The sequence below is a fragment of the Hymenobacter setariae genome (assembly GCF_007713685.1).
GTDB classification, from domain to species: domain Bacteria; phylum Bacteroidota; class Bacteroidia; order Cytophagales; family Hymenobacteraceae; genus Hymenobacter; species Hymenobacter setariae.
In genome coordinates, this window is the sequence record NZ_VMRJ01000001.1 from 535,800 (window position 1) to 593,470 (window position 57,671).

At 59.8% G+C, this 57,671-nt stretch carries 47 protein-coding genes (1 of these 47 only partly in view); 22 read left to right on the plus strand and 25 right to left on the minus strand.

The window, feature by feature from the left end; all coding sequences use genetic code 11:
• A protein-coding gene (locus FNT36_RS02270) for an HAD family hydrolase (RefSeq protein WP_144843743.1) crosses the window boundary here: on the minus strand, positions 1–639 show its 5' portion. Its footprint begins 45 nt before the window's first position; the window shows 639 of its 684 coding nt (coding positions 1–639); the start codon lies at positions 637–639; its stop codon lies beyond the left edge, outside the window.
• A 116-nt stretch (positions 640–755) separates the two neighbouring features.
• Between FNT36_RS02270 and FNT36_RS02275 the strand changes: the two genes are divergently transcribed.
• The 3 genes from FNT36_RS02275 to FNT36_RS02285 all read left to right on the plus strand — a co-directional run bounded on the left by FNT36_RS02275 (position 756) and on the right by FNT36_RS02285 (position 3,772).
• Positions 756–1,382, plus strand: coding sequence for a chloramphenicol acetyltransferase (locus FNT36_RS02275; RefSeq protein ID WP_144843746.1), 627 nt, complete (start codon positions 756–758; stop codon positions 1,380–1,382).
• Between the two features lie 149 nt (positions 1,383–1,531).
• The gene (locus tag FNT36_RS02280; RefSeq protein ID WP_144843749.1) at positions 1,532–2,644 is read left to right on the plus strand and encodes an OmpA family protein; all 1,113 of its coding nucleotides are present in this window, start codon (positions 1,532–1,534) and stop codon (positions 2,642–2,644) included.
• A gap of 33 nt (positions 2,645–2,677) precedes the next feature.
• Positions 2,678–3,772 carry a hypothetical protein gene (locus tag FNT36_RS02285; protein ID WP_144843753.1) on the plus strand — a complete coding sequence of 365 codons (1,095 nt, stop codon included), beginning with the start codon at positions 2,678–2,680 and terminating at the stop codon, positions 3,770–3,772.
• Positions 3,773–3,990: 218 nt separating this feature from the next.
• Here the strand turns inward: FNT36_RS02285 and FNT36_RS02290 are convergent, their stop codons facing one another.
• Positions 3,991–4,812, minus strand: a complete 822-nt coding sequence (locus tag FNT36_RS02290; RefSeq protein ID WP_144845623.1) for a hydroxymethylglutaryl-CoA lyase — start codon at positions 4,810–4,812, stop codon at positions 3,991–3,993.
• A gap of 149 nt (positions 4,813–4,961) precedes the next feature.
• Here FNT36_RS02290 and FNT36_RS02295 point away from each other — a divergent pair, with 149 nt between their 5' ends.
• Positions 4,962–6,326, plus strand: coding sequence for a M23 family metallopeptidase (locus FNT36_RS02295; protein WP_144843756.1), 1,365 nt, complete (start codon positions 4,962–4,964; stop codon positions 6,324–6,326).
• A gap of 118 nt (positions 6,327–6,444) precedes the next feature.
• Positions 6,445–6,855 carry a VOC family protein gene (locus tag FNT36_RS02300; RefSeq protein WP_144843758.1) on the plus strand — a complete coding sequence of 137 codons (411 nt, stop codon included), beginning with the start codon at positions 6,445–6,447 and terminating at the stop codon, positions 6,853–6,855.
• A 129-nt stretch (positions 6,856–6,984) separates the two neighbouring features.
• Here FNT36_RS02300 and FNT36_RS02305 read toward each other — a convergent pair whose 3' ends face one another.
• The 3 genes from FNT36_RS02305 to FNT36_RS02315 form a co-directional block, all read right to left on the minus strand.
• A complete protein-coding gene (locus FNT36_RS02305; RefSeq protein ID WP_144843762.1) occupies positions 6,985–7,590 on the minus strand; it encodes a hypothetical protein in 606 nt (201 codons plus the stop codon).
• Positions 7,591–7,683: 93 nt separating this feature from the next.
• A complete protein-coding gene (locus FNT36_RS02310) occupies positions 7,684–8,406 on the minus strand; it encodes a hypothetical protein (RefSeq protein ID WP_144843780.1) in 723 nt (240 codons plus the stop codon).
• A 164-nt stretch (positions 8,407–8,570) separates the two neighbouring features.
• On the minus strand, positions 8,571–10,433 hold the full coding sequence (locus FNT36_RS02315) for a S8 family serine peptidase (protein ID WP_144843783.1): 1,863 nt from the start codon (positions 10,431–10,433) through the stop codon (positions 8,571–8,573).
• A 187-nt stretch (positions 10,434–10,620) separates the two neighbouring features.
• Here FNT36_RS02315 and FNT36_RS02320 point away from each other — a divergent pair, with 187 nt between their 5' ends.
• Positions 10,621–11,424, plus strand: a complete 804-nt coding sequence (locus FNT36_RS02320) for an OmpA family protein (protein ID WP_144843786.1) — start codon at positions 10,621–10,623, stop codon at positions 11,422–11,424.
• Between the two features lie 94 nt (positions 11,425–11,518).
• On the opposite strand, the gene FNT36_RS02325 is transcribed toward FNT36_RS02320, so the two are convergent.
• A complete protein-coding gene (locus FNT36_RS02325) occupies positions 11,519–12,937 on the minus strand; it encodes a M20/M25/M40 family metallo-hydrolase (RefSeq protein ID WP_144843789.1) in 1,419 nt (472 codons plus the stop codon).
• Positions 12,938–13,151: 214 nt separating this feature from the next.
• Positions 13,152–13,700 (minus strand): histidine phosphatase family protein, encoded by a 549-nt coding sequence (locus FNT36_RS02330; RefSeq protein ID WP_144843792.1) that lies wholly within the window; start codon positions 13,698–13,700, stop codon positions 13,152–13,154.
• A gap of 170 nt (positions 13,701–13,870) precedes the next feature.
• On the opposite strand from FNT36_RS02330, the gene FNT36_RS02335 reads away from it, so the two are divergent.
• Together FNT36_RS02335 and FNT36_RS02340 are read left to right on the plus strand one after the other, a co-directional pair.
• Positions 13,871–14,557, plus strand: a complete 687-nt coding sequence (locus FNT36_RS02335) for a response regulator transcription factor (RefSeq protein ID WP_144843795.1) — start codon at positions 13,871–13,873, stop codon at positions 14,555–14,557.
• A 154-nt stretch (positions 14,558–14,711) separates the two neighbouring features.
• Entirely contained in the window at positions 14,712–16,073 is a 1,362-nt protein-coding gene (locus tag FNT36_RS02340) for a sensor histidine kinase (protein ID WP_144843799.1), read from the plus strand.
• An 8-nt stretch (positions 16,074–16,081) separates the two neighbouring features.
• Here the strand turns inward: FNT36_RS02340 and FNT36_RS02345 are convergent, their stop codons facing one another.
• Complete coding sequence (locus tag FNT36_RS02345; RefSeq protein WP_144843802.1) at positions 16,082–16,663, minus strand: hypothetical protein; 582 nt, start codon at positions 16,661–16,663, stop codon at positions 16,082–16,084.
• A gap of 228 nt (positions 16,664–16,891) precedes the next feature.
• Positions 16,892–19,486 carry an ATP-binding protein gene (locus FNT36_RS25310; protein WP_233635613.1) on the minus strand — a complete coding sequence of 865 codons (2,595 nt, stop codon included), beginning with the start codon at positions 19,484–19,486 and terminating at the stop codon, positions 16,892–16,894.
• Between the two features lie 252 nt (positions 19,487–19,738).
• Between FNT36_RS25310 and FNT36_RS02355 the strand changes: the two genes are divergently transcribed.
• On the plus strand, positions 19,739–20,680 hold the full coding sequence (locus FNT36_RS02355; RefSeq protein ID WP_144843805.1) for a UTP--glucose-1-phosphate uridylyltransferase: 942 nt from the start codon (positions 19,739–19,741) through the stop codon (positions 20,678–20,680).
• A 26-nt stretch (positions 20,681–20,706) separates the two neighbouring features.
• A complete protein-coding gene (locus tag FNT36_RS02360; RefSeq protein ID WP_144843808.1) occupies positions 20,707–24,039 on the plus strand; it encodes a UTP--glucose-1-phosphate uridylyltransferase in 3,333 nt (1,110 codons plus the stop codon).
• A 777-nt stretch (positions 24,040–24,816) separates the two neighbouring features.
• Here the strand turns inward: FNT36_RS02360 and FNT36_RS02365 are convergent.
• From FNT36_RS02365 to FNT36_RS02375, 3 genes are all read right to left on the minus strand, one after another.
• Complete coding sequence (locus tag FNT36_RS02365) at positions 24,817–25,377, minus strand: phosphoesterase (protein WP_144843811.1); 561 nt, start codon at positions 25,375–25,377, stop codon at positions 24,817–24,819.
• A 57-nt stretch (positions 25,378–25,434) separates the two neighbouring features.
• Positions 25,435–26,607 carry a signal peptidase I gene (gene lepB, locus FNT36_RS02370; protein ID WP_144843814.1) on the minus strand — a complete coding sequence of 391 codons (1,173 nt, stop codon included), beginning with the start codon at positions 26,605–26,607 and terminating at the stop codon, positions 25,435–25,437.
• A 783-nt stretch (positions 26,608–27,390) separates the two neighbouring features.
• Entirely contained in the window at positions 27,391–28,470 is a 1,080-nt protein-coding gene (locus FNT36_RS02375) for an AAA family ATPase (protein WP_144843817.1), read from the minus strand.
• A 66-nt stretch (positions 28,471–28,536) separates the two neighbouring features.
• Here FNT36_RS02375 and FNT36_RS02380 point away from each other — a divergent pair, with 66 nt between their 5' ends.
• A complete protein-coding gene (locus FNT36_RS02380; protein ID WP_144843820.1) occupies positions 28,537–30,042 on the plus strand; it encodes an ATP-binding cassette domain-containing protein in 1,506 nt (501 codons plus the stop codon).
• Positions 30,043–30,104: 62 nt separating this feature from the next.
• Here the strand turns inward: FNT36_RS02380 and FNT36_RS02385 are convergent, their stop codons facing one another.
• The 3 genes from FNT36_RS02385 to FNT36_RS02395 are packed head-to-tail and all read right to left on the minus strand — an operon-like array spanning position 30,105 to position 33,767.
• Positions 30,105–32,900, minus strand: a complete 2,796-nt coding sequence (locus tag FNT36_RS02385) for a hypothetical protein (RefSeq protein ID WP_144843823.1) — start codon at positions 32,898–32,900, stop codon at positions 30,105–30,107.
• Between the two features lie 43 nt (positions 32,901–32,943).
• Positions 32,944–33,357: a hypothetical protein gene (locus FNT36_RS02390; protein WP_144843825.1), complete on the minus strand. Its 414-nt coding sequence runs from the start codon at positions 33,355–33,357 to the stop codon at positions 32,944–32,946.
• Positions 33,358–33,362: 5 nt separating this feature from the next.
• On the minus strand, positions 33,363–33,767 hold the full coding sequence (locus tag FNT36_RS02395; protein ID WP_144843828.1) for a hypothetical protein: 405 nt from the start codon (positions 33,765–33,767) through the stop codon (positions 33,363–33,365).
• A gap of 191 nt (positions 33,768–33,958) precedes the next feature.
• On the opposite strand from FNT36_RS02395, the gene FNT36_RS02400 reads away from it, so the two are divergent.
• Positions 33,959–35,452 carry an APC family permease gene (locus FNT36_RS02400; protein WP_144843831.1) on the plus strand — a complete coding sequence of 498 codons (1,494 nt, stop codon included), beginning with the start codon at positions 33,959–33,961 and terminating at the stop codon, positions 35,450–35,452.
• 37 nt (positions 35,453–35,489) lie between these two features.
• Entirely contained in the window at positions 35,490–36,125 is a 636-nt protein-coding gene (locus tag FNT36_RS02405) for a DUF1349 domain-containing protein (RefSeq protein ID WP_144843834.1), read from the plus strand.
• Between the two features lie 129 nt (positions 36,126–36,254).
• Here the strand turns inward: FNT36_RS02405 and FNT36_RS02410 are convergent, their stop codons facing one another.
• From FNT36_RS02410 to FNT36_RS02420, 3 genes are all read right to left on the minus strand, one after another.
• Positions 36,255–37,430 carry an alpha/beta hydrolase gene (locus tag FNT36_RS02410; RefSeq protein ID WP_144843837.1) on the minus strand — a complete coding sequence of 392 codons (1,176 nt, stop codon included), beginning with the start codon at positions 37,428–37,430 and terminating at the stop codon, positions 36,255–36,257.
• 189 nt (positions 37,431–37,619) lie between these two features.
• Positions 37,620–38,207 (minus strand): carboxypeptidase-like regulatory domain-containing protein, encoded by a 588-nt coding sequence (locus FNT36_RS02415; protein WP_144843840.1) that lies wholly within the window; start codon positions 38,205–38,207, stop codon positions 37,620–37,622.
• A 140-nt stretch (positions 38,208–38,347) separates the two neighbouring features.
• Positions 38,348–38,794 (minus strand): hypothetical protein, encoded by a 447-nt coding sequence (locus FNT36_RS02420; protein WP_144843843.1) that lies wholly within the window; start codon positions 38,792–38,794, stop codon positions 38,348–38,350.
• A 177-nt stretch (positions 38,795–38,971) separates the two neighbouring features.
• Between FNT36_RS02420 and FNT36_RS02425 the strand changes: the two genes are divergently transcribed.
• The 4 genes from FNT36_RS02425 (at position 38,972) to FNT36_RS02440 (ending at position 45,814) form a co-directional block, all read left to right on the plus strand.
• A complete protein-coding gene (locus tag FNT36_RS02425) occupies positions 38,972–39,205 on the plus strand; it encodes a hypothetical protein (RefSeq protein ID WP_144843846.1) in 234 nt (77 codons plus the stop codon).
• A 212-nt stretch (positions 39,206–39,417) separates the two neighbouring features.
• Positions 39,418–40,596 carry an efflux RND transporter periplasmic adaptor subunit gene (locus FNT36_RS02430; protein ID WP_144843849.1) on the plus strand — a complete coding sequence of 393 codons (1,179 nt, stop codon included), beginning with the start codon at positions 39,418–39,420 and terminating at the stop codon, positions 40,594–40,596.
• 264 nt (positions 40,597–40,860) lie between these two features.
• The gene (locus FNT36_RS02435; protein ID WP_144843853.1) at positions 40,861–44,160 is read left to right on the plus strand and encodes an efflux RND transporter permease subunit; all 3,300 of its coding nucleotides are present in this window, start codon (positions 40,861–40,863) and stop codon (positions 44,158–44,160) included.
• Positions 44,153–45,814 (plus strand): efflux transporter outer membrane subunit, encoded by a 1,662-nt coding sequence (locus FNT36_RS02440; RefSeq protein WP_233635614.1) that lies wholly within the window; start codon positions 44,153–44,155, stop codon positions 45,812–45,814. Before FNT36_RS02435 ends, FNT36_RS02440 begins: the two co-directional genes overlap by 8 nt.
• Before the next feature lie 74 nt (positions 45,815–45,888).
• Here FNT36_RS02440 and FNT36_RS02445 read toward each other — a convergent pair whose 3' ends face one another.
• The 6 genes from FNT36_RS02445 to FNT36_RS02470 all read right to left on the minus strand — a co-directional run bounded on the left by FNT36_RS02445 (position 45,889) and on the right by FNT36_RS02470 (position 50,552).
• On the minus strand, positions 45,889–46,356 hold the full coding sequence (locus FNT36_RS02445; RefSeq protein ID WP_233635615.1) for a peroxiredoxin: 468 nt from the start codon (positions 46,354–46,356) through the stop codon (positions 45,889–45,891).
• 84 nt (positions 46,357–46,440) lie between these two features.
• Positions 46,441–47,475: an alpha/beta hydrolase gene (locus tag FNT36_RS02450; protein WP_233635616.1), complete on the minus strand. Its 1,035-nt coding sequence runs from the start codon at positions 47,473–47,475 to the stop codon at positions 46,441–46,443.
• Positions 47,476–47,624: 149 nt separating this feature from the next.
• Positions 47,625–48,245, minus strand: a complete 621-nt coding sequence (locus tag FNT36_RS02455; protein WP_144843862.1) for a porin family protein — start codon at positions 48,243–48,245, stop codon at positions 47,625–47,627.
• 59 nt (positions 48,246–48,304) lie between these two features.
• Positions 48,305–49,006 (minus strand): GAF domain-containing protein, encoded by a 702-nt coding sequence (locus FNT36_RS02460; protein ID WP_144843865.1) that lies wholly within the window; start codon positions 49,004–49,006, stop codon positions 48,305–48,307.
• Positions 49,007–49,021: 15 nt separating this feature from the next.
• Complete coding sequence (locus FNT36_RS02465; protein WP_144843868.1) at positions 49,022–49,744, minus strand: pirin family protein; 723 nt, start codon at positions 49,742–49,744, stop codon at positions 49,022–49,024.
• Between the two features lie 238 nt (positions 49,745–49,982).
• Positions 49,983–50,552 carry a DUF3109 family protein gene (locus tag FNT36_RS02470; RefSeq protein ID WP_144843871.1) on the minus strand — a complete coding sequence of 190 codons (570 nt, stop codon included), beginning with the start codon at positions 50,550–50,552 and terminating at the stop codon, positions 49,983–49,985.
• A gap of 182 nt (positions 50,553–50,734) precedes the next feature.
• Here FNT36_RS02470 and FNT36_RS02475 point away from each other — a divergent pair, with 182 nt between their 5' ends.
• The 5 genes from FNT36_RS02475 (at position 50,735) to FNT36_RS02495 (ending at position 57,263) form a co-directional block, all read left to right on the plus strand.
• Positions 50,735–52,981 (plus strand): ATP-dependent helicase, encoded by a 2,247-nt coding sequence (locus FNT36_RS02475; RefSeq protein ID WP_144843874.1) that lies wholly within the window; start codon positions 50,735–50,737, stop codon positions 52,979–52,981.
• 107 nt (positions 52,982–53,088) lie between these two features.
• Positions 53,089–53,847 carry a DUF4290 domain-containing protein gene (locus FNT36_RS02480; RefSeq protein ID WP_144843878.1) on the plus strand — a complete coding sequence of 253 codons (759 nt, stop codon included), beginning with the start codon at positions 53,089–53,091 and terminating at the stop codon, positions 53,845–53,847.
• 81 nt (positions 53,848–53,928) lie between these two features.
• Entirely contained in the window at positions 53,929–55,233 is a 1,305-nt protein-coding gene (murA, locus tag FNT36_RS02485) for a UDP-N-acetylglucosamine 1-carboxyvinyltransferase (protein ID WP_144843882.1), read from the plus strand.
• Between the two features lie 184 nt (positions 55,234–55,417).
• The gene (locus FNT36_RS02490; RefSeq protein ID WP_144843885.1) at positions 55,418–56,254 is read left to right on the plus strand and encodes a DUF4349 domain-containing protein; all 837 of its coding nucleotides are present in this window, start codon (positions 55,418–55,420) and stop codon (positions 56,252–56,254) included.
• 106 nt (positions 56,255–56,360) lie between these two features.
• Positions 56,361–57,263, plus strand: coding sequence for a DUF4349 domain-containing protein (locus FNT36_RS02495; RefSeq protein ID WP_144843888.1), 903 nt, complete (start codon positions 56,361–56,363; stop codon positions 57,261–57,263).
• A 67-nt stretch (positions 57,264–57,330) separates the two neighbouring features.
• Here FNT36_RS02495 and FNT36_RS02500 read toward each other — a convergent pair whose 3' ends face one another.
• Positions 57,331–57,669 carry a phage holin family protein gene (locus tag FNT36_RS02500; RefSeq protein WP_144843891.1) on the minus strand — a complete coding sequence of 113 codons (339 nt, stop codon included), beginning with the start codon at positions 57,667–57,669 and terminating at the stop codon, positions 57,331–57,333.
• Positions 57,670–57,671 lie beyond the last annotated feature (2 nt).

Below are 57,671 nucleotides of genomic sequence, written 5' to 3' on the forward strand. Positions count from 1 at the left end.
AAAATCAATCCCAACCAGCTCGCTGTCAGCTACCATCTCGTGTACCCAAGTAGCGTGGTAGGGCACGTGGATGGCCCGGTAGCCCAGGCGCGCCACGGGCAGCACATCAGACTTGAGCGAGTTGCCAATCATCACGAAGTTTTCGGGCGTGGCGTGGTGGCGCCGGAAGAGCCGCTGGTAGGTGGGCTCGTCTTTTTCACTCACCACTTCCACGTGGTCAAACAAGTCGCCGAGGCCCGAGCGGGCCAGCTTGCTTTCCTGGTCGAAAAGGTCGCCCTTGGTGAGCAGCATCAGGTGGTGGCCACGCAGGCGCAGGGCGGGCAGCACCTCGGCCACGCCCGGCAGCAGCTCAATGCGAAAGCGCAGCAAATCCTTACCTAGGTCGAGCAGTTGCTGAATATCGGCGCTCGTCACGGCCCCATTGGTGAGTTGGATGGCGGTTTCTATTAGCGAGAGCGTCAGGGCTTTGGCACCGTAGCCATACAGCGCCATGTTGCGCCGCTGCACAGCGTAGAGCTGCGGGTGCAGCGTGGCGGGGTCGCCGCAGTGAGCCAAGATGTTGAAGAACGCGGCCTCTACCTCATCAAAGTGCGGCTGATTGGGCCACAGGGTATCGTCGGCGTCGAAGGCAATGAGCATTACAGGTATAGGTTAGCAACTAGCAGGTAGCAGGCCCCAGCGCGGCGCGACTGCACAACAAAGAACGAAACAGAACCCGCGAAAACCGGTCACCGGCGCTGCCGACCTTTGCCGCTATGAAACACCTGCTGAACCTAGCCGACTGGAACCGGCGCGAACATTTCGAGTTTTTCTCCTGCTTCGAGGAGCCCTTCTTTGGGTTGGTGGCAAACGTCGATTGCACCTCTGCCCTGGCCGAAGCCAAGCGCCTAGGGGTACCATTTTTTCTGTACTACCTCTACCAAGCGTTGCAGGCCGTCAACCAGGTAGAAGCGCTGCGCTACCGCATCGAAGACGGGCAAGTGTACACCTACGACCGCATTCACGCCTCGGCCACCATCGGGCGGCCCGACCATACGTTTGGCTTTTCCTTTATCGAGCTGCACGACGACCTAGGGGCTTTTGTGCAAGCCGCCAAAGCCGAAATAGCGGCCATGCAGGCCAGCCCAGGCTTGTGCCTGAGCTCCAATACCGCCCGGCTCGATGTCATTCACTTTTCGGCTATTCCGTGGGTGCGCTTCAGCGGCCTCACCCACGCCCGCAGCTTTTCGCACCCCGACAGCATGCCCAAGATTTCGGTGGGCCAAACCTATCAGGAAGGCGCCGCTACGCTCATGCCCGTGTCGGTAAACGTGCACCACGGCCTGGCCGATGGCTACCACGTAGGGCTGTTTCTGGATGAGTTTCAGCGGCGGCTGGGCTAGGTATCTCCGGTGGGTCTTACCACCCGAGCACCAGTGCTTGGGTGGTAAGACCCACGCTGGCAGCAAGCACTTACCTAGGGCAGCCTTGCGGGCGTGGCCGGTGCTACTGCTGCTTGGCGCACTATGCGCCCTAGTAGTATTTTAGGCACATGAAAAGTGGTTTTTTGTATACCGCTAGCTTACTTCTGCTGGCGGAGGCGGCACATGCCCAAGCGCCTTCGCTGGCCGGCGCCTGGCAGGGGGTAGAAACCTTGGCCGATGACCCACGCTATTGGCCAGTAGTGCTGCGCCTACAAGGCACTGACAACAACCTATTTGGCGTACTGTACCAAGAAGTAGGCGGGCAGGATTACATCACCGTCAACTTCCAGATGAAAGGCACCCGCACGGCTAATAGCTTGCAGCTCACCCACGTGCGCAAGCTAAGCGAAACCGGGCAGACGCCTAACAGTTACTGGTGCGCGGGGGCCATCACCTTCACCTACGACGCCGCCCAGGAAAAGCTGACTGGCCACGCCACCTACCGCCCCGTGCACGACTGCGACACTGGCGATTTTACTTTTTACCGCGTCAAGCTCAAGTCGGCTGCTACCGTCACGGCGGGCGCGCTCAGCACGCTGCGCGTGTCGGGCCGCGATGTGCGCTGGTTTGCCGACGCCGAGCTAAAGCAGCCCGTGAACACGGGCAATACTTACCGCACCAAGCTCACCAAAGCCACCACTTTTTACCTTACCCAGGGCTACTATCCCAGCGCCGAAAGTCCCGTAGTGCCCATCACCATTCAGGTAGTGGGTGCCACCAAAACGCGCCGGTCTGCGCCGCCCGCAGCCCCGGCGCCCCCGCCTCCGCCCCCACCAGCATCGGTCGACTCACTGCCCGCCGCTGCCCCCTCGGCGCCGCCGGTAGCGGCGGTCCCGCCGGCGCCCGCCGCGCCCGCTCCCGTGGTGCTGCCTAAGGTGCTCTTTAAGCTGGGCAAAGCTGAACTACTGCCCGAGTCGAGCCCGGCCCTGGATAAGCTGGCGGCCGATTTGCGGGCCAATCCGGCGCTGCGCCTGCGCGTGGCGGGCCACACCGACCGCATCGGCGAGCCGGGCAAAAACCAAGTGCTCTCGGAGCAGCGTGCCACGGCCGTAAAGGCCTACCTAGTAAAAGCCGGCGTGGCCGCCGCTCGCCTCGAAACCATCGGCTACGGCGACAGCCGCCCGCTCTACCCCTCGCCCGATGTGCGCAACCGCCGCGTGGAGGTCGAGCAGCTACCCTAGGGCCGGGCGGCGCGTATTTTTGTAGCCTTCCTCATGGCCGACGACTTTCGCGCTTCCCTCCTAGCCCAACTCATCGCCCGCATTGCGGCGCTGCAAGCTACTGGCGACCAGTATTACCCAGCAGGCTTATTCCCGAGCTTGCGCTGGAAGAAGGCGCTGGGCTACCGGCGCCTCGACACGAACGGCTTTTTCACGTCGCTCATCGTGTTTACGCTGCGCGAAATGCGGGCGCATCTGCCCGCGGCGAGCCAAGTGGTGGTAGATGACATTGCGACTAAAGCGCTGGCTATCTATCCGCTGTACCAAAGCAAGAGCGGGCAGGCCACTTATAACTTCTACCCGCCCCGGCCCAAGCAGCACTTTCCGCATGGCTACTTGCTGCACCGCACCCGGCACTTTGCGGCCCCCGACGACCTCGACTCGACCTCGCTAGCGTATTTGAGCAACCCGCGCTCCGACGCCGAAAACCGCTGGCTCAAAGCCAAACTACAAGCCCACGCCAACACCGTGAAGGGCTGGGCCGCCACCGGCCCTAGGGCGTTTCGGCGCAAGAAAGTTTACTCGGCCTGGTTTGGCGAGCGCATGCCCATTGACATGGATGCCAGCACCTTGTCTAATGGCATGCTGTGGGCCGTGCGCACAGGGTTGCCGCTCAATGAGTTTGATGAGGACAGCTTGGCTTTCATCAACTGGACCATCGCTTCGGGCGAATATCGCCGCCGCCCGCTCGATGTATCGGCCTACTATGCCACGGCGCCACTCATCGCCTACCACGTGGGGCGCCTGCTCGCCGAGGCCGAGCTACCGCAGCTAGCCGAGGCCCGCGCCACCCTGCGCCGCGACTTGCCGCAGCTGTTGGCTACCGCACCGGCCTTCATGGATAAAATACTGCTGGCCAGCACCCTTTTGCGCCTAGGTGAGCAACCTACCCCTCTGCTCGACCCCGCCTGGTCGCTGGCCGAGCTAGAACAACGCAGCCGCGGCCTCTACTTCTGCATTGCGCCGCTGCTCAACTACTACCCCCAAACGCGCTGGCTAGCACGCTGGCGCCTCAGCCAGATTGACTGGGAATGCCCCGCCCACTCGCTAGCGCTGGTGGCCGAGTACGTGGCCCTAGGTGGCAGGTAAGTAGCTATTGGCCTTTGGCTATTGACTGTTAGTTACCAGACTTGTTCTTAAAATTATTTTTTATAACCTCGAGTCATGCAGAGCGCAGCGAAGCATCTCGCGTGGCGCAGTAAAACCATACACCTAGGTTTACTGCGCCACGCGAGATGCTTCGCTGCGCTCTGCATGACTCGGGCTCTCTTTCTGCTTATCTTAGGAACGGGTCTACTAGCTCACGGCTAACAGGTAACAAACACTTGCTGGCTAAGCGCCTGTGCTTGTTGAAACGCTGCCTTATCAATGCTTAGCGGCTCTCCCTGCGTTTCCAAAAACGCTAGCAGGTTTTCGGTAGCCAAGTTGCCGGTGAGCGTGTCGGCCGCCATGGGGCAGCCACCAATGCCACCTAGGGCGCTGTCGAAGCGGCGGCAGCCGGCCTCGTAGGCGGCCTGCACATTAGCTTGCCAGGTAGTCGGCGTGGTATGCAGGTGCGCCCCAAACTCGATTTGTGGAAAAGCCGGAATCAACTCCTTGAATAGGGGCGCAATAAGTGCGGGCGTGGCCGCCCCGATGGTATCGGACAGGGCCACGATGCGGATGCCCAGCGCCGCTAGCTCGGCTGTGAAGTCGGCCACCAGGGCAGGGCTCCAGGGGTCGCCGTAGGGGTTGCCGAAGCCCATGGAGAGGTACACGACCAGCGTTTTGCCGCGGCTCTCGCAAAGGGCGTGCATGGCGGCCACGTCGGCGCGGGCCTGGGGTAGGGTTTGGTTGGTATTGCGGCGCTGGAAGGTTTCGCTTACTGACAGCGGAAAGCCTAGGTAGCTGATTTCGGGGTAGCTGGCGGCCTGCTCGGCCCCGCGCTGGTTGGCCACAATGGCTAGCAGCTTAGTGCGCGTGCGGCTGAGGTCGAGGCCAGCCAACACCTCGGCCGTATCGCGCAGCTGCGGAATAGCCTTGGGCGACACGAACGAGCCAAAATCGAGCACGTCGAAGCCCACTGCCAACAGCTGTTGGAGGTAGGCCGTTTTGGTGGCCGTCGGAATAAAATCGGCGAGGCCCTGCATGGCATCGCGGGGGCACTCGGTGAGCACTAAAGGAGACGGAGACACGGGTGGGAAGCTAGGTGAGTATAGGGCCGCAAAAGTAGGCAAGGCGCCCGCCGTGGCGGCCAGCTTTTCCCGAACTTGCCCGCGGCGGCGCGTGTTGGGTCGCTATGCCCTTTTCGTTACCTACCGCCTTCGGCACGCGCCGGGTTGGCGGCTTGCTGCTAGCGTTGCTAGTAGTCCTCAGCAGCTGCAGCACGTCGCAAACGCTGACCACGCTGTTTCAAAAAACCACTCCGCACGAAGACTACGCCCGGGCCCTCGACCGGGCTGGACTACGCGACGCCGCCCTAGGGCAGCGCTGGCGAGCCGCCGCCGACCAAGCCCTGCGCGACTCGCTGGTAGTGTCGCTGCCCGTGCTCGAAACCGGGTTCTTTCGGGCCGACCAGCCCACGGCTGCTAGCTACCGCTACCAGGTGGTGGCCGGCGAACAGGTGCACGTGCGCCTAAGCTTGCAGCCGGGCGTGGCCCCAGCCCGCGTGTTTGTCGATGCTTTTGCCCCCGCGCCCGGCCAGCAGCCCGAGCTCGTGAAGTGGACGGCCACCGACACCACGGCCGGCACCCTCGACCTGCGCTACCGCGTCGAGGCCAGTGGGCAGCACCTGCTGCGCGTGCAAGCCGAGCTGCTGGCAGCCGGGCGCTACACCCTGCGCCTGTGGCGCGAGCCTAGCCTAAGCAATTTTCCGGTGCGTGGGCGCGGCGACCAGGCCGTGGGCAGCTTCTGGGGCGCCGAGCGCGACGGCGGGGCCCGCCGCCACGAGGGCATCGACATCTTTGCGCCGCGCGGCACGCCCGCCGTGGCGGCCGCGGCCGGGGTTATCACGCGGGTCGGTGACACCAAAATAGGAGGCCGCGTGGTGTGGCTGCTCGATGCCGCCACCGGCCAGCACCTCTACTACGCCCACCTCGACCGCCAACTGGTGCAGGCGGGCCAGCACGTGCGCCCCGGCGATACCCTAGGGCTGGTGGGCAACACTGGCAATGCCCGCACTACGGTACCGCACCTGCACTTTGGCATCTACCAGAGCGGCCGCGGCGCCGTAGACCCCTGGCCCTACCTGCACCGCGCCGACCCCGTGCCGGCGGCCCTGCCCGTCTCGGCCGGCGAGTACCTAGGGCAGTGGGTGCGGCCCCGCAGCACCAAGCCCGACAAGCAACTCAAGCTAGCTGGCCTCCGCAATGAGCCATTAGCTAGCAGCACGCCCCTGCGTGTGCTGGGCCAGCAGCGCGAGCGCCTGCGGGTAGAGCTGCCCGATGGCCGCCGCGGCTACGTGGCTACCCGTGGCGTAGCCGCAGCGCAGCCCCTACGCCGCCTCACGCTGCCCGCCGAGGTCGAGATTCAGGCTCAGCCGGCACCCGTGGCGGCTGCGCTGGGCGCCTGGCCGGCGCGCACGCCCGTGGTAGTGCTGGGCCGCGCGAGTGGCTACGCGCTCCTACGCGGCCCAGCCGGGCAGGAGGGCTGGGCCCGCATCTAATTTCATGCCCTTAGGCTGTAGTAGTACGTAACAACTTGCTAGTGCCTGTGACAGTTGGTGACGCCGTAGTGCCTCACTAACTGCCGCAGGCGCTTTCTTTGCCGTAAACAGCTTTAGTATGGATTTAAAAATAAACCGCTTACAGCATATTGGCTTGCCAGTAAGCAACTTGCAAGCCTCCCAGGCTTTTTATGAAAAGCTCGGTTTCGAGTCCGCCATGCGCGCTACGTTTGACCACGAAGGCGGCCAGGGACAAGTGGCCATGCTAAAGCGGGGCGACATTATCATGGAGCTTTACCAAATGCCCGAGCCCGAGCTGAGCCGCGTAAAGCAGCGCTCGGATGGCCACATCGACCACATTGCCTTCGATGTAGATGACATTGAGGAAACCTATGCGCTGCTCAAAAGCGAGGGCTTCACCATTGTGGAAGCCCAGCCCATGTTCCTGAATTTTTGGGAGCGCGGCTGTCGGTTTTTCAATATGCTGGGCCCCGATGGTGAGCGGCTAGAGTTCTGCCAGATTTTGTGAGCATCCTCTTCGCTCGAGATAACTAGTTGCCTGTAACCGCTCAACCAATAGCCACAAACGAATTAAAAAAGCCGGGCCGCCTCATTTATTGCGATGAGGCGGCCCGGCTTTTTTAATTCATTAATGACCTTAATCGCTCAGCACCACAGCGCGGCCGAGCTGGCGCGAGTACGCTAGGTGGCGGTCATTGCCAGCAGCACTAGGATACTCGAAACTAATTGCGTTGGGGTCGGCGAGCAGTGTAGCCCAGGCTTTTGCATCGAGCCCAGCGGGCTTGCGGGCACTGCTAGGCACCGCCAGCGCAGCGAAGTGGTCCTCGCTAAAAAAGCCGTTCATGCGCCGTAAAATCGTGATTTCTTGGTCGCGCACAGTGGTCAGCCTGCTACCCTGCGCCTCGGTGCCTTGCAGTAAGGCTCGGGCGGGCATTACCTCGTGGCGCAGCGTGTCGCCCTTGGCGGTGAGTACGATGAGGTGCAGGCGGCTGGTGAGGATGCGAGGGCCACGCAGTTGCAACAAGAAATTATCCTTCGTTTTGGGGTCCGAAAAGCTATGGCTGGCCCGCACCGTGTTCAGTACAGTTGTTCCGCTCACGCGGCGGCCCGTCCCGCTCGGCGGAATGTACAGGCTACGGGGGTCTTTGGTCGAAGCCGCTAATTCGCGCTCCGAGTTCACGCACGAGGTGCCTAGCTGTAGTAGACTAGCTACCGCGAGCATAGTAATAATCGACGTTTTCATAGGTGGGAAAGAGGATAACAATAACCGCGCCGCCTAGGCCACTCAGTGGGCTACCGCGCCGGATTTATGTACGAATAATGAGTTCGGCAAGATTTAAAACCAACCGATTTCTAGCCCTAGCACACAGCGCGGCGGCTGCAGCGGTGCCCCGCCCTCGGCAGGCCGCAGGGCCTCGCTGAGGCGGTAATGGCCTACCAGTGCCAAGGGCCCGCTACCTAGGCGCAAGCCCACGCCACCTAGCCAGCGCTGTAGGTAAGGGGGCTCGTGCCGGGTTATTTCGAGGCGGCCCTGGGTGGTTGTTTCGTCGATGGTCGTGTGGTTAGCACCTAGGGCGGGGCCACCGTAGGCAAGCAGGTCGAGGTAGGTACCCACCACGTTGCCCCGCGGGCGAAAACCGGTGTTAAATCGCAGACCTACTTCGCCTTGCAATTGGTGATAGGTCAGGGTTTCGGCGTCGTGCGGGGGCCCAAAGGGGGGCGCTTTCGGGCCCGCATCCTGAGCCAACGCGTAGCGCAGGTAGGCGTAGCGCAGGTCGGCAGTGAGTGCTAGGTTGTCGGTGAAGCGGCGCTTGAGGCGGGCGCCCAACTGCACTTCGGATGAGCCCGCGCCGTAGCGCAGCGGCAGGCCCGCGCTGCTGCCTCCCAGCACCAGCCCGTAGCCAATGTAAAAGTGCCCAAAGTAGCGGCGGTTGGGCCCCGTGCGTGGAGCTAGGGTATCGCGGGCCACGTCGGTGTGCAGCAATACTTGCTGGGCGCGCGCTACCGGCCCCGCCCCGCTAAGACTTACTGCCAACAGCCACGCGTACTTATTTTTCATACAAAAAACTTACAGGAATTCGGAAGTGCAGAAGCGTATATTTCCTAAATTTTAAGAAGCAACTAACCAACCTAGGCAGCGAGTTTTCTTGGTAGAGTGCCAAAAACTCCAACGAAGCTACTAGCAGGAGTATGGTTGCTGCATCATCGGTTGCAGCAAATCTGTTATTTTTCTGAATATTCGCCGGTATAACCTTGGTAATGCACCCGTAGCACGGTGCCACCGTGCAGCAGGCGGCGTGGCAGTTGCAGCATTACACGCTGCGCAACAGCGCGCACCTCGTAGCGATGCAACACGCCCCGCGGATTGGCCAAGTGCCAGTAAAGCCGCGGAGGATACACAGCGGGCGGCAGCGGCGCGTTAGTGTCGGCTGTGGGCTTTTCCTGGCCTACCGGGGCAGCATCGGGGGGCGACGTGGGGGCAGCGGCCCCCGCAGGCGCCGAGCCCACCGCAGGGCCTAGGGTGGCCAACCAAGCGAGGCCGGCCTCATCGGGGTCGGTGAGCAGGGGTAGCGCCCGGGTGGTAGGTAGCGTGGCTGCCGGCCGCAGCACCACAACCACAACCGAGTCGTGGGCTACAAAGTCGAAGGTCGGCTCCTTTACCTTAGCCGTCGTGGGCGCCGTGAAGTACTCGGCGCGCGGCTGGCCGTAGCCGTGGGCGTAGTCATAATACGGGTAAAGCTCGGACGACGCCCGCACCTGCCGAAACACCTCCATAGCCCCTAGGCGGCGCTGCTGCTGCCACACACAGGCAGCAAAGCCCGCAACCAGCGGCGCCGAAAATGATGTGCCTTCTAGCCGCTCGTAGCCGCCGGGCGTGGTAGTAAGCACGATGCCGAAGGCCGACACGTCGGGCTTGAGGCGGCGGTCGGCGCTAGGGCCTGTCGAGCTAAAGGCTACGTGCAGGCCCGTGGCCGGGTCAAGGCCGCCCACGGCCAGCGCCGAGTCGGCATCGGCGGGCGTGCCAATGCGGCCCCAGTCGTCGTCGCCATCGTTGCCGGCCGCGCTCACCACCAGCATCCCCTTGCGCGCCGCGATGTTGGCGGCCCTAGCGATGAGCGAATGGCGGCCATCCATCCACTCGGGGAAGTAGCGCTGCGCGGTATAAGCCAAAGACGAGCTAACAATGTCGGCGCCCTCGCGGTCGGCCCACTCGGCAGCGCGCAGCCAAGCTTCTTCTTCGCCGATGCGCTCGCGGGATAGGCTCTCGGTGCGGGCCAGCAGGTAGGTGGCATCGGGGGCCAGCCCTATGGTGGGGCCAGCCGCCAGGCTGTCGGAAGCCGCCTCGGTGCGACCAGGTAGGCGGCCCGCCAGGCAACCTAGCACCTCAGTGCCGTGCGAACCGGTGCGGAAAACATCGACGCGATTTTTCAGGAAATCATACGTAGCCGCAATGCGCTTTTCACGCCGCAGCGCGGCAAAAGCTGGGTGCGTCTCCACTCCATTGTAGCCCACGTCGAACACCGCAATGCGCACGCCCCGGCCCGTGAGGCCAGCCCGCCCAAACGCCGCCCGGCCCAGCACAGCCGTTTGCTGGCGCGCTAGCAAGTAGTCGTTAGTGCTCAGCTCGTCGCGGCGGCTGGGCACTCGCGGAGCTACCACGGGCCGAGCAGCCAGCGCGGCAGGGCCCGCCGCCTCGGGCCAAGGCACTACACGCAGCACGCCCGGCAGCTGGCGTAGGGCCGCCGCCTGGGCGGGTGTGGCTCGGCATGCTGCCGCATTAAACCAGCGGCTGACGAGCGTCAGCGTGTCGCAGCCGGCCCGCACCCGGGCTAGGTAGTCGGGCCGCACAGGCAGGTCGGTGGTCTCAAAGGCCGGCAGGCCCTGGCGGCGCCGGCGCGCCTGCGCGGCCGGGCTGAAGTACGTAGTTGGATTGAAAGCCACACCGGCTTTGTCGGCAAAGCTGACCCAGTAGCGGGCCGGCGCAGCAAGGCCCGGCGTGGGGCTTGCTGCCCGCGCAGCCAGGGCCAGCGGCAGCAGGCATAGCCACCCTACCAGCGGCCAGCGGCCGCTCACTCTTATTCGCATAGCTCGGGAGAGAGATGTATCAAGGGCCCAGCAGGGCCAGGGGCCAAAGCCACCAGGGCAAAAGTACCCCACTGCGGCGCTCCTAGGTGCCGCTAGGGCACACCAGTAACCCCTAGCAGGGCCACTTCGTTTGTAAGCCTCCTCCCTAGCCTACTGGCTAGGGCTACTTTTTTTTGCATTTTTGCGTATGTTTAAGCTCCCTGCATTTGCCCCCGCCGCCGCGTTGGCGGCCTCGCTGCTCGTGTTGCCCGGTTGCAACAAAAAAGAAATTGCCCTCTTGCAGCAACAGAACGCCGACCTTACCAAGTCCCGCGACCAGCTTCAGCTCGAAAAAACGGCTTTGCAGCAAGACAAGGCGCGCACCGAAGCTAGCCTCAACAATAGCCTGCTCAACAAAGACCGCCAAGTATCGCAGCTCAACCAGGTCCTAGGTAATACTGAGCAGGACTTGGCAGGCAAAAACGCCCGCATCGCCGAGATGCAGCGCATCTTGGATGAGAAGGACGCCGCCACTAAGGCCCTACGCCAAAAAGTGAGTGATGCCTTGCTAGGCTTCAATTCCAACGACTTGCAAGTGAACGTAAAGAACGGCAAAGTTTACGTGTCGCTTTCCGAGCAGCTCCTTTTCAAATCGGGCTCGACCAAAGTGGACCCCGCTGGCCAAGATGCTCTTATTAAGCTAGCTAATGCCCTCACCGGCAACAAGGACATTAATGTGCTCATTGAGGGCCACACCGACAATGTGCCCATCAAGGGTGTAGTCAATGGGGCCAGAGATAACTGGGACCTAAGCGTGCTGCGCGCCACCGAAATCACGCGCTTGCTTACGTCGGCCGGCATTGCGCCCGAGCAGATTACGCCCTCTGGCAAAGGCCAATTCCTCCCCGTGGCCGCCAACGACACGCCTCAGAACAAAGCCTTGAACCGCCGCACCGACATCATCCTGACGCCGAAACTGGATGAGTTGTTCTCGATTCTGAATCAAAACTAGACCACAGATTTAAACGAATTTATCGGCTGAAACAGAGACGCCCGCCGATGGCGGGCGTCTCTGTTTCAGCCGATAAATTCGTTTAAATCTACGATTATTGGAGGCCGTACTTGCTGAGCAGGTAGATGAGTGAGGCCATGCTAGCGCCGCCTAGCTCTAGCTCGCGGCGGTTCACTTTGTCGAACGTGTCGGCAGCGGTGTGGTGAATGTCGAAGTAGCGCTGCGAGTCGCAGTCGTAGCCGAAGAGGGCGGTGGGGTGCACGGCCCCTACTAGTGGCTCGATATCGGTGCCCGAGTGGCCGGGCGTTAGCTCATTGGCGTGGTAGGGCGCCAGTAGCGGCCCCCAGGCGGCCACTTTCTTAAACACGGCGGGGGTTGACTCGACGTTGAAGCCGCGGGGCGTGAAGCCGCCGCCGTCGCTCTCGATGGCCGCCACGTGGGTTTCGTTGTTTTGCTTGGCCTGCTCGGCGTACTTGTTGCCGCCACGGGTACCGTTTTCCTCATTCATAAAGAGCACGGCGCGCACCGTGCGCTCGGGGCGCAGGCCGGCCGCCTTTAGCAAGCGCACGGCCTCAATGCTTTGCACCACGCCGGTGCCATCGTCGTGGGCACCTTGGGCGAGGTCCCACGAGTCGAGGTGGCCGCCTACGGTGATAATCTGGTCGGGGTACTTCGAGCCGCGCACCTCCCCTATCACGTTGTAGCTGGTCACGTCGGGCAGGGTTTGGCAGCTCATTTCCAGCTCAAATTGCAAGCTAGGGTCGGCCTTGAGCAATTGGCTGAGCTGGTCGGCGGCCAGGGTGCTGAGGGCCGCGCCGGGCACCTTGGTAGGCGTGTCGCCGTAGCTGGTAGTGCCAGTGTGGGGGTTGTTGTCGCGGGCGCTGGTGAGCGAGCGCACCAAAGCGCCTACGGCACCCCGGCGGCCAGCCTCAGCGGGCCCACTGCGGCGCTGGTCGCCGGCACCGCCGTAGGCCGCGCCAGGCTCGATGAGTGCATCATCGAAGGGCCGGTTGAAGAACACAAACTTGCCTTTCACGGCCGCGTCGGGCAGGGCTTTCAGCTCGGCTAGGGTTTTTACTTCTACCACGCCGGCACGCAGGGGCTTGTTGCCGGGCGTGGCTACCGAGCCCCCTAGGGCACACACGGCCATTGGCACGCCTTTGCCCTTATTGCCAAATACTTGCCCTTTTTCCTTGGCGCCGCGCACCCAGTGCGGCACCTGGCACTCCTGCAAGTACACTTTGTCGAAGCAAGCGGCTTTCTCCATGGTCAGCTTGCCCCAGGCCACGGCTTGTGCCGCTTGCGGCGAGCCTGCCAGGCGCCCCCCTATTTTTTCGCAGAGGTAGCGCAGGTTCTCGTAGCTCTGGCCACGCAGCAGGGCCTCGTCATAGAATTTGCGCAGGGTCAGCGAGTCAGTTTTGGTAAAGGTAGCGGGCGCAGTTTGGGCCTGAGTGACGGCGGGGAGGCCGCCCGCTAGCAGGCCAGCCAGCAGCAAGGAGGAAAGTAAACGCATAGGAAAATGTAAGACGGCAGAAAACGTAGTCGGCCAAAAGTACCAGGCTAGCGGCTTTTGTTCCTACTATTTCTTGCTATCCCCTCACAGCCCACGCGCCGGCGCTGGCACTGAGTTACTGCTGAGGCAGGGCATTTCTCCGCTGTAGCTTACTTAGCGGCAGCCTTACTCCTGCAAGGCACACCTAGCCTACCTAGGTGCACATACGGCTGTTCTATTGCATCTTATTGCTGCTCGCCGTCTGCGGGGCGGCCCCGTAGCGGCTCATTACCAGCCGGGCCGGCTGGCCCTGGCGCAGCTTGACTCTAAAGACATAATTGTACTCTTCGTCGCGGATTTCGCTGGGTAGCGGAGCTACTCCTAGGGCCGATAGCAGTGGCAGCAGCGTATTGGAATGGCCCACTACTACTACCGTTTTACCGCCAAACTCCCGGCTGAGGCGGGCAACTAGCGCAGCTGGGTTTTTGGCATCGTACACCTCGGGTGTGCGGGCGGTGGCCTGCGCCAGCGGAGCCAGCGTGGCGCGGGTACGGCGCGTATCGGTTGTGAACAGGGCTGCCGGGTGGCGCTTGGCGAGCAGGCGGCTCAGCTGCTGAGCGCGCACCTCGCCGGCGGGCGTCAGCGGCGGGTCGGCAAGGCCGGGCGTGAGGTCTTTTTCGGCATGGCGCACCAAATAGATGGTGACGGGTGGGCCCGCCAGCGCCGCACTCCACGTAAAGAGTAGCAGCAGGCTCAGTGCTAGCGGTAGCAGTTTCGTTTTCATTTGCTTAAGGAACTACGTAAGGGAAAGCAGTAAAATATTACCCTAGGTACGAAAGCCTAGGCATTTCGGCGAACGACTATCTTCATCAAATCAACAGCCAATCTTCATCTTTCCCTTAACACGGCGTGCCGTATGTTGCAGCATCAACTTCATCTCCCTCCCCCGATACCATGCACGTTCTGCTAGTTGAAGACGAAAAAAGCCTGCACCAAGAAGTAAAGCAATTCTTGCAACAGGCTCAGTATTTGGTCGATTCGGCCTACACCTTCACCGAGGCTTCGGAAAAGCTGTACGTCAACTCCTACGACTTCGTGCTGCTCGACCTAGGGCTGCCCGGCGGCGATGGCCTGGAGCTGCTACGCGAGTCGCGCCGCAGCGAAAAGCAGGAGGCGTCCTTTATTATTCTCACCGCACGCGGCGACCTCGACGACCGCATTAAAGGCCTCGACCTAGGAGCCGACGATTACCTGCCTAAGCCATTTTCGCTGCTCGAGCTCACTAGCCGCATGCAGGCCATCACGCGCCGCAAGTTTGGCCTGAAGCGCTCCGAAATCATCTTCGGCGATGGCTTCGTGATGGATGTAACGGCTCGCACCGTGCGCCACGGCGCCCCCGACTCGCCCGAGGTGCCGCTTACTAAGAAGGAGTTTGACCTGCTGAACTACCTGCTGCTGCACAAGGGCCGCGTGCTCACGCGCTTGCAGCTCGGCGAGCACCTGTGGGGCAACGTGCTAGAAGATGATTCGGACTCGAACTATATCGACGTGCACATTAAAAACGTGCGCAAAAAGCTGGCTCAGTTCGGCTCGGCCGACTTTATCGAAACGGTGCGCGGCATCGGCTACCGGGCGGTGTAACCCCTAGTAAGCTTACGGTTGCCCGTGCGAGCGTAACAAAGTGAAGCGCGGCAATCTTTCCTTCGCGTTGGAATAGTAGTTCTATCGTGCAGGAGGGATTGCCGCGCTTCACTTCGTTACGCTCGCAAGGACACGTTATAGTTAGCGAATTTAGATGAGACTTGAAACCAAACTGGGCCTCTTCAACGGGCTTTCCAAGTTGCTGCTGGTAGTGCTAGGGGTGCTGCTGGTTCCGCCCGTAGTGCAGCGGGTGGCGGTGGTGCACACCGACGAACGCCTGCGCGAAAAGAAGAGCGAGGTGCTCAGCCTTATCGCTCGCGATGGCTTGGCTACCTTTTTGCGCGAAGAGCACGATGAGACGTATGCCGACTATAATATTCTGAAACAAGAATATATTACCATTACGCCCCTAGGGCCGAGTGGCGCAACCGGCCCCGCCACTGAGCGCATTTTTGAGGAGCCGCGGCAGGTGGGCAAAGAGGTCGAAGACTTTCGTATTCTGAGCTGCGAAGTGCCGCTTGGGGCTACCAAAGGCGACACCACGCCCCGCCGCTACCGGCTCGAAATAGGCTCGTCGCTGGGTACTGTGGAGCTGCTCACCGATACGCTCCGCAGCCTAGCGCTGTGGGTGCTGGTGGCTGGGGCAGCCCTCACCGTATTTACCGATGCGGCCTTTGCCCATTACTCGCTGCGCCCCCTGCGCGAGCTTATTTCGCGCAAGCTGCGGGGCATCCGGCAGCCGGGCGAGTTCTCGTTCGAGCGGCTGCACACCGACACCACCGATTTTCGGCGGCTCGATGACTCGCTCTCCGCTCTCATGCGGCAGTTGCAAGCTTCGTTTGAGAAGGAGCGCGAGTTTATGAGCAACGTTTCGCACGAGTTGCTGACGCCCACCAGCATCTTGCAGTCGCGGTTCGAAAACATGCTGCAAGACCCTACCCTGCCCGAGCCCCACGCCCGCCAGATAGTAGAAAGCCAGCGCACCCTCTACCGCCTGCGCAACACGGTGCGCACGCTGCTGCTCATCGCCAACATCGAAAACGACCAGTACCTGCGCGACGCCAGCGTGAGTTTGCGCCAGACCGTAGCCGATGTGGCCGAGGAACTCGACGACCGCCGCCAGCAGCGCGAAATCTCGCTGCACGTCGACCTCAGCCCCGACTACGTGGTGCCCCAGGCCAATGCTACGCTGCTGCACACGCTGCTACGCAACCTACTCAGCAACGCACTCAAATACAACCACGAAGGCGGACAGGTGCGCGTCCTAGGTCGCATGCGTCCCGAAGGCGGCTATCAGCTACGCGTAGAAGACGACGGCCCCGGCATCGCTCCTGATAATGTGCCGCTACTCTTCGACCGCTTCCGGCGCTTCCACGCCACCGGCCCCAAGGCCCCCGAGGGCTATGGCCTAGGGTTGCCCATTGCCCAAACTATCGCGCAGTTTCATAAAGCCGAGCTGCGGGCCGAGTCGGAGCTCGGTAAGGGCACAGCGTTTGTGCTGGATTTTGCGGGGTAGACTATACTTTAATAGTCTTCTATTTTGAATAGTGCTGTATCAAATACTACTTCGTTGTAATTATGATAAATTTTACGTTGATACCGCTTGCCATTGCGCATTTTATATAGCTCTATTTCTCCCTTTCCCATATCATATTCTAGGCCTGCTGTTTGTTCTATTGAGTCCCCTCGCCAGCGGTATACATCTTTAGAATGTATGCTATTTACACCGCCGAAATAGAAGGAATGCAATTTCTTTTTATTCCAATCGTATTCTATATTATACAGTGTCATTTTAGGTCGATAATGCAAAACTCCTGCGCTATCGCTCATAAAGACGTAAGGTCGCTTTTGCCCATGCATATTAGCGCATCCATATACTATAAAATCTTCTTTATAATCACCATTTAAATCATCTGCCTTAAAATCAAAAGCATAATCGGCAAATGCAATTCTATTAGTTAAGCGCAAACCAGGGCCAACCGCTTGAAATAGCAATAACGCCGAGTCGGTAATCGCTACAATTCCTATTTTACCAGCATTTATATTTTCTCCATATAAAACATATTGGGAACTGTCGTCTCGACTAACAAATTCGTTTGAATGCATATACTTAAGCAAAGAATCGGTTAACACCTTTTCTAGCGATTTAGGTTTACTAGTTTCCCTCGAACGATTATTAGTTTGCTTATGATTATCGTATTGGCAAGAGCATACTAAATAGCTGAGAAAATAAGTTACTATCAGATATTTATGATTAAATAAGTGCCGAGTTACTAAAACGATGTTATTAGTATTCATATAATCCACAGCTAAGCATTCTAAAATATCTTTATACTACCCCACCGGCAAAGTCAGCGTGAGCTCGGTAAAATCCCCTTCCTCACTATCCAGCACAAACGTGCCGCCGTGGCCCTTTGTGATGATATCGTAGCTTAAGGATAGCCCTAGGCCGGTACCTTCGCCGGTAGGCTTGGTGGTGAAAAAGGGCTGCAACACCTTCTGCCGGATGGCCTCCGGAATGCCAGAGCCGTTGTCACGAATCTGAATTTTGACTTGGCCCGCCTCGCGCTGCGTGCGCACCTGCACCTCGGGATGGTAGGCCGGCCCGGCGCTGCGGGCCTTTTGCTGCACGGCGTAGAAGGCATTGGTAAATACATTGAGCAGCACTCGACTGAGGTCTTGCGGCACGGCGAGTACTGGCCCTAGGTGCGGGTCGAGGTGCAAGGCGAGCTTGGCCTCAAAGGCTTTGTCTTTAGCACGAGCGCTGTGGTAGGCCAGCTTGCCGTATTCTTCGATTAGCGCATTGAGGTCAATGGGCGTTTTTTGGCCAGTGCTGGTGCGGGCGTGCTCCAGCATCCCCTTCACGATGGTAGAGGCGCGGTGGCCGTGCTGGTTGATGCGCAGCAGGTTTTGGTGCACATCGGTCAGCAATTCATCTTCTAGAGCTGGGTCGGGACTGGGCTGGCGGCGGTGCTCCAGCAGTTCTTCCAGCAGCTCGGTGCTCACCTCAGAGAAATTATTGACGAAGTTGAGCGGATTCTGAATTTCGTGCGCGATACCCGCTGTGAGTTCGCCTAGGCTAGCCATTTTTTCCGACTGAATAAGCTGACTTTGCGCCGTTTTTAGCTCGGCCAGGGCATGCTGCAAGGCATCTTTCTGCTCACTGAGCTGCTCGTTGGCCAAGCGCCGGGCGCGGTTGTTTCGGCTCAGTGCGAAAGCAAACAAGGCCAGCAGCCCCACGCACACACCTAGGCCCACCACAAACTGCTCTTGCCGCCGGGCGGCTTGCGCCCGCAGCAGCCGCTCCTTGTTGAGGCGCTGAATTTGGGCTTCTTTCTTAAGTAAGTTTTGGCGGTACTCCAGCGCGGCTAGGCGGCGGGTGGTGGCCTCGGCAGTAAGACTGTCCTTGTAGGCAGTGTATTGCAAAAAGTACTGGTAAGCCTTGGCGTAGTCGCCCTCTTTGGCAAAAGCCGTGCTTAGGGCTTGGGTTTTGTCGCGCAGCTGGCGGCGGGCCGCTAGCTGGCGCACCACTTGCGGCGAACTGTGGCGGCCCGCTAGCAGCGTATCAAGCCACTTATCGGCCTGCGTGATACGCGCCAAGCCTAGCCGACTTAGGGACAGGTTGGGTATGGCTGGCAGCGTGGGTACCGCCCCTAGGGCCGCCGCTAGGCTGCGCACCCGGCGCCGCTCGCCCGTGCCCAATAACCCATTGTCTGCCTCCTTGAGTCCAGCCGCTTTAAAGGCCGCGCTGGTGTTCATGGCGTCACCGAGCGCCTGTAGCAGCGGCGCGTAGAAATCGGCCTGGTCCGGCGCTTGGCGGGCTAGCTTCTGTTGCAACTGGCCTACTTGCCCTAGGGTCCAGCTAGCCTCGGCCACGTCGTGCAGTTGGCTGGCCAGCTGGGTAGCTTCTTGCAGCCGAGCCACGGCGGCCATGCGCTGCTGCGGCAGTTGCGTGGCCGCCATGCGGCTGAGTACTACCACTTGCACCGGCACGTAGGCCACACGCCGGGACTGCGCCAACACCGTGTCGAGCGCGCCGGGCGACGCGTGAGACTGCACTTTTTTCAGGCGCTCTATTTCGGCGGCTCGCCCATCGTTGGCTGCCTGAGGCAATATTTTTCCTTCTGGCCTGAACTCGATGCTGCCATTAACGGTGCTAGCTTTTAGCAGCGCCCCACCCTTGCCGAGAGTGGTCATTACTTCTTTGTGCCCGCTGGTGGTCGCGACGGGCAGGTTGGTATTGAGGCTGCCTGTGCTGGTGTTTAGCTGCACTTGGGCCGAGTAGCCGGCCGGCACCTGCCACCGGATGCTGCCGTTGGTGGTGCGCACATCGAGGCCCTCGCCCTCCCACTGGCTGCCGCTGAGCACGATAGAGATACTGCCATTGATGACGCTGCCCGTCACTTGGCCGCCTAGGTTGCGTAGAGTCACGCTGCCGTTGCTGCCCCGAAACTCGACGCGGGCTTGTATGTCTTCGAGCCGAATACTGCCATTAGTCGATGACACGACGAGCGCCGTTTGGCGGGGCACAAATACTTCGTAGCGCACCACGCGCTCGGCGCCGTCGTCGGGCATGGTGGCCCGTAGTGCATTGCCCACCGCCGTAATGGCTACTGCCTGCACCAGCGTTTGGGCTTCCTCGGTAGTGCGGCCACCGCTCTGCACCAGCGCTTTAATGCGTACATCGGGCCCCGCCCAGCCGTGAACAGTAGTCCCACCATTGGGCCCATCAATGAGTAGCGACTGCCCCACGGGCGCGGGCATCGTTAAGTCGCGCACTTCGCAAAACTGCTGCTTCAGCCTGCCCACTCGTGCCCCCGGCCGGCAAGCCAGCGAAAAGGCCGGCTCGGCCGGAGCTTGCGCGGCGCCCGACAGGCCTAGGCTGCTGAGCAACAATACGGTTAGTAAGGTTCGAAAAAGTGCTCGCATAACGTTGCTGAAAGCCCAACCACCACCGCAGTGTGCGGGCCGACAAAGGAATTACCGACCGGGCTTTTAATCGTTACTGCCGACCCGTTATTTTAAGCTAGCCAGCTGGGCACGGCAAAACTATCGGTAACGATTCCTATTTGTGATAAGCTGTCGGCTTGCTAAAAAAGCGGCCAATTTTGGTACTGTGGCCCTTATGCGCTACCCGCCAGCTACCGTAACTTGCCGCATCCTTCCCCTTCGAAGCCCGATATGAAAGTCAGAAAAGCCGTCATTACGGCGGCCGCCCGCGGCGAGCGGCTCTACCCCGTAGCCGATACTATTCAGAAAGCCATGCTGCCGGTCGTGGACCTCGATGGCCTGCACAAGCCTACCATTCAAATTATTGCCGAAGAAGCTTTTAGCAGCGGTATTGAAGAGCTATGTGTCGTTTGCGCCCCCGGCGATGGCGAGCGCTACCTCAGTGCCTTTGCCTCACTGCGCGACAACCTAGGGCGCTCGTACCAGGGCAGCGACTGGGCCACCCAGCAGGCCGACAAAATCGACTTTCTACTAAGCCGCCTGCACTTTGCCGAGCAAGCCGAGCCGCTGGGCTACGGCCACGCCGTGGCTTGCGCCCGCGATTTTGTGCAGGATGAACCGTTTTTGCTGCTGCTTGGCGACTATCTCTACGTATCGGCCCGGCCGGGGCAGCGCTGCGCGGCCCAACTGCTGGCGCTGGCTACACAAGAAGGCTGCTCGGTATCGGCCGTGAACCCCACTATTGAGCACCAGATTGGGCGCTACGGCACCCTCACCGGCGCGCTCGTGGCCGGGCAAGCGGGCGTGTATGAAATTGAGAAAATCATCGAAAAGCCCTCGCTCAGCACCGCCGAGCTGGAGCTGCAAACGCCCGGCCTGCGCGCTGGGTACTACTTGTGCTTCTTCGGAATGCACGTGCTCACGCCCAGCATTTTCGGCATTCTGGAGCGCCACCAGGCTACCAGCAACGGCAATCTGCTGCTGACGCCTGCCCTGCAAGAGCTGGCCGAAACCGAGAAATACCTGGCCCTCGAAGTGCAGGGTACCCGCTACGACCTCAGCCGCCCGCACGGCCTGCTGCGCGCTCAGCTGGCCCTAGGGCTAGCCGGCGAGGCACGTACCGCTACACTCAGCACCATGGTCGAACTGTTGGCCGAGGCCAACGGCCGCTAATCATTGAGGCATTCCTGAATTTACCCATGAATATCCTCATTGAGACGATAACCGCGACCGACCCCGCCAAGCGGGACCGGTCGTTTTACGAGCTAGCTAAGAGTCTTTCTGCAAAGGACTTGCTAAAGAGCCTGCGCGAGCTGGACGACTTCCGCAAGGCCACCCCCAGCCTCTACGACAAGGTGCGGGCCATCCTGTTTTTGTATGCCGGTTTCCGGTTTTTCTTGCAGGAAGCGCCCGCCACGCCGGCCGTAGGCAAAATTCCCTACGCGGGCTTCGAGGATTTGCTAGCGCGGCGCTTCGAGCACGCCATCAGCACCTTCCTGGCCGAGCTGGATACGCACGGGCCCAATGCCATGCTTTTCAGCGCGCTCGCCGATAGTTACCATCAGCTGTCCTTCCAGACCCTAGCCAACCAGGTGCGCAAAAGCGTGCGCTCGAGCAAGGGCAACCAGTGGATGTTCCGCGTCGGGCACCAAGACGAGCACCCCATCCGCATCCATAAAGCGCTGCTCCAGCGTCCTGAGGGCACACTGTTCTACCCGGTGCTGCACGAGCACACGGCAGTGCGCATGGATTTGACGCACAGCGGCTGGTCGGACATCTTCTTCCTGGGCATGGATTACCCCGAGGGCGCGCGGGTCGTCAACCTCTCGATAGACCTAGGGGTATTTGGGCGCGACAAAGACATTCGGCCGCCGCTGCACGCCTACGTGCGCGTCATCGCCGAGCCGGTGCTGCGCCTCACGAGCATCGACCTGAACACGACCAAGGACGTGACCGATTTGGCCGATTTGTTCAACTTTGGCAACGATTACCTGAGCTTAGTAAAGGCGGGCGTGATTGCCTCAGGGCTCATCCCACCCTCGTTTGAGGGCACGGCTCAGTCGCTGCCGCAGTTGCTAGAGCGCATCGTGGCGCCAGGCATGGGTATCGAACTGGTCACCAAGGTTAATGACATTCCGAAGGGCTCGCGCTTTGCAGTTTCGACTAACCTCCTAGGGTGCATTATCAGCCTGCTGATGCGTGCTACCGGCCAAACTAAAAACCTCACCGGCGGCCTCGACGAGAACGAGCGCCGGCTGGTGGCCTCGCGGGCCATCCTAGGCGAGTGGATTGGCGGCTCGGGCGGCGGCTGGCAAGATTCGGGCGGCGTGTGGCCGGGCATCAAGGCGATTCAGGGTACGTTTGCCCAGGCCGGCGACCCTGAGTTTGGCATCAGTCGGGGCACGCTGCTGCCCCGTCACCGCGTGCTGAGTGGCGACGACATTCACCCCGAAATGGGCGAGCGCATTCGCAACTCCTTGGTGCTGCTGCACGGTGGCATGGCCTCCAACGTGGGCCCCATCCTGGAGATGGTGAGCGAGAAATACCTGCTGCGCGGCGAGAAGGAATGGGCGGCCCGCCAGTTCACTAACCAGGTGTTTGACAACATCCTAGGTGCTTTAAAAGAGGGCGACGTGCCCAAGCTGGCCGCCAATACCGCCCGCAACTGGGAGTATCCGATTAAGACGATTATCCCCTGGGCCTCAACCTACTTTACGGAGGAAATCATTGCCCGCGCCAAGCAGCAGTTCGGGGCCGATTACTACGGTTTTCTGATGTTAGGCGGCATGTCGGGCGGCGGCATGGGCATGTTTGTGAACCCCGAGCGCTACGAGGAATACAAGCTGCGCGTGCTGGAGCTGCTGCGCTCGACCAAGCAGGAGCTGTCGGCCGCGCTGCCCTTCGCCATGGAGCCGGTAGTATACAACTGGGACATTAATTACAAGGGCAGCTGGAGCACGCTGCACGAGGGCGCCGAGGCGCTGATGCCTGAGCAGTACTACGCCATTCACGTCTCGCAACTCGTTAAGCAAGACCCCGCTACTATCTCCTACATTCGGCGGGCAGAGGTCGATTTCTTCACCGCCCACTGCGAGCAAAACAACCTGGCCTATCCCCTGCTGCGCACCATCGTCAGCAACTTGTTTCAGGTGTCAGACCCCGGCGCGCAGGGCAACCGCAGCGCCGAAAACGACAAGGCCGAGCGCATCAAGCAGGAAAACGGCTTCGACTACATTCAGCACGAAGATATTCGTGCCGACTTGCAAAAAGGCCGCATTGGCCTCTCGCGCAACCAGTTGCCTGCCGAAACCACCATCGCCGACGTGCTACCCGGCGACGCCGCCCAGCTTACCGACCTAGGCGAGTACACTGCCGCCGGCGAAGCTGCCCTGCGCGCCGGCAAAGTCGGCGTGCTGAGCCTGGCGGCCGGCGTGGGCAGCCGCTGGACCAAGGGCGCAGGTGTTATCAAGGCCCTGAACCCCTTCGTGGAAATTGAGGGCCGCATGCGCAGCTTCCTCGAAATCCACCTGGCCAAAACGCGCCGCACGGCCGAGCGCTACGACGCCGTGATTCCGCACCTTGTGGCCACGAGCTACCTCACGCACGCCCCCATTCAGGCGCACCTAGCCAAAACCGGCAACTTTGGCTACGGCGGGCCGGTGTACCTCTCGGAGGGCCGCTCCATCGGGCAGCGCTTCGTGCCGATGGCTCGCGACCTGCGCTTTTTGTGGGAGGAAATGCCCCAGGAAACGCTCGACGTGAACAAGCAAAAAGTGCGCGACGCCGTGCGCAACACCATGATAGGCTGGTCTAAAGCCAAAGGCGAAGGCACCGACTACGTGGACAACATTGCCGGGCAGCGCTTCTCGCCCCTCGGCCACTGGTACGAGGTATCAAACCTGCTGCGTAACGGCACCCTGGCCCGCCTGCTGCGTGAGCAGCCGCAGGTCGAAACCCTGATGCTGCACAACATCGACACGCTCGGCGCCGACCTCGACGCAGCGGCCCTAGGCTACCATTTGGCCTCGGCTAACGTGCTGACCTTCGAAGTAGTAGCCCGTCGCATTGAGGACCGCGGCGGCGGATTGGCCCGCGTAAATGGCCAGTTGCGCCTGCTCGAAGGCCTCGCCCAGCCCCGCGAGGAAGACGAGCTTGGCCTAAGCTACTACAACACCATGACCACCTGGATGCAGGTCGACCCGCTGCTGGCCCTCTTCGGCCTCACTCGCGCCGAGCTGCAAATCGCTGACGAGGCGCGCCTAGCCCGCGCCGTGCGCAGCGTGGCCCAGCGCATTCCCACCTACGTCACCATCAAGGAGGTGAAATACCGCTGGGGCCACGGCCAGGAAGATATCTACCCCGTGGCCCAAATCGAGAAACTCTGGAGCGACATGTCGGCCCTACCCGACGTGCCCTGCGGCTACCTGGTAGTACCCCGCCAACGCGGCCAGCAAATGAAAGACCCCGCGCAGCTCGATGCCTGGGTAATTGATGGCACCAAGGATTACGTAGCAGGATTGGCGGCGTTCTAAGTTATTCCGTCAAATAAAAAGGGTGCTTTCAGAATAGTATTCTGAAAGCACCCTTTTTATTTAATTAGGTATTTAACCCGCAAAGTATAATTGAGAATAATACTAATAGTAAAACACCAGGCTACACCTTCCTCACTGGCGCCTTCAAGACTGCAATAAGTCCCATGGCTCAGAAACTTGTATCCACAGAAAATAAAGGCCCGCATTTACTAGTAAGGATAGAATCACCTTAATAGTAGTAACATCATTGACTACCCGGAAATAGTTTATTTTCCATAGTATAAGAGTCACCATAAGAGAAGCCAAAACTGGAAACATCAAACCTTGCTTATCCCTAACCTCTCCGTAATAGAACGTTGACCCATAATATAACTCAAACCATTGTAGAAATCCAATCAGCAACGCACTTAGTAAATAAACAGTCAAAATCTTTCTGCTACTTTCAAGACCTTTAATATATAACAAGACAAAGCATGCTAAAAAAACTATTCTTACAACGAATGCACTAATCGATATCTTTATTATTCCTGAATTGAAGTCAAATTCCTTAAAAGGATTATCTTCGGTAAGACTCGGACTTACCAAGCTATAAAAATAAAAGACGAGACCAATGGTGCTTAGAAGGGTTATGACTGCAAGTACAGTTTCAAAAATATTCACCCGAAAATTCATTATTATTAAAGAGTACATTCGAATACCATATTTTACTGTTACTGGCCTATTCGCTAGGGCGAGCTTATGCGCAGCCGTAACTCGCGCCAGTTTCAACATATCCCTTTATACTCTGAGTGCGAAGGGCGACGTCCATTTTTTACGGGCCATAATAGCCTTGACTTCTTCATAAGAAAGCGGATAGAAGTTGTGGCAATCTACTCCTACATCAAGGGATAGCGACGTTTCATCGTCGGGCAGGTCGCCGTGCGAGTGGCCGTAGAGATGCCAAGCACCGTAGTGGCTAGCATTCCACACGCGCATGGCGTAGTGAAACAGCATGATGTGCCGTTTGCCGCGCGAGGCGTCCGGGTCATCCAGCGTTAGCTCGTGGTAGGGTTTTACCCAGTCGAAGCGGTCGGCGCAGGCTAGGGCCGCGCTTTCGTGGTTACCGGTTATCAGGCATATCCGGCCGTTGAGGCGGTCGAGCAGGGGCCGCAGCTTGGCGGGCGGCAGTAGCGCCACGTCGCCTAGGTGATACACTAGGTCTTCCGGGCCCACTTTCTCGTTCCAGCGCTGCACCATTGCTTCATCCATTTCGGCCACGCTGGCGAAGGGCCGCTTCGAAAACTTGAGGATGTTCTTGTGGCCAAAGTGCGTATCCGCAGTAAACCAAATGGCGTGCATAGCCAGAAAGATAGCTTATTTCTGGCCTAGCGCCGCTTTTTCGCCACGCAGCTTTTACTAACTGACAAGGTGAAACATCCGGCTCCACCGCATTTTATGCAGCAGGTCGGCATAGGGGTCGAGGGAGAGCCACACGAACACGGCCTTGCCTACCACATGGTCTTCGGGCACGAAGCCCCAGAAGCGGGAGTCTTCCGAGTTGTGGCGGTTATCGCCCATCATAAAGTAGTAGTTCTGCTTGAGGGTGTAGCTGGTCAGCGGGCGGCCGTTTTGCTGTATCATACCGTTTTGCCAGGTAACACCTTGGTTGTGCTCGTACTGCGCGATAATCTTGTAGTAGATGGCCGCATTAGCAGGCGTTAAGTGAACAGTCTGGCCCTTTTTCGGTACTGGCAGCGGGCCGTAGTCGTCGAGCTGCCAGCGGCGGGACACCGCGCTTTTGGCGTCCGATACGTGGAAATCGGCGGCGTCTGGGAACAGCGTACCGTCTGGCAGATTGCTGCCGGCTACGGTCAGTGCCTTTACATAGGACTGGCGTCGAAAGTAGGCCGCCACGTCGGCGGGGCAGCTGAGGTAATAACCCGTTTTACCTGTCTCAGGGTTAGTTACCACGGCCGGCATGCCATCGGGCTGAGTATAATCAACCACCCGCTGGTCGCGCAAGGCCTGGCGCACCTCGTCGTTGGGTGCGGGTACTTCCATGAAGTAGGTAGTTTGCGGCTGGCCCGCAATGGCGCCAGGTTGGCCATTGAGGAATACTTGCCCGTGGCGGATGACTAGCGTATCGCCGGCCACCGCAATGCAGCGCTTAATGAGAAAGGTACGCAAGTCGGCTGGGCGCTGCTGCTCGTGCGGCACGTGAAACACCACCACGTCGTTGCGCTGAACGCTACTAAAGCCCGGAAAGCGGTAAGTAGGCAGCTGAATGAGGTCGGAATAGCTCTGCACCCCACCTAGGATGGGAATGGTTTGGTGCGTGAGCGGCATTTGCAATGGCGTCTGGGGCGTGATGGGCCCATAGTGCAGCTTACTCACAAACAAATAGTCGCCGACCAGCAGCGAGCGCTCCATGCTCTCGGAGGGAATGACGTAAGCCTCGACGGCCGACCAGCGCAGCAGCGAAGCCGCTACCACGGCAAACAGCAAAGAATTTACCCATTCGCGGGCGGCGCTCTTGGGCTTTGGGGGCACAGCGTCGGGGCCAGGCCGCTTACCAGTAAAGAAAGACATATAGAGCTGTTAGGTTAAGGTGTAGCTCTGCAACGCCCTAGGTTGTCTTTCTGGTATTCTACTGTCTAAACATGATGTCTTTAAGCAGTGGATTTTCTTAGATATTACCTAGAACAGCCAGCCTCGCTAGCCGTTGCCTTCGCGCGAGTTCAGCGCAGCTAGTCTGCCATGTCACAGTAGTAAGCATGCGTACTATCCTGAGCAAACACTAGAATCTGGTCTCGATTTGGGTTGGTGGCGGTGTGCCTACGCACTACCATAGCTTTAGGACCTAGCCTCTCCGGTTTCCACCACATTGGCTTAGGGCTATAGTTTGCCGCATAGCCTACCGAGTCATATGGCATCTTCCTGTAATTATTTGCCGCAAGGATTCTTTTCAGCTCAGCGGGACAAGTTCTGAATTCCAGCCAAATGCAGCAGTCGAGGCGGGGCACTAGCTGGTCTTGGTAATTTTTTACTTCCATGCAGCTAGCAACGGGCACCCCAAATAGTGCCCTGTAAATTTCCTCACCCGACCGACGAGCAAAAGGCTTAGGCACACTGGCTACGGAGTAGACTGCGGCCCTGTATGCTTTACGAGCAGCTTTAACTCCTAGCCAACCAAAGCATAATCCACTCAATAGCAGTGCGCTTAGCATCCACGTTTTACGCAGCTGCCGCCCACCTAGCCACAGCACTACCAGCACCACACCGATACTACCAGCGGCTACACCTAGGAATAAAATAATGGCATTATGCATAAAGCGCAAGCTTATATCGCTTCTTGACGGCCATTTACAAGCGCTACCCTAGCACCGCCCGCACTTTGGCTACTCGCTCTTCCACCGAGCCATCGAGCAACGTGTAAGGAATACCTAACATCTCCAATTGCATGAGGATGGCGCCGTGCTGAAACTGGCGCAGGGCCTCGGGGCCACGCCAGCCGTCGTCTTCGAAAGGCGTGGTGGGCATGCACACAAAGGTGTGAGCGTAGCGCTGGCGGCATACCTCAGCGAGGCGCTGCAAGGCGGGGTCGCAGCGGTGAAAATAATAGTAGGAATACAGCGCCGTGGTGGCGGCGTTGGTGTCGCACACGAGCCAGCCGTGGGCCTGGGCAGCGGCCTCATCTTCCAATTCGAGCTGGCGGCGGCCGATGTAAAGCAAGTCCTCGTAGACCAGCTTACCATTTTTCTGCTCGTGCAGCGTGCGGCCAAACTCGGGCACCCAGGCGGTACCTAGGGCCTCGGCCAGGGCGATGGACAGCGTGGTTTTGCCACTGCTTTCGGCCCCGAGCAGCACCAGGCGGGGCACGGTAGCGGGGGGCACCACGCCATACTGCCCCGCGATGAAGGGATGAATATGCAGCGCCGACTCGCCAAAGCTTTCGGCTTCCTCGGCCAGGGCGGCGCGCAGCCGGGTGCCACTGGTAGGCACCTGCTGGCGCTGGTTGTCCACGGCTATGTGGGTGACGCCTAGGTGCTCGGCAAAGCCGGGGCCGTAGGTTTCACTACTGAATACTACGTCGATACGCTCGCCTTGCCGGGCCAGCCACTGGCGCACAAACTCGCGGTGGGTAGTGTCGTCGGCCGCATCGGGGGGCACGGCCGCGGCGGGCAGGGCCTCGATGCGCAGGGGCGTGGCGCCGCTGCGTGGACCTAGGGCATAGTCATCGCCCCGGTACAGCTCGCGCAGCCAGTGGGCCCGCGCGGGGGCAGCGTGGCGGGGGTCGTCGGGGTTGGCGTATACGAGCACTAGCAGCTCAGATACTTGGGCAGCGGCGGTTTCGAGCAACAACTGGTGGCCCCGGTGCGGGGGCCAAAACTTGCCCACTACGAGGCCGGTGCGCGCAGGTGAGGGAGAAGCAGCAGGTAGTACGTTTGTCATAAGAAGGGCGCTTGTGGCGGCAAACGTACTGCCCGCTTTTCTATAAACGATTCTGCTTTTTCCGGCATGACCCTGCCTATTCTTGCCTTCGAGCACTGCACTGTGCGCTACCTAGGGCGCATCCTGTTCACCGACCTTAGCTTTCGCGTCGAGCCGGGCCAACACTGGGCGCTGGTGGGCCCCAGCGGTGCGGGCAAAAGCACTTTGCTAGCCACGCTGGCGGGGCACTATGTGGTCACGGGCGGGCCGGCCACCTACCCGCTGCTGGCAGCCGAAGGCGAGCACACGGCCGACCCGTTTTTTTCGTGGCGCAAGCGCGTGGCGCTGGTGGGCCCGCGGGCCACATTTCGAGCCAGCGACAACCAGGGCCAACTCTATTACCAGCAGCGCTACAATGCCGCGGCAGCCGAGGAGGTGCCCACCGTGCGCGAGTACCTAGGGGCCATTGCGGCTCCCGCCGGGCCCGCCCCCTGGACCTACGAGCGCACCACCGCCTTGCTGCGTCTCAGCCACTTGCAAGACGAGCGCCTCATCAAGCTTTCCAACGGCGAAACTCAGCGCCTGCGCCTGGCCGCCGCCCTGCTGCGCCAGCCCCGGCTGCTGCTGCTCGATGCGCCCCTCACCGGCCTCGACACGGCCACCCGCGCGTGGTTTGATGCGTTTTTGGCCGAAGTGGCCGCCTCGGGCGTTACGGTGGTAATGGCCACGGCACCGCACGAGGTGCCAGCGCTCATCACGCACGTGGCAGTGCTAGCCGAGCAGCGCATAGTGCAGACGCTACCTAGGGTCACATTTCGGCCCGACCTAGTACCTAGGGCCACCAGCCCGGCCCTACTGGATGAGCACGAATTACGGGCCCTGAGCGCGCCCGTGCCCGATGCCCCCACCTACCACACGCTGGTGCGCCTGCGTGATGTAACGGTGCGCTACGGCGATAAAGTAGTGCTCGATAACCTGAGCTGGGAAGTAAAGCCCGGCGAGCGCTGGGCCCTCACCGGCCCCAACGGCGCCGGCAAAAGCACACTGCTGAGTTTGCTCAACGGCGACAACCCGCAGGCCTACGGCAAAGACCTGGTGTTGTTTGACCGCAAGCGCGGCACCGGCGAAAGCATCTGGGACATCAAGCGCAACATTGGCTACGTGTCGCCCGAGCTGCTGCATTATTTTCCGGGGCAGCTTACGTGCCAGCAGGCAGTCGAAACCGGTTTTGCCGATAAGCTGGTGCGGGCGGCCGTCACGCCGGCCCAGCGGGCGCTGGCCAGCCGCTGGCTGCGGGTGCTGCACCTAGAGGCCAGCGCCGACTTGCCCCTGCGCCAGCTGCCCGCCAGCCAGCAGCGCCTGGTGCTGGTGTCGCGGGCCCTGGCCAAAAGCCCGCCGCTGCTCCTACTCGACGAGCCCGGCCAGGGCCTCGACGCCGCGCAGCTAACCCACTTCCGGGCCGTGCTCGACCGCCTGTGCCAAGTGAGCCCAGTGGCGCTGATTTACGTCAGTCACTACCCTACCGAGCTGCCCACCAGCGTGACACATGCGCTACGGCTCGACAAAGGCGTAGCGCGAGTGGAAGAGCTATAGGCTCCGCGCGGGGTATTATCACGCTTGAGCTACCCTAAGAGTCTCCTGCTCACCTAGGGGGCTTAGGGCTGCGCTATTTCATCGCGGCGCAGCTCGTGGCCCAGCACGCGCACCAGCAGGTAGCGGCGGCGGGCCGCATCGTAGCGCACTGCCACGCCAGTACCTGTGCTAGGCCAAGGTGCTGTGCTCCCTAGGGGCTGCCCCTTGCCATTAAAAAGCGATACTTGGCCCGGGCCCGGCTCGGTGAAAGCCAGCACCTGGCGGCTCGCCCCAAAATCGAACCACTGCACCGGCTTGGGGCCCGATGTGAGTAGCTGTCGGCTCAGTAAGGGGGCACCGGTAGCCGTGGGGTTAAATACAGCGAGTTGGCCGCCGTCTTCGCGGGCCACCACGAAGGCCCCAACGCGGCCACTAGCCTCCGGCACCAGCGTGAAGGTGGCCGTGCGGCTCCAAGTGGCCACCCGGCGGCGGTTAGTGATGTCGCCGCTCAAGGTCAGGGTTAAGAGCTCGCCGTGCTGGTTCACGAGGCGCAGTACGCTGCGGGCCAGCGTGGCGGCGGGCTGCGCCAGTAGCGGCCCCTCTAAGTGGGCTCCAGCACTCACGGGAAAGCCAGGGTAGCGCTCGCCAGCCTGTGTGAAGGCGTAGACGTAGCCATTGCGCAGGGCGGCCACCACCACATCGCGCCCGCCCACCGTGAGCAGCAGCGGCGGCCCGGCCAGCGGCGCTTCGAGGCGGCGGGGCCAGCCCGCAAACTGCCGCCCGTTGGCGTCGAGTAGCAACAGGTCATTGTCGGTAGTGGCTAGCAAGAGGTGCGGCACCGGGCGCAGCGTTGGCGATGTGGCCACTGCCGCAATAGTCACCGAGTCGGGCAGGTTGAGCGGGAAGCCGGGCGCCTGCTGGCCATCGGCGGGGTTGAGCCAGTGCAGGCGGTGGGCTGTGGCTAGCAGCACGCGGCCCCGCACCAAGCGCGGCGGGCTACCTACTACCACGGGCCCCGGCAGCGTATCGGCCCAGAGGGCCACGTTGTCGCGGCTGCTGAGGGCGCGCACCACGCCTAGCGAGTCGGCCACCACGGCGGGCGTAAGGTCGTCGGGGGTAGCGGGCAGCAACAGCGGCTGCCCCACCAGCGCCGTGCGGAACCTAGGGCTGCCGGCCGCGGCATCTGCCTCAGCACCCGGAGATGCACCTTGGCCGGGGCGGCGCAGCAGCAGCTGAGCATAGTACTGATTGCTAGGTTCACTGCTGGCAGTGGGTGCCAGCTCGGCCGCGGCATCGGGCGGAAAGAGCTGCCATGCTATTTGCGGGAAGTGCTTGACTAGGCTTTCATTTCGTAGCAGGCCGGCGCGGCGCTCCTCGGCCAGGTAGCCCAGCAGGGCGTTCCAGGCCTGGCGCGTGTCGGCGAGCACTGTGAGGCGGGCCTGCGGCAAGGTTTGCTGCAGCAGGGCCACCTGTGCAGCCGAGCGGCTCCAGGTTTGGCCGGCGGCTACATCGGTGAGGTAGGCTTGCAGGGCGGTGGGCTCGCCCAGCACGAGGTAATCGCGCACCAGCGCTGCCGACAGCGCCGCACCGGGGCTGGCCGGCCCCGCGGACAGCAGCGCCGGGGCCAGTTGCTCGGCCGTGAAGCCCGCCCCGTACACATTATAGGCCCCCATGCGCACAAAGGCCGGCGACACGCTATTGAGGCGCCGCAACCGGGCCAGCCACAGCGCCGCCCGCGCCGGGGCCGCGCATCGCGCCAGCACCAGCCGCGCCGGCGCCATGGCCGGTGCCGGCGCGGCCAAGTACGTAAGAGCCAGCCCTGGGCCCAGAGCTGCCCGCAAGCTGTCAAGCGCCGCTCGGCCCTGCTGGCCAACGGAGTCGGCCCGGGCAGCCGGCGCGGCCGGGCCCGCTAGTGGCCCGGCCACGGCCATCACTAGCGCCGTGCGCAGCGTCAGTACATCGGCCAGGGTGCGCAGCGACTGCGCGGGCTGGCCACGCAGCTGCTGGTGCCACGAGCGGGTAGCTGTTTCAGGATTGGCCAGGCCCGTGAGCAGCAGTTGGCCGGGCTCTATTTTCAACCCTAGGAGGGCTTCGCGGGCCAGGGTAGCGGCTTGGTCGAGCTGGGCGTGGGTACCGGGCCGAAACAGCACATCGAGCAAACCAGGCAGGCGGCGAAAGTTGAGCAGCAGCGTGGCATCTACCTCACGCAAGCGCAGCAAGTCGGTGTCATTAAAGCCAGCGCGCACGGTGGGCGCATCGGCAGGCAGTTGTAGGCGCTGCACAGCGGCTTCTACCAGTGGGGCGTGGGTACTTAGCAACAAGTGGTTGCGGTAGTTGAGCACTGTGAGGCGCCCTCCGCCTTCGGTGGCCGTCAGCTCTTGCAGCTCATAGCCCTCGTAGGTGCGGGTGCTGAGGGTATAGCGCGCATCGCGCCCTAGGGTCTCAAGCAGGCCCCGCGCCTGGCGGTACTCGCGCACCGTAGCCAGCGGTATTTGATACAGTACATCGACCTGCCCCGGCCCTGTGATGTGCAAGGACGTGAGCACCAGCTTGCGCCCTAGCAGCGCCAGCAGCCCCCGCCGTTGGCGAGCCGCGAGGCTGGTGTTGCCGCCCGTGTCGAGGCTATCAGCCAGGGCCAGCTGCCCGGCCACTTGCTGGAAGTACCGCACCCCACTGATATTGTCCCACACGCCAGCCTCCTGCAAGTGGCGCACTAGGGCGGGATGGTCTCGGGTGGCCAGCACCAGCACCGCATCGTCGGGCACTAGGGCATAGGGGTCAATGGGCACGCTGGCCAGCGTGCGGCGATAATACACGTAGGTGGCCAGCGAGAGCAGCAGCAGCGCGGCCCCCAGCAGGGCCAGAAGCTTGCGGGACATGGGACAAAAGTAGGGCGGCCTGCCTAGGCCAGCCGTCACGGGGCTACAGCGCTTGGTCGTGCCCGGTGGCCCAAGCACGCGCTACATTATTATCCATAAACTGCCGCACCTCAAAATCGCGGGCCGGTAGGGCCTGTTCATACATACCCGCAATGGTCATGCGGTTGATGGCATCCTGCGATTCGAGCAGCGCAAAGCGCTCTACTCCAGCCGCCTCAATGGCGGGCAGCACCGTTTGCAGCACCCAGTCTAGGTCGCGCGGGCGCACGGCACCCAGCAAGCGGTCGTCGGCCACCCAGCCCAATAGCGGCTGCCGCCGGGCTAGCGCCAGCGCTTGCTCTACATTGGCCCGAAACTCGGCGCTCGGCACGTAGCTCAGCCAGCGCATTTCCAGCGCGGCGGCGGGCCCTAGGTGCAGGTACACCTCACAATAAGGAGTGGTAAGAGCGGGCAGCATAGGTATTAAAATGGTTGCGCGGCCCAGGCGCGTGCCTCTTCGGGCGTGGTGAAATAGCGGGTGGTAATGCCCGTACCAGGCACTACGGCTGCCAAAAACGACGTGACGCCCATGCGGTTGATGGCATCCTGTGACTCCACCACTGCAATGCGCTTTAAGCCCAGTTCGTCGAGGGGTGTGATGATGGCCGGGCCCATCCATTCGAAGTCCTTGGGCCGAATGGCGCGCAACAGGCGGTTGTCGGCCAGCCAGCTTTTGGCGCGGTGCAGCTGGGCCAGCCGCAGGCCTTCCAAGATGTTGCGGCGCAGCTCATCACTATTGGCAAAGTCTAGCCACTGCAGCTCCACGGTATTATGCGAGCCTTCGTGTAGGTAAACGTTCAGGTGAGTGGAAGAATACAGTTGTTTCACGCAATATCAATAAGTAGCCAACTACCAGGTCTTACGCATTTGCGCCTCAAAAGTAGAAGTTGGCTGCCAATGCGGCCCGGTAGTGCGCTGCTTACCTAGGCCTATTAGGCAGGCGCAAGCAGCAGGCTTAGCCACCCCGATACGGCTGCATTATACGGCCATCCCTTTCTTTGGTGAAAATATTCTTCTCAATGGCCCATTCCCTACCCGACTCCACCGCTCCCGAAAACTCCGCCCCTGGCCATTTCAAGCGTGCGCTCACCCTCTTCGACGCCGTAATGCTCGTCACGGGCTCCATGATAGGCTCGGGCATCTTCCTCGTGTCGGCCGATATTGCCCGGCAGGTGGGCTCGGCTGGCTGGCTGCTAGTGGTGTGGCTGCTCACGGGCCTCATTACCATGGCCGGCGCCATTAGCTATGGCGAGCTGGCGGCCATGTTCCCCAAGGTAGGCGGGCAGTACGTGTACCTGCGCGAGGCCTTCGGCCGACTGGTAGCGTTTTTGTATGGCTGGACGCTGTTTCTAGTAATTCAGACGGGTGTTATCGCGGCCGTGGCCGTGGCCTTTGCCAACTACACCGGGGTACTGCTGCCGTGGTTTTCGAGCCAGCACGTGCTCTTTACTCTAGGGTCGTTCAGCTTCACCACGGTGCAGTTGCTGGCCATCGCCCTCATTGTGGGCATCACGGCCATTAACGCCCAAGGCGTGCAGTCGGGCAAGCTGATTCAGAACGTACTGGGTTCGACCAAGCTGGTGGCGCTGGCGCTGCTCATCATCTTCGGGCTGGCCCTGGGGCTGAACGCCGACGCCGTGCAAGCCAACTTCCACGACCTGTGGACGGCCACGCGCTCGCCCGCGCCGGGGGTTGCCGGGGCCACCGTGCCCCTAGGTACCGGAGCGCTCATCATCGGCATCGGCATGGCCATGACTGGCTCGCTGTTCTCGTCCGACTCGTGGAACAATATCGGCTTCGCGGGTGAGGAAATTCAGAGCCCTGAGCGTACGCTGGTGCGCAGCATGGCCATTGGCACGGCCATCGTCACGGCACTTTACATCCTCATCAACGTGGTGTACCTGCTGGTGCTGCCCCTCAAGGGCTCGCCTGAGGCCACTACGCTGGCGGGCCGGGGCATTCAGTACGCCGCCGACGAGCGTGTGGCCACCGCCGTGGCCGAGTCGGTAATGGGCCCTAGGGGCGCCATTGTGCTGGCCGTGCTTATTATGCTCAGCACCTTCGGGGCCAACAACGGCATTATCCTGAGCGGGGCGCGGGCCTACTATGCCATGGCCAAGGACGGGCTGTTCTTTCCCTCACTAGCTACTCTCAACCGGGCGGGGGTGCCGGGCCGGGCGCTGTGGGCGCAGTGCCTGTGGGCCAGCCTGCTGTGCCTGAGTGGCCGCTATGGGCAGCTGCTCAACTACGTCATGTTCTCGGTTATTCTGTTTTACCTCGTCACCATTATCGGCATTTTTGTGCTGCGCCGCACCCGGCCCGACGCACACCGCCCCTACCGCGCCTGGGGCTACCCGGTGCTACCCGGCATCTACGTGGCGCTGGCCTCGGCCTTTTGCATCATCCTGCTCATTGCGCCCGACACGGCCGAGTACTCGCGCTACGGCCTGGGGCTGGTGGCCCTAGGGCTGCCGGTATACTTGCTTTTTGGCCGGAAGATGGGAGGAGCCTAATCTTCCAACTTCCTGCTTTTCACCTTTCCCCTTTCACATGCCCTCCTTTTTTCTCAGTGGCCTGCTCGTCGCGCTGGCCGCTACTACCGCCTTGGCGCAGCCCACTCCCCCTGCTCGCCGCTGGCTCAATGCTCCCAAGCAAGTAACGCGCACCCCCAAGGGCGTGCGGGTGCAAGTAGAAGGCGGCACCGATTTTTGGCGGGTAACGCACTACGGCTTTATTCGCGACAACGGCCACTTTTATTTCCAGGAGCAAACCGGTGATTTTGAGGCCAAAGTGAAGGTAGTGGGCCAGTACCGCGAGCTCTACGACCAAGCCGGCCTGATGATTCGGCTCGACGAAAAGAACTGGATTAAAACCGGCATCGAATACGTAAATGGCGTGCAAAACGTGAGCGCCGTCGTCACGCGCGAAGTGTCCGATTGGTCAGTGGTGCCCCGGCAAGACAGCCCAGCGGCAGTTTGGCTCACGCTGCTGCGCAAGGGTGACTACGTCGAAATCAAGTACTCCTTTGATAACAAGGATTTCAAGATGCTGCGACTCGCGTATTTCCCGCCCACCCCCGGCCGTAGCGTGCAGATTGGCCTGATGTGCGCCGCCCCCGATGGCAAGGGCTTCCCCGTCGAGTTCGAAGATTTTACTGTGTCGCCGCTCGCGCCAGCCAAAAAATAACCGCTTGCTTCGTGCCGGCGGCTATGCTGCCATTAAAAAGGCCCCGCAACGTAGGTTGCAGGGCCTTTTAGCAAGTATGCCTAATTTAAACACCTAGGGCTTACGAGCCTTTGCGCTCCCGGGCCAGCTTTACTGAAATGCTGTCTTCAAACGGTCGGCCGCGTGGTTCTGCGCGTCGTTGGCGAGCGGCACCACATCGTAGGTACCAAAGAATTCGTGCGTGGTGCCCGTGTACAACGTGTAATCGACACTCACGCCAGCGCTGGTCAGCCTATCGCGCAGCGTCGCGCCTTCTGTTTGAAGCGGGTCAATTTCGGCGGCGATAATAGTAGTGGGGGGCAGGCCGCGTAGGTCAGCTACGTCTACTAGCGAAATGAGGCGGCTGTCGCCGTCAGTAGCAGCATTAAAATACAGCCCCGTGAAATACTGAATATTAGGCCGATTCAGCGGCACCGCGCTGGCGTACTGGTTGTAAGAAGCGGTAGTTAGGTTGTTGTCGGCCACGGGGTATACCAGCAGCTCGTGCACGGGTAGCGTGGTGCCACGCTCGCGGGCCAGGATGCACACCGCGGCGGCCATGTTGCCCCCGGCGCTTTCGCCAGCCACCGCAATCTTGGCGGGGTTTACTTTTAGCGTAGTCGCATTGTCGCGCACGTACTTGTAGGCTGCGTAGGCATCTTCGTGGGCGGCCGGAAACTTATTCATAGTTTCGGAAGCCAAGCGATAATCAACCGAAAACACGATGGCCCCGGTACGGTCGGCCAGTGCCTTGGCCGAGGGCTCGTACACATTGAGCGAGCCAATGACCCAGCCCCCGCCGTGGTAGTACACAATGGCCGGGCGCGTGCCATCGGCCGCCAGGTTGGTCGTGTTGGAGCTAGTGGGCGTGTAGATGCGCACCGGTACGCCATCGGGAGCCGAGTTGTAGGTATTGGGCGACGGCGCAGGTAGCACGCGCTGGCTGATGGCGAGGTTAGGAGTAGTGGGTGTTTTATCGTTCTTAGCCAGCAGCGCATTCACGGCGTCGGTCACGCTGTGGGTCATGCGGGCCTGGCGGGCGCTGAGAGTAGGCAGCGCCGGGTCGTTGAAAGCACTAAACTGTTCGATAACCGCCCACATCTGGTCGTTCTCGTTGGGCGCGTAGCTAGGCTTGGCCGTGGTGGGCTGCACGAGGTCGGGCGCGGGGTCTTCGACGCGGCACGAGGCCAGCGAGCCACCTAGGACCCCGGCCACGCCCGCCAGCAGCAAAAATCGGGTAAGCCCGCCCGCTGAGCGGCCGGTAGAAGCTGAGTGAAAATATTTCATGGGTAGCACTCCGACAAGAAAGGAAATAAATAAACCGGAACGTGGGGCATGTACGACCTTGGCTAATGTCTAGGTTACATCGAGCACCGTTTCCTCCACCTTTTCTCGTAGCTCACTAAAAAAGCCTGTGCTAACTAGCACAGGCTTCGATTAATAGCTAAACAATTTTTGCAGTACTACTCTCAGCGTCTACTGCTTTCTGCGAGCATTTGATTTGCTGGGCGCTACCGGTACGGGGTCGGCGGCGGGCACCAGCGTCACGAGCAGCGGTTGGCCATCGCGGCTTTGAGCTATCTCTTGCTCATAGCCGCTGTAGGCAAACACGAATGTGTTAATACCAAGCGGCACGGGAAATGAATAATCGCCATTGGCATCGGTGCTAGTGCCGCGGGTAGTACCCTTGAGCAATACGGTAGCCCCCACCAGCGGCTGGCCGGCCTCATCTACTATGCGCCCCGACTGAATGCGCCGGGTGGGCGAGCCAATCGCGATAGCGCTAGCTTCGGCCGCTGTGCTACTACTAGCGGCGGGTGTTGTTTCGGCCGGCGGGCGCACAGCTACCCGCGCAGTAGTAGCCACTGGGCGCGGGGTACGGGGCCGGTCTCCGGGAGCAACTTTACTCCCTAGGGTTTCTTCCGAGCTAGGTCCGATAGCTACGGAAGTAGCGCTACTAGGGTGCGTAGTGGCTACTTCGCTTGTTACGCCGCAGCCCAACACGCCACCGCTTACAAAGCCTACCAGCAGACCGCTGACAAGTATTCGTACTAGATGTTTCATTGCTACAGTAGCTATTCGAGCAATTAAATAAAGGCCTTGCTGCTGCAATGTACAACCAAAGCCTTGGTTTGTACAACGAGCCGCGCTGCTCTATTTACTTTAAAGCAGCGCGGCCAATTGCATTTTAATAAGCTCAACTATTACAGGCGCTCGTCTTGGGGGCGCTGCACCGATTTGCCGGGCTGGTCTTCGCCAAACTGCTGCTCGTGCATCCGAATGCCTTCGCCCTGCTCGTCGAGTTCGTAACTACCTTCCTGCGTAAAGCCCGGGCCTTGAGCTTGCTCGCCAGCCGTGTCGTGGTTGTTGCCGCCCTGGGGCTCGGTTTCGGAACCGCCGATGTGCAGGTTTTGCAGTTGGTCTTTTTGGTCGCTGCGCTGGGTGTAGCCGTTAGCCCCCATGTTACGGTGGGCGCTGGCGTCATCGCTGTTTTTATTGTTGCTCTGGTCGCGCTGGTAGTCGCGCTGGGCTTCGAGCTCCTCATTTTTGGGGCCCACGCTGTTGGTGGGGTTTTGGTTGGCGGGCTCGTGCTTCTGGCCGCTGTCTTGGTTGTCGCTGTCGTTGTCGAACAGCTCGTCGCTGAGTATCATGGCTATAGGATGGGAAGTTGAAAAACAAGCAATAAGGCCCAAGCAACCGAGCAGGCGGCACCGAAGTACACAGCCTGCATGTGGGCAGGGGCTCTCTGCTGTACGCGCCGCCTGGCCCTAGGTTGGTTGGGCGCGGCCCACGCGGCTGTTTATTTGTCTTTTTATTTTTCTTTCCTCATGGATTTCGGCAAGCTCTATCGCCCTACCCTCTTCAACTCCTGGCAATTCATCGCCTTTACGGGGCTCATTATGAGTGGCGGGGCCGAGGTGATTATGCGCCTCATCCAGTACCCTAGGCCAGCTGGCTACGGCTGGCTTTACCTGTGCTGGGCAGCCCTGTTTGTGGTAGGCGCGCTGGTCAATTTGTTTGGCAAGCCCACGCCGCACGGGCACCACCATCACCATCATTAGGCCTAGCACGGACTCTCAGCGTGCGGGTTGGTGCACTGGCTGCGTAGGGCCCAACTATCCGCGCCAAGGTGTGGCTTTTTGGACAAAGAGCAGCGGGCCTAACTCCCAATCTAACTGAACGTATAGCGGCTTTTGTCGATATGTTGCTAGGCGCGGTCTTTTTCTGGCCGCCTAGCCTAGCCTTTCTGCGGCTGCTTTACGTTTCAGACCTTATGAGTACTCGATTACCAGCTATTGCGGCCGGGTTGCTGGCGTTGCTCAGCGTCGCCGCCTGTGGCAATAAAAAGAAAGACACCGCCGGTAAAGACGGGAAAGGTGGCCCGCAGCCCATTAAGGAGTACCCCGTGCTGGTGGTGCGCCCCGATTCCGTGACGCTCTACCAAGACTATCCTGCCACGGTACAGGGCCAGCAAAACGTCGAAATTAGACCTAAGGTAGATGGCTATGTCGAAGCCATTTATGTAGATGAAGGCGCCAACGTGAGGAAGGGCCAACGCCTCTTCCATATCTCGGCGCCGCAGTACGAGCAGGATGTGCGCACGGCCCGCGCCGGCGTGCTCACGGCCGAGGCCGACGTGAGCACCGCCCGCATGGGCGTGAATAAAGTTGCCCCGCTAGTGGCGCGCGGCATCATCAGCAAGTACGAACTGGAAGGTGCACAATACACCCTAGACGCGAAGCTCGCCGCCCTGGCCCAGGCCAAAGCCACCCTGGCCAATGCTCTCACCAACCTAGGCTACACCGACATCGTGAGCCCGCTCGATGGCGTTATCGGCTCGCTGCCCAATAAGATTGGTAGCCTAGTAAGCAGCACTTCTGCCGAGCCACTCACTACGATTTCGAGCGTCAACAGCGTGTACGCCTACTTTTCGCTCAGCGAAAAAGCGTTGCTCAGCTTCACCCGCCGCCGGCCCGGCCGCACCTTGCAGGAAAAGCTGACCAAGGTGCCCGACGTGCGCCTTGTGCTAGCCGATGGCACCGTGTACAAATATCCGGGCCGTGTCAAAACGGCTATTGGCCAGATTGATACTGAAACTGGAGCCAGTAGCTTCCGAGCCACTTTTCCGAACCCTAACGGCTTTTTGCGCAGCGGCAGTAGCGGCTCGGTTCGCACCTTCCAACCCAAGGAAAACGTGCTCATTGTGCCTCAAAGCGCTACGTATGAACTGCAAGGCAAGCGCTTTGTGTACGTAGTGGGCCAAGACACGGCAGCACATGCGGTGGCCATCACCACCACCCCTACTCCCGACGGGCAATCCTTCGTGGTAGACAAGGGCCTGAAAGCCGGCCAAAAAGTGGTGCTAGAAGGTGTGGCAACGCTGAAAGAGAACACCAAGCTGAAGCCCAAAGTAGTATCGCAGCAAAAAGCGAAAACCGAGTTAGCGGGCTAAGTGCTCGCAAGCACAGGCAAGTGCTGGCGCAAGCTTAGCGCAGCCTAACTCGTGACTAGGTAATGCCGTGGAGGCTGTGCCTTCACCGCCGCAACGCGACAAGCAGTAGCTACACACGTTTTGCTAAGTTACCTCGACGATACTTGCCGCTAGCGCTACCTTGGGGGTATGGCCCCCACATCATAATCGGCACGAATTACGCTGCGCTAAACTCGCACCAGCGCCGGCCTAGACTACTAGTAATAGATTAAGCAGAAGATTTTTATGCTAAAAATATTCATCGAGCGCCCCGTACTCTCCACCGTTATTTCGGTTATCCTGGTGCTGCTAGGAGTACTGGGCCTCACCACGCTGCCTATCGCGCAGTATCCCGACATCTCGCCGCCCACGGTGCAGGTGTCGGCCAGCTACGCGGGTGCCAATGCCGACGTGGTGCTCAAGAGCGTGCTCACGCCACTCGAAGAGCAGATAAACGGCGTGGAGGGCATGACCTACATGACCTCGACCGCTACCAACGCGGGTTCGGCTACCATTCAAGTGTATTTCAACGTGGGGCGCGACCCCGACCAAGCGGCCGTAGACGTGCAAAACCGCGTGGCCAGCGCCACGAGCCTGCTCCCCCAGGAAGTAACTCTGGCCGGCGTAACCGTGCGCAAGCAGCAGAGCAGCAACTTGTTGATTTTTGCGCTCTATAGCGACAACCCGGCCTACGACCAGACCTTCCTCCAGAACTACGCTCAGATTAACATTACACCCCAGATTCGGCGCGTCACGGGCGTGGGGGCGTCCAACGCCTTTGGCTCGCGCGATTATTCGATGCGCATCTGGCTCAAGCCCGACGTGATGGCCATCTATGGCCTTACGCCCTCCGACGTCACAGCGGCCTTGGCCGACCAAAACGTGGAGGCTGCCCCCGGTGCCTTCGGCCAGAATTCTGACCAGAGCTTTCAATACGTTATCAAGTATACCGGCAAATTGGTGTCGGCTGAGCAGTTTGGCAATATCGTGCTCAAGGGCACGGCCCAGGGCCAGCTGCTGCGGCTTAAAGACGTGGCCCGCATCGAGCTAGGTGCTCAAGACTACAGCAGCAACAGCGCCACGTTCGGCAAGCCCTCGGTGGGTATTTCGGTAAACCAGACGCCGGGCTCCAACGCCCGCGAGGTTATCGAAAACTCAGTAAAAGTGCTGGAAACGGCCGCTAAGTCCTTCCCGGCCGGCATCCACTACGTGCCGCTGGTGAACATCAACGACTTCTTAGACGCCTCGATTGACAAGGTGATTCACACGCTTATCGAGGCGTTTGCGCTGGTGTTTTTGGTGATTTTCATTTTCCTACAAGACTTCCGCTCTACCATCATCCACGGCGTGTCGGTACCAGTGTCGATTATCGGCACGTTCTTCTTTTTGAAGGTCTTTGGGTACTCGATTAACATTCTGACGCTCTTTGCTTTGGTACTCGCCATCGGTATCGTAGTCGATGACGCCATCGTGGTAGTAGAGGCTGTGCACGCCAAGCTCGAAAACGGTTATTCGTCACCTAGGCGGGCGGCCATCGACGCCATGAGCGAGATAAGCGGCGCCATTGTGAGCATCACCCTGGTGATGGCGGCGGTGTTCTTGCCCGTGACATTTTTGGAAGGCTCCACGGGCGTGTTTTACAAGCAATTCGGCATCACGCTGGCGATTGCCATCATGATTTCGGCCGTGAACGCCCTGACCTTATGCCCAGCGCTGGCGGCCCTCTTTTTGCTGCCGCCCGAGCACGGCCACGAGCAGCCCGCTGGCGACCAAGGCTCGGCTGGCGAGTTGGGGCCCGATGATAGTAAGGACAATAAAAAGCCTGAAAAGAAGACTTTCCGCCAGCGATTTAGCATTGCCTTTAATGCTGCCTACGATGCTCTGGTGGGCAAATACACCAAGGGCGTCGAGTTCCTAGGTGCCCATAAAGTGGTGGCGCTGGCGGGCGTGGCCGCCTTCAGTGCGGGGCTGTATTTCCTGATGTCTACTACCCCGAGTAGCTTCGTGCCGGCCGAGGACATGGGCACCATTTTCGTGAACGTGAGCCTGCCCCCAGCCTCGACCCTAGAGCGCACCACGGCCGTGAACACAGAAGTCGATAGCCTCATTCGCACCATTCCGGCGGTGCGGGGCACGCTGCGTATCACGGGGCAAAACTTCTTGGCTGGCGCGGGCAGCAGCTACGGTATGGTTATCGTGCGCCTCAAAGAGTGGAGCGAGCGACCCGATATGAATAACACGCAGGTTATCGACAGAATAACGAAGCTGACGAATCACATCAGGGCGGCCGAAATTCGCAGCATCTCGCAGCCTACCATCACGGGTTTTGGGCAGACAAGCGGCTTCACCTTTCAGCTGCAAGACCGGGGCGGGCACAGCACCCAGGAATTTTATAAAGTAGCCCAGGGCTTCCTAGCTGCCCTCAACCAGCGCCCCGAGATTCAGTACGCCACCACGGCCTTCAACCCTGGCTTTCCGCAGTATCAGCTGGCCGTGAACGTGGCGAAGGTAAAAGAAGCCGGCCTCACGGAGGCCAACGTTTTGAACGCCATGCAAGTGTACTACGGCGGGCTATACTCAACCAACTTCAACCAGTTTGGCAAGCAATATCGCGTGATGGTGCAGGCCGACACCAGCTACCGCGCCAGCCCCGAGGGCCTCAGCAAAATATTTGTGCGCAATGCCAGTGGCACAATGGCGCCTATCACCGAATTTGTGACGCTCACGCGCATCTACGGCCCCGAAAGCCTGAACCGTTTCAACCTGTTCACGGCCATTTCGGTGAACGGCTCGCCCAAGGAAGGCGTCAGTTCGGGGCAGGCGTTGTTGGCCATTCAGGAAGTAGCGTCGCAGAAACTACCGCAGGGCTACGGCTTCGAGTTTTCGGGCCTCAGCCGCGAAGAGCAGAAGGTAGGCGGGCAAGCACTGTATGTATTTGCGCTCTCGCTCATATTTGTGTATCTGCTACTTAGCGCGCAGTACGAGAGTTACTTGCTGCCATTTGCAGTGCTGCTGTCCATTCCGATTGGCTTGTGCGGCACGTACTTGTTTGCCAAGGTGATGGGCATCGACAGCAACATCTACTTGCAGATTTCTATCATCATGCTCATCGGGCTGCTAGCCAAAAACGCCATTCTCATTGTGGAGTTTGCCTCGCTGCGCCGGCTGCACGGCCTAGGTATCGCGGAGGCAGCCTTAGAGGGAGCAAAGGCCCGCTTGCGGCCGATTCTGATGACTTCGCTGGCGTTTGTGGCGGGGCTGCTACCGCTGCTGTTTGCCAGCGGCGCGGGCGCGCAGGGCAACCGCAGCATCGGCACGGGCGCGGTGGGCGGTATGCTGTTTGGTACGCTCATTGGGGTGTTTTTCATCCCGGTGCTCTACATCATTTTTGAAAGCTTGCAGGAGCGTATCAGCGGCCCGCCCAAAACGCGCGAACAAATTGACAAGGAAAACGAAGAGGGCGGGCCCAAAGACCCTAAAAAGACCGACGAACCCAAGGAGCACCGCGCCGAGCCGGTAATAGAGCTAGCGAATGACCATGCGTAATCATCATCTCCGTATCAACAACAAAACCAGCGTGATGGCTACCGCTAAGCTACCTAGGCTATTCCTACCCCTGCTCCTGCTAGCCGGCAGTAGCTGTGGCATTCTGCGCCCCTACGACCGCCCCAACACGGCCACTACTGGCCTCTACCGCGACCGCACTCCTACCGACACTACTAGCTTGGCCCAGCGGCCCTGGCAGCAGCTTTTCACCGACCCTAATCTGCAAAAACTCATCGCAGAAGGCATTGAAAACAACCGCAATCTAAAAGTAGCCGATGCCCGCATTGCACAGGCGCAGGCGCTACTGGCGCAAAGCCGAGCCGCCTTTCTGCCTAGCCTGACGGGGCGCGCCACTACCACGCTTTCGCGCGCGGGCGGCGCATTTGTGAGCACCGGCATCGGTGGTGGCTCCACTACGGTGGGCGGCACCACGGGCACAGGTGTTGGGGGCATTGGTACTGGCACCGGCGGCACGGGTACTGGTGGCACTGGCACTGGTGGTACCGGTACGGGCGGTATAGGTACTGGCACCGGCGGAACGGGTACTGGAACAGGGACGGGCGGTACCGGGACGGGCGTAGGCGGCACTGGCACCAGCACGACCACCGACCAATCGACGGTAGTAACCGGCGGGGCGGCACACCAGTATCTGCTGGGCCTCAGTAGCAGTTGGGAAGCCGATGTGTGGGGCAAGCTACGTAGTACCCGCCGCGCCTACGCCGCCAGCGTGATGCAGAGCGAAGCGTACCGCCGCGTGGTGCTCACGCAGCTCATCGCCGATATTGCCGATAACTACTACTCGTTGCTAGCGTTAGACGCGCAGCTTGAAATAACCCGCCAGACGGTCAAAAACCGCATTCAGGACGTGGAAACCATGAAGCTGCTACTCGAAGGCGACGTGGTAACTGGGGCCGCTGTGGTGCAGAGCGAGGCCAACCGCTACGCCGCCGAGGTCACCATTCCGGACCTAGAGCGCAACATTCGGGAGGCCGAAAACCTGCTGGCGACTCTCCTAGGTCGCACGCCCGGCCCCATCGCGCGCGGCACACTGACGGGCCAAGATGTGCCGCCCGAGCTGCTCACGGGGGTGCCCGGCCAACTCTTGCGCAATCGCCCCGATGTGCAGCAGGCCGAGTATGCCTTCGCGTCGAATTTTGAATTTACCAACGCGGCGCGCACCTACTTCTACCCCTCGTTTACCATCACCGCCAACGGCGGCCTCACCAGCACTACACTCTCCAACCTATTCTCGCCCACGGCTATTTTTGCCAGCGTGGTGGGTGGGCTGGCGCAGCCCATTTTCAGCCAAGGCCTTAACCGCGCCCGTCTGCGCCGCTCCGAAGCCTTGCAGCAGGAATACCTCTATACCTACCAGCAAACCATGTTTGTGGCTGGCCAGGAAGTAAGCAATGCGCTGTTTTCGTATCAAAGTGCGGCCGACAAAAAGCGCATCCGCGCCCAGCAGCTCGCCGCACTCAACCTGTCGGTCGATTACACGCAAGAGCTGCTACGCGCCGGTTTCGCTAACTACACCGAAGTGCTGCAAGCCCAGCAAAGCCTATTGCAAGCTCAGCTCAACAGTGTGAACGACGAGCTACAGCAGCGCCAAGCCGTCACGGACCTATACCACGCGCTGGGCGGCGGCTGGCAGTAGCTACTGGGCCAGCCCTAGGTATCTGGCACCACTAAGCTGACTGAAGGCACCCAAAACGATTAGCTGGTTATAAGCTACTTGCCTGGAGCGTTTACTAGCCCGCGCAGTACTTCTTTGGTTTTGCTGACGTGGTCGGTGGCCCCGCTCATAGAGTTGAAAATATAGGCGATTTTGCCCTGGGCATCGATAACGAACGTGACACGGCCTGGCAGCAGGCCCAGGAAGGCACGCGGCACCTCGTACTGCTTGCGCAGCGCCCCGCTGGTGTCGGCCAGCAGCGGAAAGGGCAGCCGGTGCTTTTGGGCAAACTTCTGGTGCGAGGCTTCGCTGTCCGAGCTCACGCCCACTACTACGGCGCCTAGATCCAGAAAATCCTCGTACTGGTCGCGGAAGGCGCAGGCCTCGGCCGTGCAGCCGGGAGTATCATCTTTGGGGTAGAAATACAACACTACTGGCTTGCCGCGTTGGTCGGCCAGGTGAAAAGTGTCGCCACTGCCAGTAGGCAGGGAAAAATCGGGGGCTTGGTCGCCTAGTTGAAGCATAATAAGGATAATAAAAAGGTGAGAGGTGAACAGCCGAACTCACATTTGTTCTGCTGCTCACCTCTCGCAAGTTTGCCTTTTCACTTATTTCGTCAGCCAGCCGTTGGCGTCCATCCAGTTTTGCAAGCGCTCAACCCACTGGTCTTTCGTGGTTTTATTGTTCATGCCAAAGCCGTGGCCACCTAGGGGGTAAAGGTGCATTTCGGCGGGCACGTTGTGGCGGTGCAAAGCTTGGTAGAAGACAACGCTGTTTTGCACAGGCACTACCTTGTCATCTTCGGCGTGTACGAGGAAGGTAGGCGGCGTTTGAGCGGTCACCTGCAACTCATTGGAATAGAGCCGCACTTGGTCGGCACTCGGCGTCGCTCCAATCAAGTTGTTGCGCGAGCCAGCATGCTTGAGGCTGTCGCTGAAGCTGATAACTGGGTAAATCAGCATCAAAAACGCCGGCCGCACCGACGTGGCGCCGGGGTTGGTGCCCACGGGCTTGGCGAAGTGCGTGCCCGCCGTGGCAGCCAGGTGCCCACCTGCCGAAAAGCCCATCAGGCCGATGCGCTCGGGGTTGAGGTTATACTTGGTCGCCTGCTCGCGTACCATGCGTAGCGCCTGCTGGGCATCGAGGAGCGGCGCGATGCTAGGGTCGGGCTGGCTCTGGCCGTTGGGCAGGCGATACTTAAGCACAAAGGCCGCAACGCCCATCTCGTTTAGGCGCTTGGCCACGTCGTGGCCTTCATGGCCGCTAGCCAGCATGGCGTAGCCACCGCCGGGGCACACAATTACCGAAGTACCATTGGCTTTTTCTCGCGCTGGCAAATACACCGTGAGCGTGGGTTGCACCACGTTAGAAATCCGCCCATCCGTATTTACTTCCTGCACGCGGCTAGGCTTCGAATCGGGGATGGACCCGCTGTAAAGCGGCAGTACGGGGCGGGGCACTTCCTCGAGGGGCGCCGCCGGCACCTCGGCGGTTTTGTCTTCTGGCTGGGTCATTGTGGGCGCCGGCGCAGCTGGCTTGGCCGTTTTAGCTGCTTTGGGAGCTTTGGTAGTTTTCGGCGTTTGCGCCAGCACGGCTTGCGTAGTACCCAGCCCGAGGGCGAGCAGCAACATCGTTCTTTTCATAAAGCAAGAAATAGTGCCCATTAGCGGGCATTGGGACCACTTTACGCACCGTAGCCGCCGCCGTTGCCAGCGCGCCACCTAGGGCATGAATTGTGGAAGCAACAGTTGGCACCTGTGCCGCATGGGTCTGGTGCCCTACCCTAGGCGCGCTAAAACCGCACTTCGGCTGCCACCAGCACCGACTGCCACTTGAATTCCTGCACTGCCGAGCGTTGCCCGATGCCTACGTGGTTTAGCCCCTGCAGATAGCGGGCGCTCAGGCTCAGGCTACGCCACACGTTGACTTCCAGGCCCGCTGTGGCACCTAGGCCGCGCTCCTCGGTATCGTGGGTAATATTCGTAGTCTGGCCGTTAGCTTCTTGCTGTGCCTTCAGCATCAGGTCGAACTGAGGGCCTGCCACCACCGCTAGGCGGGGCAGCACGCGGTATTTCAGCAGCAGGGGCAGCGAGAGGTACTGCATCTGGTAGCGGGCACCGCCGCTCACTTCGCCGCTCTGCTGCGAGTACAAGTATTCTTGCTGCAGCGCAAAGTGCTCATTCAGCCCTACTTCCAGCAAGGCCCCAACCACAAATCCCGTTTTCCACTTGGTATCGACGGGCACCACAGGCTTGGGTTCGCCCATGTTGAAGTTGGTATTCGACTGATTTAGCCCGAGCCGCAGCCCAAAGCGGACTGGCAGCTTGTGGGCGGTCGGGGCATCTGCCGAGGCTTGGGCGCTAGCCACTACTGCCCAACTACCTAGGAGGTACGTGAGTACGTATTTTTTCACAAAAGCAAAGCCCCGGTGCTTAGTTGCCGAGGCCGTGCAATATAGCTATACCTAGGCACTTAGCCCAGGCGCCGCCGCAGCACCTTGGTCACACTGTCGAGCCGGCGGGCAATAAGCTGCGCTACCTCCGGGTCGGTCAGGTCGATGCGCTGGCTACGGGTAATGAGGTAGCGCGCCAGGGTCGCATTCTCATCCAAGGCGTACACCAGTTCGTGCTGGGCATCTTCCCACTCGGCGGCTTGGTCGGCAGCGAGGTAGCGGTAGCGTAGCTCGATGGTCTGCGTGACAAGCTCGGCCAAGCGCGTAAGCACCTCAATTTCAGCCGAGGAAGGCACGCGGTATTCTTTGCCAATAACGGCTAGCATACCGAGCCGGGCGCCATCGCTGGCAATCAGCGCGGCCCCAACGTAGAAATTGAGTCCAATAGCTTGGGCCACATCAGGCTTGATGAGGCTGCAACTCTCGGGTTTATAATCCGATACAACTACCAGCTCGTCCGTCAGAATCGCCGCCGAGCACATGCTCTCGTTGCGCACCAGCTTATTGATGTCGGGCCCGCCCGTGCGCGACTTAAACCACACGTAGTCTTCATCGACTAGTGAAATAAGGGCGATGGGCGTATTGAATAGCTGCGCGGCCCAGGCCGTATAATTGTCAAATACCAGTTCGGGCGTGGTATTCACAATGGCAAACTGGTGCAGCGTTCGCAAGCGGGCGGCATCGTGCGCTGGTATCAGCGAATCAGGGAAAGATGTTAGCATCAACTAGAGGCTGGCTTAGTAATTGGCCTCGCTACCCGGCAAATCAATTAAAATAAATTCGGCGTCCTTCGTAGCCGTTATCTCCACTACTTGCTCGGCCGTGAGCCGAGCTTGGTCGTTCGTATTCAACACAGTACCATTCACGAGCAAGCTCCCTTGCTTTACGTAAATAAAGGTAAGCCGGATTGCAAATGTTTTAAAGGTAATCGTCTTTTCGGCATCGAGCCGCGCCCAGTATACGGTACTGTTTGAGTTCATATACACCACGTCTTCGAGCACCTTTTGTCCGGTTACGAGGGGTATCAGCTCGTTTTTCTTGCTGCTCAAGAAGCCTAGGTCCTTCTGCTCATAGCTGGGGGCCAGGCCCCGCTGACTGGGCATAAACCACAGCTGATACATGTGCAGCTGGCTATCTTGGCGATTCATCTCACTATGCGCCAGGCCCGTGCCGGCCGTCATGCGCTGCACCTCGCCCGCCGTGATGCTGGTGCGGTTGCCCAGCGTATCCTCGTGGCTTACTTCGCCTTCCAGCACCAGCGTCACGATTTCCATTTCGGAGTGCGGGTGTTGCGGAAAGCCATTTTGCGGCGCTACCGTGTCGTCGTTGAATACTCGCAGCGGCCCAAAGTGCATGTTGCCCTTGTCGAAGTAGTCGGCAAACGAGAACAGAAAGTACGAGCTGAGCCAAGTGGCCGGAGCGGCGTGGTGGCGCTGGGCCGCCGAGATGTAAGCGAGCATAAGGCAGAGAATTTTAGGCGGATTTACGCGAGGGAATCACTGATAGTTAACAGCCGGCCTACTAGCAAACAGCACTCTTGCCGCAAGAATACTACCTTTCAAGCGGTTACGGCTCCACCTTGCCCCAACTTAGTTTACTGGGCCACCGTAGGCATCGCGGCTATGCCTCACTTTGGCATCAAATCTGCACTATTACTTCCGACAGTAAAAGCCGGCTTCCAGCCGGCTTTTTTGTGTTCTAGGTGGTCGGGTGCTCAATCTCGCGGGCCAGCTCGGCGTACCACGCCGCGCCGTACTTGCGCTCGAGAGGCTCTTGCAAAAACTTGTACACTGGCACTCCTAGCTTGGCCCCAAACGAGCAAGCCGGCGAGCAAATATCCCAGCGGTCGTAGTTCAACGCCTCGAAGCCTTCGTACTTGGTCACGCGAATGGGGTACAAGTGGCAGCTAATGGGCTTTTTAAAGTCGGTGGCACCCGCTAGATATGCTTGCTCGATGCCGCATTTCAGAATGCCTTGCTCGTCGTAGAGGGCGTAGGCGCACTCGCGGTCGTTGATGGTAGTGGTGCTATAGTCGCCCTCCCAGTCCTCGATGTACAGGCCTTGCTCGGCAATGGCCTGCTTGCCAGCCTCGGTCAGAAAGGGCTCTATCTTAAGGTACTCTTGCTTGAGAATATCGAGCTCTTCGAGTTCGAGCGGGGCGCCTAGGTCCCCTTCTACGCAGCAGGCGCCCTTGCACGCGCCTAGGTTGCAGACGAAGAATTGCTCGGCTACGTCGTCGGAAATAACGGTATTTTGAATAACAATCATGGATTCGGACTGAATTTATAGGCTATAAAAAGCAGTTAGCTACTCAGAGGAGCGGTGCTGGCCTGCGCCTACCCACTTAGCAGGCAGTGGGGGCGTTGCCAAAAACGGTAGCACAAAGATACCGCTTGCCCTGCCTCCCAACTTATCTTTGTCTGCTAGCCGCCGCCGGGCGGCCTTTTCGTATGGCTCTAGATTATCACGCTCTCCTCAATCCCTCGCAGGCCGCGGCGGTGCTCCAAACCGAAGGCCCCTGCATGATTATCGCCGGTGCTGGCTCGGGTAAAACGCGGGTGCTCACCTACCGCATTGCCCACTTGCTCGAGCAAGGCGTTGACCCATTTAATATCCTAGCCCTCACCTTTACTAATAAGGCCGCTAAGGAGATGCGCGCCCGTATTGAGAAGGTGGTTGGTCCCAATGCCAAAAACCTGTGGATGGGCACCTTCCACTCAGTGTTTGCCAAGATTTTGCGCACCGAAGCCGAGCGCATCGGCTTCCCGCGCTCGTTTACCATCTACGACACTCAGGACTCGAAAACCCTTATCGGGCAAATTGTGAAAGAGCTAGAGCTTGATGATAAGCTCTATAAAGCCAGCACAGTCCTAGGTCGCATTTCGGCCGCCAAAAACAAATTGGTGTCGGTGCAGCAGTACGTCAACGACCCCGTGATTCGGCAGGATGACGAGGCAGCGCTGCGGCCCAAGATTGGCGTCATTTACCAGCAGTATCAGCAGCGCTGCTTCAAGGCCGGCGCGATGGACTTCGACGACCTGTTGTTTCAAACCAACGTGCTCTTCCGAGACCACCCCGATATTCTGAATAAGTACCAGAATAAATTCCGGTTTGTGATGGTGGACGAGTACCAGGACACCAACTATTCGCAGTACCTGATTACGCGCAAGCTAGCGGCTAAGGAGCGGAATATCTGCGTAGTAGGCGACGATGCGCAGAGTATTTACGCCTTCCGCGGGGCCGATATCTCGAACATTCTCAACTTCGAGAAAGACTATCCCGAGCTTAACGTATTTAAACTAGAGCAGAACTACCGCTCGACCAAGAACATCGTGTGGGCGGCCAACTCGGTTATTAAAAACAACCAAGAGCAGCTGCGCAAAAATGTCTTTTCGGACAACGAGGACGGCAACCTAATCGAACTGATTAAGGCATCTTCGGACAACGAAGAAGGCAAGCTGATTGCGCAGTCGATATACGAGGACAAGATGAACCAGCATCTATCCTACGACAGCTTTGCCATCCTGTACCGCACCAACGCCCAGAGCCGGGCCATGGAAGAAGCGCTGCGCAAGCTCAATATTCGCTACAAGATTGTAGGCGGCCTGAGCTTCTACCAGCGCAAGGAAATCAAGGACTTAGTAGCCTACCTGCGCCTCACCGTCAACCCTAACGACGAGCAGGCGCTGCGCCGGGTCATCAACTACCCCAAGCGCGGCATCGGCGACACCACCATCAGCAAGCTCATCAACGCGGCCGAGGAAGCCAACCACACCATTTGGGAAGTGGTGAGCAATGCCGACCAGTTTTTGCCGGCCCGCGTGGCGAACCCAGTGGTAGGCTTTGCCGAAAAAATCAAGAGCTATACCATCATAGCGGGCAAGGAAGATGCCTTTGAGGCGGCCAAGTTTATTGCCAAGAACTCGGGCATGATTGAAGAATTGTACGCTGACAAGAGCATCGAGGGCTTGTCGCGCTACGAGAACATTCAGGAATTGCTGAACGGTATCAAAGAATATACCGACGACCCCGAGCGCGAAGACAAGTCTCTAGGTGCCTTTTTGCAGGACATTGCCCTCGTAACCGACTCTGACCTGAAGGACGCCGCCCAGGAAGGCGAGGCCGTGACACTGATGACAATTCACTCGGCTAAAGGCCTGGAATTCCGCAATGTATACATCGTGGGCATGGAAGAAAACCTCTTCCCGAGCCAGATGATGATAACCTCGCGGGCCGACCTAGAGGAAGAGCGCCGCTTGTTTTACGTGGCCATCACGCGGGCCGAAAAGAAGCTGACGCTCAGCTACGCTACCTCGCGCTACCAGTGGGGCAACCTGCGCAGCTGTGAGAAATCACGCTTCCTGGATGAGATTGACCCGCAGTACCTGAACGTGAAATTTGCGGCCGGGCCGGCAGTGGGCGAATCGCCCTTCCAGCACGTGTTTGAGCGCCGCTCGAACCTTGTAGCCGCCCCCGTTCGTAAGGTGACGCCGACCAAGTACGTGGCCCCGGCTGACTTCAAACCCTCAGATACGAGTAACTTGCAAGCCGGCCAACGCGTTGAGCATCCGAAGTTCGGCTTTGGCCAGGTGACGACGCTGGAAAAGCAGCAAGGCACCGTGAAGGCAATTATCCAATTTGAGGAAGTTGGCGAGAAAACGCTGTTGCTGAGCTTTGCCAAGCTGCGGGTGCTGTAGCGCGAGGTTTTGCAAGGTGAGGCTAGGTTTCGCAAAGCTTAATATCGCTTTAGCGGCACCTTACCTGGCCTTGCAGCCCTTCGCGCTAACCTATTATCATACACTTAATGCAAGAAATACCCACCCCCCTGCCCTTTCACCTGCAATTGCTGGTGCGCGAATACGGGCAAAGCACTTATCAGCTCATCCAAGGGCTAGCTCAGATTGAGGACGTGGCCGAGCGCACGCGCCGCGCCGCCGGCATCGTGCAAATGATGCTGCGCCTGCGCCCCAGCCTGCGCGACCAGCCCGATATCCAGACCCGGCTCTGGAACCACCTGCACGCCCTGGCGGGCACCGACGTGGCCCTCGATGCCCCAGTGCCCCTGACGCCACCCCGCCTGTATGCCGAGCGCCCCAAGCGCGTGGAATACCCGCGCCAAGCGCCGAAGCTGAAGGCCTATGGCCGCGGCGTAGAGGCCTTGGTGGCCAAAGCAATTACCCTAGGTGACCCTACCGAGCGCGAGCAAGCCGCCGTGCAGATTGGGCGCACCATGAAGTTTTTGTACCGCCAGCACAATAAGGAAAACGCTAAGGATGTGACTATCATCCGGCACCTGGCCGAGCTCTCGGGCGGACAGCTCAAGCTTGATGCCCAAGCGGTAGCTGACCAAGGCTTGTTTGAGCTCGCTAACATGCCCGCTACGGCACCTAGCACGCAGCGCTCTGCCGGTAGCCAATCGAGCAGCCGGCCCGAAGGCCGCGACAACCGAGAGCGCCGCGCTGACCGCCCTGAGGGTGCTACTTCTGGCTTTGGTAACAACAAAAAGCGGGATAAAAAGCGGAATAAAAAATTTCGCTCCGAGCCTCAGCAACCGCCGCAGTAGCTTTGCAGCTTGATTGGCGGGGCTTTTTAAGTCGTTCGGCCAATTGCTACTTGTTCATTGTTAATTGATAATTGGAAAAGAATGGCTGCATTTGAAGTACGCGGCGGACAGAAGCTGCAGGGGGAGATAATCCCGCAAGGAGCTAAAAATGAGGCGCTCCAGATTCTGTGTGCGGTGTTGCTCAGCCCCGAGCCCATCACCATCAGCAACGTGCCCAACATTCGGGACGTGAACAAGCTCATTGAGCTGCTGCGCGACCTAGGGGTGAAGGTGGGCCGTGTGGCGCCCGACACCTATGTATTTCAGGCTGAAGACGTACATATCGATTACCTCGATACGCCGCAATTTGTGGCCCAAGCCCGGGAGCTCCGCGGCTCAGTAATGCTCCTAGGCCCCCTGCTGGCCCGCTATGGCCGCGCCCAGCTGCCCAAGCCGGGTGGCGATAAAATTGGCCGCCGTCCGCTCGACACGCACTTTGTGGGCCTAGAAAAGCTGGGCGCCCAGCTCACGCTCGAAGGCACCGACTTTTACCGCCTGCACGTAACTGGCAAGCTGCACGGCGCCTCCATGCTGCTCGACGAGGCCAGCGTAACCGGCACGGCCAACATCGTGATGGCGGCCGTGCTGGCCGAGGGCACTACCACCATCTACAACGCCGCTTGCGAACCTTACTTGCAGCAGCTCTGCCGCATGCTGGTGCGCATGGGCGCTAAGATTCAGGGCATTGGGTCTAACCTACTCACCATCGAAGGGGTAGAAAGCCTCGGTGGCACCGAGCACCGCATGCTGCCCGACATGATAGAAATCGGCTCATTCATCGGCCTCGCGGCCATGACAGGTTCCGAAATCACCATTAAGGACTGTCAGATTCCGGAGCTGGGTATCATCCCCGACACCTTCCGTAAGCTGGGTATCAAGCTGGAGTTCCGCGGCGATGACATCCACATTCCGGCCCAGGAGCACTACGAGCTAGCGACCTACCTCGACGGTTCCATCCTGACAGTGAGCGACCACACGTGGCCGGGCTTCACGCCTGACTTGCTGAGCATTATCCTAGTGGTAGCTACGCAAGCCAAGGGCACGGTGCTCATCCACCAGAAGATGTTCGAGTCGCGCCTGTTCTTCGTGGATAAGCTCATCGACATGGGCGCGCAGATTATTCTCTGCGACCCGCACCGCGCCACGGTTATCGGGCTAGACCGCCAGAAGCAACTGCACGGCATTACCATGTCGTCGCCCGACATTCGGGCCGGCGTGGCGCTACTCATTGCGGCGCTGAGCGCTGATGGCAAGAGCACCATCCTCAACGTAGAGCAAATTGACCGCGGCTACCAGAATATCGACGAGCGCCTGAACGCCCTAGGTGCTGATATTCGGCGCGTATAACGTTCAAGCAAAATTTTTACTAGAAGCTATAACTAGCTTACTATCTGTATAAAATAAAAAAGCCTGGTCAATACTGACCAGGCTTTTTTAGTAGCTGAGTGGGTTACCCACTCGGGGAAGCCGGATAAAGAGACAGCTGCGCAGCTGAGTTTCTCCCCCTTCAGCTTTCCCCCTCTATTTTCTGATGAAATGCCTGATTTATCCGGCCCTGCTCGGGCTGGCATTGGCAGGGTGCAGCCAACAGCGTAGCGAACAAGAAGTTGCTACTGCACCCGAAACCACAGTTAGCCAATCTGTTATTAAGCAGGCACCAACACCGGTGGAAACTGCTGTTGTGCCGCCCGTAGTGGCCCGCCGGCCCGACCGCGATATCGTTTACCAAGGCGAGCTCAACTTGGCGGTTGACAGCTTTGAGCAGGTATCGGCTAGCGTCAATCGCCTACTAGTGCAGCACGACTCTTTCTTGGCCACGGCACACGAAGAGCGCGCCAATGGCCAGCAGCGCCAAGAAATGACGATAAAAGTGCCGCCTAAGGAGTTTGCGAGCTTGGTGGCAGCCCTCAGTCGCCTAGGGCATGTCGAGAACAAGGATATTGCCTCAACCGACGTCACAGCAGATTTGCTACAAGCCACTGCTAGCCTGGATGCTAAAAAGACTTCCCTAGATAAGTACCAGCAGCTTGCCCGCGCAGCAAGCCCAGCCGAGGCACGCCGCTTCGATGAGCAAGCTCGCCAGCTGCGCACTGACCTAGCCGCCGACCAAGCGCGCCTGCAGCAGCTAGGCGCCCGCAGCGCCTGGGCTACTCTCACGCTGCGGTTCTACCAGGTGTTGCCTGCACCCGAGCCCACTGTGCCGGTTCCAGCGTTTGCCCCGCAATTTTCAGCCGCTTTTTACCGCGGGTGGTCGGTGGTACTCAGCATCTTGGTTGCGCTCACCAATTTCTGGCCCCTAGCGCTGCTGGGCGGTGTAGCCGCATGGGCGGTGCGGCGCTGGCAGCGGCGCCAAGCAGCAGAACTGTAAGCGATATGCATTTGTGGCCCTAGCGGCATCTGTTGAGAGTAGCTAAGCTCCCGGTCACGCCCGCAGCTTGGCTAAGACTGTACTTTTCACCCATTTTCCTTGAGGCATGAAACAGTATCAATGGTTGGCCATCGGACTGCTAGCTAGCATGCAATTGAGCTGCCAGCAAGCTTCTGACAAACAAGCTGTTCTCGATTTTAAAGAGAACATGCTGATGGAGCCGCCGCCCCCGGCCGCGTCCACTCCCCCACCTCCAGTCAGTGTGCTTGCCCAGGACTCGGCGGCCGCGCCAGCCGAGGCTAAGGCTGCTGCGCCAACAGCCCGACTGCTCGTTTATCATGCCGAGGTGCGGCTCAGAGCGGCCAGTATGCGCCGCGCTATACCTCAGCTAGATAGCCTGGTGCACCGCAGCGGCGGCTACCTCAGCAGCGCCGACGAAACTCGCGCCGACGGTGAGTGGCGGCAGGTAACTACCTTACGCGTGCCGCCCGCACAGTTTCAAGCGCTGCTAAGCGGCTTGGCGGGCCTAGGAGCCATCGAAGAGAAAAAGCTGAATACTGACGACGTAACCGCTGAGCACGCCGATGTAGCAGCCCGCCTCCAAACCAAGCGCGCTGTGGCGCAACAGTACACCGCACTGCTCGGTAAGGCCCAAAAAATCAAAGACATTCTGGATATTGAGGAGAAGCTCGGCGAGGTGCGCGAAGAAATAGAAGCCACCGAAAGCCGTCTTAAAACCTTGAACAACCAGGTAGCCTATTCCACCATCGAGCTTACGCTCTACCAGCCACTGCCGCAGTCCATTCCGGATGCGCCAGTCGTCTCGCTCAGCAGCCGGGTAGTTGAAGCTTTTTACGACGGTTGGCAGCTGCTGACGTCGCTTCTCATTGGCACCATCAACCTCTGGCCGGTGCTACTACTCGGGGCGAGCGGCTGGGTGCTGTGGCGCCGTCGCCAAACACGGCGCCTAGCTGCACCGCGCCAGGCCGCACCTGCACCTACCTCTTAAAGCGAAAAAGCGGCCGCTGTGCACCTAGGTGCACAGCGGCCGCTTTTTCGCTTTAGCTCGCTTGCCTTTAGTCTACTATCATATCTACCACACTCGTTACTAGCGAGAGGGCAAGGCTAAAAATTAGCGCACTCAAGAAGCCCGTAACTGAGAAGCTACTCATTAAATAGTCGGCTAGCTTCACGATGATAACGTTGATAACCAGCAGGAAAAGCCCTAGGGTCAGCACCGTAATGGGGAAGCCAATGAGCTTGAGAATGGGCTTAACTGTTGCATTAAGCAGGCCTAATACAATTACCAGAATCGCGGCGCTGCCTACGCCGTTGAGCTGCACATTGGGCAGCACCTGCGCCAAGCCGTAGGTAAGCACGGCCGTGAGAATGAACTTAATCAGGATTTTGCCCATGT

Coding starts and splice junctions, on each gene's coding strand:
- lepB (WP_144843814.1), bottom strand. CDS start 26,607: ATGTCTTTCTTTACTGGTAAGCGGCCTGGCCCCGACGCTGTGCCCCCA.
- FNT36_RS02430 (WP_144843849.1), top strand. CDS start 39,418: ATGAGTACTCGATTACCAGCTATTGCGGCCGGGTTGCTGGCGTTGCTC.
- FNT36_RS02340 (WP_144843799.1), top strand. CDS start 14,712: ATGAGACTTGAAACCAAACTGGGCCTCTTCAACGGGCTTTCCAAGTTG.
- FNT36_RS02440 (WP_233635614.1), top strand. CDS start 44,153: ATGCGTAATCATCATCTCCGTATCAACAACAAAACCAGCGTGATGGCT.
- FNT36_RS02345 (WP_144843802.1), bottom strand. CDS start 16,663: ATGCATTCAAACGAATTTGTTAGTCGAGACGACAGTTCCCAATATGTT.
- FNT36_RS02490 (WP_144843885.1), top strand. CDS start 55,418: ATGAAATGCCTGATTTATCCGGCCCTGCTCGGGCTGGCATTGGCAGGG.
- FNT36_RS02480 (WP_144843878.1), top strand. CDS start 53,089: ATGCAAGAAATACCCACCCCCCTGCCCTTTCACCTGCAATTGCTGGTG.
- FNT36_RS02500 (WP_144843891.1), bottom strand. CDS start 57,669: ATGGGCAAAATCCTGATTAAGTTCATTCTCACGGCCGTGCTTACCTAC.
- FNT36_RS02295 (WP_144843756.1), top strand. CDS start 4,962: ATGCCCTTTTCGTTACCTACCGCCTTCGGCACGCGCCGGGTTGGCGGC.
- FNT36_RS02300 (WP_144843758.1), top strand. CDS start 6,445: ATGGATTTAAAAATAAACCGCTTACAGCATATTGGCTTGCCAGTAAGC.
- FNT36_RS02290 (WP_144845623.1), bottom strand. CDS start 4,812: ATGCAGGGCCTCGCCGATTTTATTCCGACGGCCACCAAAACGGCCTAC.
- FNT36_RS02415 (WP_144843840.1), bottom strand. CDS start 38,207: ATGAAACATCTAGTACGAATACTTGTCAGCGGTCTGCTGGTAGGCTTT.
- FNT36_RS02315 (WP_144843783.1), bottom strand. CDS start 10,433: ATGCGAATAAGAGTGAGCGGCCGCTGGCCGCTGGTAGGGTGGCTATGC.
- FNT36_RS02420 (WP_144843843.1), bottom strand. CDS start 38,794: ATGATACTCAGCGACGAGCTGTTCGACAACGACAGCGACAACCAAGAC.
- FNT36_RS02445 (WP_233635615.1), bottom strand. CDS start 46,356: ATGCTTCAACTAGGCGACCAAGCCCCCGATTTTTCCCTGCCTACTGGC.
- FNT36_RS02410 (WP_144843837.1), bottom strand. CDS start 37,430: ATGAAATATTTTCACTCAGCTTCTACCGGCCGCTCAGCGGGCGGGCTT.
- FNT36_RS02375 (WP_144843817.1), bottom strand. CDS start 28,470: ATGACAAACGTACTACCTGCTGCTTCTCCCTCACCTGCGCGCACCGGC.
- FNT36_RS02390 (WP_144843825.1), bottom strand. CDS start 33,357: ATGCTGCCCGCTCTTACCACTCCTTATTGTGAGGTGTACCTGCACCTA.
- FNT36_RS02305 (WP_144843762.1), bottom strand. CDS start 7,590: ATGAAAACGTCGATTATTACTATGCTCGCGGTAGCTAGTCTACTACAG.
- FNT36_RS02310 (WP_144843780.1), bottom strand. CDS start 8,406: ATGAAAAATAAGTACGCGTGGCTGTTGGCAGTAAGTCTTAGCGGGGCG.
- FNT36_RS02495 (WP_144843888.1), top strand. CDS start 56,361: ATGAAACAGTATCAATGGTTGGCCATCGGACTGCTAGCTAGCATGCAA.
- FNT36_RS02475 (WP_144843874.1), top strand. CDS start 50,735: ATGGCTCTAGATTATCACGCTCTCCTCAATCCCTCGCAGGCCGCGGCG.
- FNT36_RS02460 (WP_144843865.1), bottom strand. CDS start 49,006: ATGCTAACATCTTTCCCTGATTCGCTGATACCAGCGCACGATGCCGCC.
- FNT36_RS25310 (WP_233635613.1), bottom strand. CDS start 19,486: ATGCGAGCACTTTTTCGAACCTTACTAACCGTATTGTTGCTCAGCAGC.
- FNT36_RS02275 (WP_144843746.1), top strand. CDS start 756: ATGAAACACCTGCTGAACCTAGCCGACTGGAACCGGCGCGAACATTTC.
- FNT36_RS02280 (WP_144843749.1), top strand. CDS start 1,532: ATGAAAAGTGGTTTTTTGTATACCGCTAGCTTACTTCTGCTGGCGGAG.
- FNT36_RS02400 (WP_144843831.1), top strand. CDS start 33,959: ATGGCCCATTCCCTACCCGACTCCACCGCTCCCGAAAACTCCGCCCCT.
- FNT36_RS02385 (WP_144843823.1), bottom strand. CDS start 32,900: ATGTCCCGCAAGCTTCTGGCCCTGCTGGGGGCCGCGCTGCTGCTGCTC.
- FNT36_RS02380 (WP_144843820.1), top strand. CDS start 28,537: ATGACCCTGCCTATTCTTGCCTTCGAGCACTGCACTGTGCGCTACCTA.
- FNT36_RS02365 (WP_144843811.1), bottom strand. CDS start 25,377: ATGCACGCCATTTGGTTTACTGCGGATACGCACTTTGGCCACAAGAAC.
- FNT36_RS02450 (WP_233635616.1), bottom strand. CDS start 47,475: ATGAAAAGAACGATGTTGCTGCTCGCCCTCGGGCTGGGTACTACGCAA.
- FNT36_RS02285 (WP_144843753.1), top strand. CDS start 2,678: ATGGCCGACGACTTTCGCGCTTCCCTCCTAGCCCAACTCATCGCCCGC.
- FNT36_RS02355 (WP_144843805.1), top strand. CDS start 19,739: ATGAAAGTCAGAAAAGCCGTCATTACGGCGGCCGCCCGCGGCGAGCGG.
- FNT36_RS02330 (WP_144843792.1), bottom strand. CDS start 13,700: ATGAAAACGAAACTGCTACCGCTAGCACTGAGCCTGCTGCTACTCTTT.
- FNT36_RS02320 (WP_144843786.1), top strand. CDS start 10,621: ATGTTTAAGCTCCCTGCATTTGCCCCCGCCGCCGCGTTGGCGGCCTCG.
- FNT36_RS02325 (WP_144843789.1), bottom strand. CDS start 12,937: ATGCGTTTACTTTCCTCCTTGCTGCTGGCTGGCCTGCTAGCGGGCGGC.
- FNT36_RS02470 (WP_144843871.1), bottom strand. CDS start 50,552: ATGATTGTTATTCAAAATACCGTTATTTCCGACGACGTAGCCGAGCAA.
- FNT36_RS02435 (WP_144843853.1), top strand. CDS start 40,861: ATGCTAAAAATATTCATCGAGCGCCCCGTACTCTCCACCGTTATTTCG.
- murA (WP_144843882.1), top strand. CDS start 53,929: ATGGCTGCATTTGAAGTACGCGGCGGACAGAAGCTGCAGGGGGAGATA.
- FNT36_RS02360 (WP_144843808.1), top strand. CDS start 20,707: ATGAATATCCTCATTGAGACGATAACCGCGACCGACCCCGCCAAGCGG.
- FNT36_RS02405 (WP_144843834.1), top strand. CDS start 35,490: ATGCCCTCCTTTTTTCTCAGTGGCCTGCTCGTCGCGCTGGCCGCTACT.
- FNT36_RS02335 (WP_144843795.1), top strand. CDS start 13,871: ATGCACGTTCTGCTAGTTGAAGACGAAAAAAGCCTGCACCAAGAAGTA.
- FNT36_RS02465 (WP_144843868.1), bottom strand. CDS start 49,744: ATGCTCGCTTACATCTCGGCGGCCCAGCGCCACCACGCCGCTCCGGCC.
- FNT36_RS02425 (WP_144843846.1), top strand. CDS start 38,972: ATGGATTTCGGCAAGCTCTATCGCCCTACCCTCTTCAACTCCTGGCAA.